Annotated in this window: 56 protein-coding genes and 1 riboswitch (2 of these 57 cut by a window edge); of the genes, 24 read left to right on the top strand and 32 right to left on the bottom strand. The window is 63.4% G+C overall.

Features of this window, described 5'->3' with window-relative positions; all coding sequences use genetic code 11:
- Both MKD49_RS19855 and MKD49_RS19850 read left to right on the top strand, forming a co-directional pair.
- On the top strand, nt 1–340 hold the 3' end of the coding sequence (locus MKD49_RS19855; RefSeq protein ID WP_252697160.1) for a carbohydrate kinase. The gene continues 566 nt to the left of window position 1, outside the view; the window shows 340 of its 906 coding nt (coding positions 567–906); its start codon lies beyond the left edge, outside the window; it ends in the stop codon at nt 338–340.
- Between the two features lie 71 nt (nt 341–411).
- Nucleotides 412–1,509: a J domain-containing protein gene (locus tag MKD49_RS19850; RefSeq protein WP_252697159.1), complete on the top strand. Its 1,098-nt coding sequence runs from the start codon at nt 412–414 to the stop codon at nt 1,507–1,509.
- A 100-nt stretch (nt 1,510–1,609) separates the two neighbouring features.
- On the opposite strand, the gene MKD49_RS19845 is transcribed toward MKD49_RS19850, so the two are convergent.
- Entirely contained in the window at nt 1,610–1,768 is a 159-nt protein-coding gene (locus MKD49_RS19845; protein ID WP_204726158.1) for a hypothetical protein, read from the bottom strand.
- Nucleotides 1,769–1,890: 122 nt separating this feature from the next.
- A complete protein-coding gene (locus MKD49_RS19840; RefSeq protein ID WP_039789278.1) occupies nt 1,891–4,170 on the bottom strand; it encodes a UvrD-helicase domain-containing protein in 2,280 nt (759 codons plus the stop codon).
- A 120-nt stretch (nt 4,171–4,290) separates the two neighbouring features.
- On the opposite strand from MKD49_RS19840, the gene aroQ (MKD49_RS19835) reads away from it, so the two are divergent.
- From aroQ (MKD49_RS19835) to MKD49_RS19825, 3 genes are all read left to right on the top strand, one after another.
- On the top strand, nt 4,291–4,860 hold the full coding sequence (aroQ, locus tag MKD49_RS19835; RefSeq protein ID WP_039789277.1) for a gamma subclass chorismate mutase AroQ: 570 nt from the start codon (nt 4,291–4,293) through the stop codon (nt 4,858–4,860).
- A 194-nt stretch (nt 4,861–5,054) separates the two neighbouring features.
- A complete protein-coding gene (locus tag MKD49_RS19830; RefSeq protein WP_121042677.1) occupies nt 5,055–6,296 on the top strand; it encodes an MFS transporter in 1,242 nt (413 codons plus the stop codon).
- Between the two features lie 236 nt (nt 6,297–6,532).
- Nucleotides 6,533–7,027, top strand: coding sequence for a Dps family protein (locus tag MKD49_RS19825; RefSeq protein ID WP_008334773.1), 495 nt, complete (start codon nt 6,533–6,535; stop codon nt 7,025–7,027).
- An 82-nt stretch (nt 7,028–7,109) separates the two neighbouring features.
- Here the strand turns inward: MKD49_RS19825 and thiE are convergent, their stop codons facing one another.
- From thiE to thiC, 5 genes are all read right to left on the bottom strand, one after another.
- Nucleotides 7,110–7,742, bottom strand: coding sequence for a thiamine phosphate synthase (gene thiE / locus MKD49_RS19820; RefSeq protein ID WP_252697158.1), 633 nt, complete (start codon nt 7,740–7,742; stop codon nt 7,110–7,112).
- Nucleotide 7,743: 1 nt separating this feature from the next.
- Nucleotides 7,744–8,610, bottom strand: coding sequence for a hydroxymethylpyrimidine/phosphomethylpyrimidine kinase (locus MKD49_RS19815; protein ID WP_121042673.1), 867 nt, complete (start codon nt 8,608–8,610; stop codon nt 7,744–7,746).
- Nucleotides 8,611–8,612: 2 nt separating this feature from the next.
- Nucleotides 8,613–9,422, bottom strand: a complete 810-nt coding sequence (locus tag MKD49_RS19810) for a thiazole synthase (RefSeq protein ID WP_121042671.1) — start codon at nt 9,420–9,422, stop codon at nt 8,613–8,615.
- Nucleotides 9,423–9,502: 80 nt separating this feature from the next.
- Nucleotides 9,503–9,703 carry a sulfur carrier protein ThiS gene (gene thiS / locus MKD49_RS19805; RefSeq protein ID WP_121042669.1) on the bottom strand — a complete coding sequence of 67 codons (201 nt, stop codon included), beginning with the start codon at nt 9,701–9,703 and terminating at the stop codon, nt 9,503–9,505.
- 5 nt (nt 9,704–9,708) lie between these two features.
- Nucleotides 9,709–11,622 carry a phosphomethylpyrimidine synthase ThiC gene (thiC, locus tag MKD49_RS19800; RefSeq protein ID WP_121042667.1) on the bottom strand — a complete coding sequence of 638 codons (1,914 nt, stop codon included), beginning with the start codon at nt 11,620–11,622 and terminating at the stop codon, nt 9,709–9,711.
- 95 nt (nt 11,623–11,717) lie between these two features.
- Nucleotides 11,718–11,828, bottom strand: a riboswitch (TPP riboswitch).
- Nucleotides 11,829–12,294: 466 nt separating this feature from the next.
- On the opposite strand from thiC, the gene MKD49_RS19795 reads away from it, so the two are divergent.
- From MKD49_RS19795 to MKD49_RS19770, 6 genes are all read left to right on the top strand, one after another.
- A complete protein-coding gene (locus tag MKD49_RS19795) occupies nt 12,295–14,049 on the top strand; it encodes an OmpA family protein (RefSeq protein WP_252697157.1) in 1,755 nt (584 codons plus the stop codon).
- Nucleotides 14,050–14,092: 43 nt separating this feature from the next.
- The gene (locus tag MKD49_RS19790; RefSeq protein ID WP_252697156.1) at nt 14,093–15,679 is read left to right on the top strand and encodes a hypothetical protein; all 1,587 of its coding nucleotides are present in this window, start codon (nt 14,093–14,095) and stop codon (nt 15,677–15,679) included.
- Complete coding sequence (locus MKD49_RS19785; protein WP_252697155.1) at nt 15,676–16,518, top strand: hypothetical protein; 843 nt, start codon at nt 15,676–15,678, stop codon at nt 16,516–16,518. The genes MKD49_RS19790 and MKD49_RS19785 overlap by 4 nt, the downstream gene beginning before the upstream one ends.
- A 115-nt stretch (nt 16,519–16,633) precedes the next feature.
- The gene (locus MKD49_RS19780) at nt 16,634–17,308 is read left to right on the top strand and encodes a flagellar biosynthesis protein (protein ID WP_134040280.1); all 675 of its coding nucleotides are present in this window, start codon (nt 16,634–16,636) and stop codon (nt 17,306–17,308) included.
- 175 nt (nt 17,309–17,483) lie between these two features.
- On the top strand, nt 17,484–20,294 hold the full coding sequence (locus MKD49_RS19775; protein WP_252697154.1) for a valine--tRNA ligase: 2,811 nt from the start codon (nt 17,484–17,486) through the stop codon (nt 20,292–20,294).
- Nucleotides 20,295–20,445: 151 nt separating this feature from the next.
- Nucleotides 20,446–20,910 carry a DUF2147 domain-containing protein gene (locus MKD49_RS19770; RefSeq protein WP_121042655.1) on the top strand — a complete coding sequence of 155 codons (465 nt, stop codon included), beginning with the start codon at nt 20,446–20,448 and terminating at the stop codon, nt 20,908–20,910.
- Nucleotides 20,911–20,921: 11 nt separating this feature from the next.
- Here MKD49_RS19770 and MKD49_RS19765 read toward each other — a convergent pair whose 3' ends face one another.
- The 4 genes from MKD49_RS19765 to ruvA form a co-directional block, all read right to left on the bottom strand.
- Nucleotides 20,922–21,377: a YaiI/YqxD family protein gene (locus tag MKD49_RS19765; RefSeq protein ID WP_034333361.1), complete on the bottom strand. Its 456-nt coding sequence runs from the start codon at nt 21,375–21,377 to the stop codon at nt 20,922–20,924.
- Nucleotides 21,378–21,396: 19 nt separating this feature from the next.
- Entirely contained in the window at nt 21,397–22,239 is an 843-nt protein-coding gene (locus tag MKD49_RS19760) for a 2-keto-4-pentenoate hydratase (protein WP_199725087.1), read from the bottom strand.
- Nucleotides 22,240–22,419: 180 nt separating this feature from the next.
- On the bottom strand, nt 22,420–23,475 hold the full coding sequence (gene ruvB, locus MKD49_RS19755) for a Holliday junction branch migration DNA helicase RuvB (RefSeq protein ID WP_034341561.1): 1,056 nt from the start codon (nt 23,473–23,475) through the stop codon (nt 22,420–22,422).
- 24 nt (nt 23,476–23,499) lie between these two features.
- A complete protein-coding gene (ruvA, locus tag MKD49_RS19750; protein ID WP_034341563.1) occupies nt 23,500–24,078 on the bottom strand; it encodes a Holliday junction branch migration protein RuvA in 579 nt (192 codons plus the stop codon).
- 116 nt (nt 24,079–24,194) lie between these two features.
- Here ruvA and MKD49_RS19745 point away from each other — a divergent pair, with 116 nt between their 5' ends.
- Nucleotides 24,195–25,136, top strand: a complete 942-nt coding sequence (locus MKD49_RS19745) for a DUF808 domain-containing protein (RefSeq protein WP_121042651.1) — start codon at nt 24,195–24,197, stop codon at nt 25,134–25,136.
- Here the strand turns inward: MKD49_RS19745 and ruvC are convergent.
- Genes ruvC through MKD49_RS19720 form a run of 5 tightly spaced genes read right to left on the bottom strand, consistent with a single transcriptional unit; the run spans nt 25,133 to nt 29,111 of the window.
- On the bottom strand, nt 25,133–25,675 hold the full coding sequence (gene ruvC, locus MKD49_RS19740; protein WP_034341567.1) for a crossover junction endodeoxyribonuclease RuvC: 543 nt from the start codon (nt 25,673–25,675) through the stop codon (nt 25,133–25,135). The two genes, MKD49_RS19745 and ruvC, sit on opposite strands and share 4 nt — an antisense overlap.
- 36 nt (nt 25,676–25,711) lie before the next feature.
- Nucleotides 25,712–27,178 (bottom strand): FAD-binding domain-containing protein, encoded by a 1,467-nt coding sequence (locus MKD49_RS19735; protein WP_252697153.1) that lies wholly within the window; start codon nt 27,176–27,178, stop codon nt 25,712–25,714.
- 1 nt (nt 27,179) lies between these two features.
- Nucleotides 27,180–27,602, bottom strand: coding sequence for a thiol-disulfide oxidoreductase DCC family protein (locus tag MKD49_RS19730; RefSeq protein WP_252697152.1), 423 nt, complete (start codon nt 27,600–27,602; stop codon nt 27,180–27,182).
- Nucleotides 27,589–28,923 (bottom strand): FAD-binding domain-containing protein, encoded by a 1,335-nt coding sequence (locus tag MKD49_RS19725; protein ID WP_252697151.1) that lies wholly within the window; start codon nt 28,921–28,923, stop codon nt 27,589–27,591. The genes MKD49_RS19730 and MKD49_RS19725 overlap by 14 nt, the downstream gene beginning before the upstream one ends.
- Nucleotides 28,924–28,934: 11 nt before the next feature.
- A complete protein-coding gene (locus tag MKD49_RS19720) occupies nt 28,935–29,111 on the bottom strand; it encodes a DUF2256 domain-containing protein (protein ID WP_084320263.1) in 177 nt (58 codons plus the stop codon).
- A gap of 96 nt (nt 29,112–29,207) precedes the next feature.
- Between MKD49_RS19720 and MKD49_RS19715 the strand changes: the two genes are divergently transcribed.
- The 3 genes from MKD49_RS19715 to MKD49_RS19705 all read left to right on the top strand — a co-directional run bounded on the left by MKD49_RS19715 (nt 29,208) and on the right by MKD49_RS19705 (nt 31,212).
- Nucleotides 29,208–30,227, top strand: a complete 1,020-nt coding sequence (locus MKD49_RS19715) for a MerR family transcriptional regulator (RefSeq protein WP_252697150.1) — start codon at nt 29,208–29,210, stop codon at nt 30,225–30,227.
- Between the two features lie 155 nt (nt 30,228–30,382).
- Nucleotides 30,383–30,817: an STM2901 family protein gene (locus MKD49_RS19710; protein WP_252697149.1), complete on the top strand. Its 435-nt coding sequence runs from the start codon at nt 30,383–30,385 to the stop codon at nt 30,815–30,817.
- Complete coding sequence (locus MKD49_RS19705) at nt 30,814–31,212, top strand: DUF1493 family protein (RefSeq protein WP_252697148.1); 399 nt, start codon at nt 30,814–30,816, stop codon at nt 31,210–31,212. Before MKD49_RS19710 ends, MKD49_RS19705 begins: the two co-directional genes overlap by 4 nt.
- Before the next feature lie 101 nt (nt 31,213–31,313).
- Here MKD49_RS19705 and purH read toward each other — a convergent pair whose 3' ends face one another.
- From purH to tyrS, 7 genes are all read right to left on the bottom strand, one after another.
- Nucleotides 31,314–32,885, bottom strand: a complete 1,572-nt coding sequence (purH, locus tag MKD49_RS19700) for a bifunctional phosphoribosylaminoimidazolecarboxamide formyltransferase/IMP cyclohydrolase (protein WP_252697147.1) — start codon at nt 32,883–32,885, stop codon at nt 31,314–31,316.
- Between the two features lie 108 nt (nt 32,886–32,993).
- Complete coding sequence (locus MKD49_RS19695) at nt 32,994–33,227, bottom strand: Fis family transcriptional regulator (RefSeq protein ID WP_006463627.1); 234 nt, start codon at nt 33,225–33,227, stop codon at nt 32,994–32,996.
- Nucleotides 33,228–33,412: 185 nt separating this feature from the next.
- Nucleotides 33,413–34,432: a tRNA dihydrouridine synthase DusB gene (gene dusB / locus MKD49_RS19690; RefSeq protein WP_121042639.1), complete on the bottom strand. Its 1,020-nt coding sequence runs from the start codon at nt 34,430–34,432 to the stop codon at nt 33,413–33,415.
- Nucleotides 34,433–34,649: 217 nt separating this feature from the next.
- On the bottom strand, nt 34,650–35,294 hold the full coding sequence (locus MKD49_RS19685) for a histidine phosphatase family protein (protein WP_209580178.1): 645 nt from the start codon (nt 35,292–35,294) through the stop codon (nt 34,650–34,652).
- A gap of 14 nt (nt 35,295–35,308) precedes the next feature.
- Nucleotides 35,309–35,956, bottom strand: a complete 648-nt coding sequence (locus tag MKD49_RS19680; RefSeq protein WP_121042635.1) for a YbhB/YbcL family Raf kinase inhibitor-like protein — start codon at nt 35,954–35,956, stop codon at nt 35,309–35,311.
- 87 nt (nt 35,957–36,043) lie between these two features.
- Nucleotides 36,044–36,526, bottom strand: a complete 483-nt coding sequence (gene dtd / locus MKD49_RS19675; protein ID WP_252697146.1) for a D-aminoacyl-tRNA deacylase — start codon at nt 36,524–36,526, stop codon at nt 36,044–36,046.
- Between the two features lie 12 nt (nt 36,527–36,538).
- A complete protein-coding gene (tyrS, locus tag MKD49_RS19670; RefSeq protein WP_252697145.1) occupies nt 36,539–37,801 on the bottom strand; it encodes a tyrosine--tRNA ligase in 1,263 nt (420 codons plus the stop codon).
- 244 nt (nt 37,802–38,045) lie between these two features.
- On the opposite strand from tyrS, the gene MKD49_RS19665 reads away from it, so the two are divergent.
- Together MKD49_RS19665 and MKD49_RS19660 are read left to right on the top strand one after the other, a co-directional pair.
- Complete coding sequence (locus tag MKD49_RS19665) at nt 38,046–39,443, top strand: M23 family metallopeptidase (RefSeq protein WP_034341584.1); 1,398 nt, start codon at nt 38,046–38,048, stop codon at nt 39,441–39,443.
- Nucleotides 39,444–39,523: 80 nt separating this feature from the next.
- The gene (locus tag MKD49_RS19660) at nt 39,524–40,642 is read left to right on the top strand and encodes an anhydro-N-acetylmuramic acid kinase (protein ID WP_252697144.1); all 1,119 of its coding nucleotides are present in this window, start codon (nt 39,524–39,526) and stop codon (nt 40,640–40,642) included.
- A gap of 179 nt (nt 40,643–40,821) precedes the next feature.
- Here the strand turns inward: MKD49_RS19660 and MKD49_RS19655 are convergent, their stop codons facing one another.
- The 9 genes from MKD49_RS19655 to mpl form a co-directional block, all read right to left on the bottom strand.
- Nucleotides 40,822–41,292 (bottom strand): glycine zipper 2TM domain-containing protein, encoded by a 471-nt coding sequence (locus MKD49_RS19655; protein ID WP_034341587.1) that lies wholly within the window; start codon nt 41,290–41,292, stop codon nt 40,822–40,824.
- A 135-nt stretch (nt 41,293–41,427) separates the two neighbouring features.
- Nucleotides 41,428–42,393, bottom strand: coding sequence for a magnesium/cobalt transporter CorA (gene corA / locus MKD49_RS19650; RefSeq protein WP_039789235.1), 966 nt, complete (start codon nt 42,391–42,393; stop codon nt 41,428–41,430).
- A gap of 197 nt (nt 42,394–42,590) precedes the next feature.
- A complete protein-coding gene (gene mtgA / locus MKD49_RS19645; protein ID WP_134135659.1) occupies nt 42,591–43,298 on the bottom strand; it encodes a monofunctional biosynthetic peptidoglycan transglycosylase in 708 nt (235 codons plus the stop codon).
- A 157-nt stretch (nt 43,299–43,455) separates the two neighbouring features.
- Nucleotides 43,456–44,271 (bottom strand): shikimate dehydrogenase, encoded by an 816-nt coding sequence (aroE, locus tag MKD49_RS19640; protein WP_252697143.1) that lies wholly within the window; start codon nt 44,269–44,271, stop codon nt 43,456–43,458.
- A gap of 80 nt (nt 44,272–44,351) precedes the next feature.
- A complete protein-coding gene (locus tag MKD49_RS19635) occupies nt 44,352–45,233 on the bottom strand; it encodes a TonB C-terminal domain-containing protein (RefSeq protein WP_252697142.1) in 882 nt (293 codons plus the stop codon).
- A 55-nt stretch (nt 45,234–45,288) separates the two neighbouring features.
- A complete protein-coding gene (locus tag MKD49_RS19630; RefSeq protein ID WP_252697141.1) occupies nt 45,289–47,421 on the bottom strand; it encodes an RNB domain-containing ribonuclease in 2,133 nt (710 codons plus the stop codon).
- A 6-nt stretch (nt 47,422–47,427) separates the two neighbouring features.
- Nucleotides 47,428–48,042: a chorismate lyase gene (locus MKD49_RS19625; RefSeq protein WP_039789229.1), complete on the bottom strand. Its 615-nt coding sequence runs from the start codon at nt 48,040–48,042 to the stop codon at nt 47,428–47,430.
- Nucleotides 48,042–48,632: a YqiA/YcfP family alpha/beta fold hydrolase gene (locus MKD49_RS19620; protein WP_252697140.1), complete on the bottom strand. Its 591-nt coding sequence runs from the start codon at nt 48,630–48,632 to the stop codon at nt 48,042–48,044. Before MKD49_RS19620 ends, MKD49_RS19625 begins: the two co-directional genes overlap by 1 nt.
- Entirely contained in the window at nt 48,629–50,011 is a 1,383-nt protein-coding gene (mpl, locus tag MKD49_RS19615) for a UDP-N-acetylmuramate:L-alanyl-gamma-D-glutamyl-meso-diaminopimelate ligase (protein ID WP_252697139.1), read from the bottom strand. The genes MKD49_RS19620 and mpl overlap by 4 nt, the downstream gene beginning before the upstream one ends.
- A gap of 66 nt (nt 50,012–50,077) precedes the next feature.
- Between mpl and MKD49_RS19610 the strand changes: the two genes are divergently transcribed.
- The 7 genes from MKD49_RS19610 to MKD49_RS19580 form a co-directional block, all read left to right on the top strand.
- The gene (locus MKD49_RS19610; protein ID WP_252697138.1) at nt 50,078–50,719 is read left to right on the top strand and encodes a hypothetical protein; all 642 of its coding nucleotides are present in this window, start codon (nt 50,078–50,080) and stop codon (nt 50,717–50,719) included.
- 3 nt (nt 50,720–50,722) lie between these two features.
- A complete protein-coding gene (locus tag MKD49_RS19605) occupies nt 50,723–51,244 on the top strand; it encodes a TlpA disulfide reductase family protein (protein ID WP_209533700.1) in 522 nt (173 codons plus the stop codon).
- Nucleotides 51,245–51,375: 131 nt separating this feature from the next.
- Nucleotides 51,376–51,813, top strand: a complete 438-nt coding sequence (aroQ, locus tag MKD49_RS19600; RefSeq protein ID WP_088756245.1) for a type II 3-dehydroquinate dehydratase — start codon at nt 51,376–51,378, stop codon at nt 51,811–51,813.
- 123 nt (nt 51,814–51,936) lie between these two features.
- Nucleotides 51,937–52,410 carry an acetyl-CoA carboxylase biotin carboxyl carrier protein gene (gene accB, locus MKD49_RS19595; RefSeq protein ID WP_121042608.1) on the top strand — a complete coding sequence of 158 codons (474 nt, stop codon included), beginning with the start codon at nt 51,937–51,939 and terminating at the stop codon, nt 52,408–52,410.
- A 117-nt stretch (nt 52,411–52,527) separates the two neighbouring features.
- The gene (gene accC / locus MKD49_RS19590; protein WP_252697137.1) at nt 52,528–53,907 is read left to right on the top strand and encodes an acetyl-CoA carboxylase biotin carboxylase subunit; all 1,380 of its coding nucleotides are present in this window, start codon (nt 52,528–52,530) and stop codon (nt 53,905–53,907) included.
- 84 nt (nt 53,908–53,991) lie between these two features.
- Nucleotides 53,992–54,906 (top strand): 50S ribosomal protein L11 methyltransferase, encoded by a 915-nt coding sequence (gene prmA, locus MKD49_RS19585; protein WP_252697136.1) that lies wholly within the window; start codon nt 53,992–53,994, stop codon nt 54,904–54,906.
- A 3-nt stretch (nt 54,907–54,909) separates the two neighbouring features.
- A protein-coding gene (locus tag MKD49_RS19580; RefSeq protein WP_252697135.1) for a DUF3426 domain-containing protein crosses the window boundary here: on the top strand, nt 54,910–55,180 show its 5' end (the start). It continues 1,019 nt past the right edge of the window; the window shows 271 of its 1,290 coding nt (coding positions 1–271); its start codon is at nt 54,910–54,912; its stop codon lies beyond the right edge, outside the window.

Genomic DNA, 55,180 nt, shown 5'->3' with positions numbered 1-55,180 from the left:
TTTGGAGCGCCTGTTCCCCGGCGACGGCAACGCGCTGGCCACGCTGCAAGCGCTGGCCCCGCAAGCGGAAATTCTCTACACGCTGGGTGCAAAGGGCATGCAGTGGATCAAGGGTGAGCAAGTCATTGACCAGCCTGCCTATCGCGTCGAGGTGGTCGATACGGTCGGCTGCGGCGACGCCTCCATGGGCGGCTGGATCGCCAGCCAGCTACGCCAGCCCAATGCCCCGGCGCAGGTCCACCTGCAATGCGCCGCGGCCGGTGCGGCCATTGCCGCCTCCAAGGCCGGGGCCTATGCCGCGACCTGGGACGAAGTGCAAGCCATGATCGCCGGGGCCTGAGGCTGGGGACTGCGCTTGTGGGCGCGTGAGCGAATGGCTAGAATCCGGCACCACTGCTCTTCTTTGTCTCCATGAACAAGCCCACCCCGCAAACTGTTGCCATCGTCGATGGCCAATCCGCCATGCGCCTTTCTCCGGCACAGGAACAGTTCAATGCGCTCATCGACGCCATCGGCACGCGCCGTGCGCAGCTCAAGGAGTGGGAAGCGGCCAGTGATGTATTCCACAAGAAATTCACGGCCCAATATGTCCCGTTGGAACAGGAACTGCTCACCCTCAAACGCCAGATGGTCTATCGCCTGCATGCCGCCTGGCCCGACAAGGCACTCGGCAAGGGCGAGCGCATCGCACTCTCGGCGCTGATCGCGGACATGGCGCAGGCCCTGTTGCAACGGGCCGATGATGCGGAGTTGGCGCTGATCTACCAGCAGCATGCGGAAGAAGAGGAGACGGAAGAACCCGCCTCCGTTGCGGAAGTACACGAAGACAAGACCATACAAGCAGAGCCCGCGATCGCCGAGGACGATTTCACCACCGGCACGCCGGAAGAAATCATGCAGCGTATGGAAGCGATGCTGGAACGCCAGGAGCGCGAACGCATGCAAGCCGCGCATGCGCGCGAGGCCCAGCGCGCCAGCCGCAAGAAGCCGCCGAAACAGCGGGCTGCAGAAGCCCGGCAACAGGAACAGCGCATCGAATTGAGCCAGTCGATCCGCGCCGTTTATCGCCGGCTGGCCAGCGCCCTGCACCCGGATCGCGAGCTCGACGAGAGCGAACGCGCTCGCAAGACGGCGCTGATGCAGCAGGTCAACCAGGCCTATGAAAAGAACGATCTGTCACGACTGCTTGAACTGCAACTGGAACTGGAACAGATCGACCAGCGTTCCATCCACGGCGTCAGCGAGGAGCGGCTGACGCACTACAACCACATCCTCACGGAACAACTGGGCGACCTGGATCAGGAGATCGCCCACATGGAGCGGCATTTCAGGCAGACCTTCGGACTGGGGCCTGCCGCCCGGGTGTCGCCAAAAGGGATAGGTCGCGATTTGAACAAAGTCATTGCAGGCATGCGGCAGGAGATGCGCGATGTTGGAATGGTGTTGGGATCGTTTGACGATGTGGAGCAGGTCAGGGCCTGGTTGAAGCAAGGCGGGCGCAGACAATAAGGCGTTCCTTGGAGGCCTGTCATTTGCGGATCTCAGACATGCTCTTGAAGCATGAGCCACGACTCACATCAACGTATCTCCTCAATAAACCGAGGGCGGTCTATTGCCACCATGCGCCGAACGTCCAGACACTCGCAATGAGCGCAAAGATGAATGCCACCACGACGATATAAATTCTTTTTCCTGCAGGCGATGCTTCATGCCAGCGTTGTGCTCTGGTTTTACCGAACAGCTCAGAGAGAATTTCCCGCCCCTTCATGCTGCATCTCCTTTCATTGCGTGCATCTCGGCATCACGCCCACATGAAAAACGCCCCGTTGCGCTGTTGATGGCAACGGGGCGTTTCACTGCTCAAACCCAATTCAACGGCAACGCAAAAACTTAGATTTTTTCCAGCTTCGCCACCGACAGATCCAGCAATTTCATCCCGAACTTGCCAAAGTTGATCTGCGCCCGCGCCGCACCGCCACCGCCTTCGATGTTGACGATGACGCCCTCGCCGAACTTGGCATGGGACACGTTCTGTCCGATGCGCCAGCCGGAATCGGTCTGGCGCGAGAAGTTCTGCGCGATGCGGTTGTTGCCCGCTTCCGGCACTTCATCCCAGGCCGACTTGGGATTGGCGAACCAGTGATGCTGGGCGATCTTGGGCGAGAGCCACTTGATCGACTGCTCCGGCATTTCATCGAAGAAGCGTGAACGCATGTTGTAGCGCGTCTGGCCGTGCAGCATGCGGGTCTGCGAGAAGGTCATGAAGAGCCGCTTTCTCGCCCGCGTAATGGCCACGTACATCAGGCGGCGCTCTTCTTCCACGCCGCCCTCTTCCTTGGCACTGTTCTCGTGCGGGAACAATCCCTCTTCCATGCCGGTGATGAAGACCGCGTCGAACTCCAGCCCCTTGGCCGAGTGCACCGTCATCAGCTGCAGGGCATCCTGGCCGGCCTGCGCCTGGTTGTCGCCGGCTTCCAGCGAGGCATGCGAGAGGAAGGCTGACAGCGGCGACATGATGGTCACCAGCGGCGCATCGGCATCGAGCACTTCCACGCCATCGGCGGTGGTGATGGCCGTGCCGGCCGAGGCCTGCGCCTGCGGGCCGAGGAAGGCCGGGGCATCGAGACCATAGCCCTCTTCCGAGACGAACAGCGTGGCCGCACTGACCAGCTGTTCCAGGTTCTCGATGCGGTCTGCGCCTTCCTTTTCGTTGCGGTAGTGGGTCATCAGGCCGGACAGGTCCAGCACCACCTTGACCATTTCGGGCAGGGGCAGATGCTGGGTTTCGAATCGCGCGCCTTCGATCAGCTTGATGAAGGCATTCAAGGAAGAGCCCGCCTTGCCCGCCACGTAAGGCACGGCGGCGTAGAGCGAGCAGCCGTACTGGCGCGCCGCATCCTGCAAGGACTCCATGGCCTTGGCACCGATGCCGCGCGTGGGGAAGTTGACCACGCGCAGGAAGGCCGAATCATTGTGCAGGTTGTCCATCAACTGCAGGTAGGCAATCGCGTGCTTGATTTCGGCGCGCTCGAAGAAGCGCTGGCCGCCATAGACGCGATAGGGAATGGCCGAGCTGAAGAGCGCATGTTCCAGCACCCGCGACTGCGCGTTGGAACGATAGAGGATGGCGATCTCGCTGCGCGCCCAGCCTTCGGCGATCAGGTCCTTGACCTGTTCGATGATCCACTGCGCTTCCTGCAGATCGCTGGTGGCTTCATAGACCCGCACCTGCTCGCCGTGGCCGGCATCGGTGCGCAGGTTCTTGCCCAGGCGCTTGCTGTTGTTGGCGATCAGTTCGTTGGCGGTGTCCAGGATGTGGCCGTGCGAGCGGTAGTTCTGCTCCAGCTTGATCAGGTTCTCCACATGGAATTCCTGCTCGAAGGCCGACATGTTGCCCACGTTGGCGCCACGGAAGGCATAGATGCTCTGGTCATCATCGCCCACCGCGAAGACCGCGCCGTGCTGGCCGGCCATGATCTTCAACCATTTGTATTGCAGGTCGTTGGTGTCCTGGAACTCGTCGACCAGGATGTGGCGGAAGCGGCCCTGATAGTGCTCGCGCAGCGGCTGATTGCGCGAGAGCAATTCATAGGTGCGCAACAGCAGCTCGGCGAAATCGACCACTCCTTCGCGCTGGCATTGCTGGTCGTAGAGCTCGTAGAGTTCGACGAACTTGCGGTTGTAGTCGTCGTAGGCATCCACATCCTTGGCGCGCAGGCCCTGGTCCTTGGCGCTGTTGATGAAGTACATCAGGTTGCGCGGCGGATACTTCTCGTCGTCCACGTTCATCTGCTTGAGCAAACGCTTGATGGCCGAGAGCTGGTCCTGCGTATCCAGGATCTGGAAGGTCTGCGGCAGGCCGGCATCCTTGTGATGCGCGCGCAGCAGGCGATTGCACAGTCCGTGGAAAGTCCCGATCCACATGCCGCGCGTATTGATGGGCAGCATGCCCGACAGGCGCGCGGTCATTTCCTTGGCGGCCTTGTTGGTGAAGGTCACCGCCAGGATGCCGGAGGGCGAGACCTGCCCGGTCTGGATCAGCCAGGCGATGCGGGTGGTCAGCACCCGGGTCTTGCCGGAACCGGCACCGGCCAGGATCAGCGCCGATTGCGCGGGCAGCGTCACGGCGGCGAGCTGCTCTTCATTGAGGTTGTGGAGAAGATTTTGCATCCCGCGATTATAAAGGGCGCGTGCCCTGACCGGGCGGGCAGGCGCGGCGCTATACTGCCGCACAGTTGATTTATCCACAGCCGAACCCGGCACTCACCTCAGCAATCGACTCTTCCGACCATGCGCCGCCTGTCTTCCCGCTCCTTCGCCGCCCTGCCCCTGATCGCCGCCCTGCTGCTCGCCGCCTGCGCCACCACGCCGCCCCCGGCCGCGCGCAGCGATGTCGAACAATTGCTGACCTTGCAGAAGACCCGCCTCGACGTGGCCGCCCCGGTGGCACGCAGCAAGTGGAATTCGCATGCGCCCATCGATGATCCGGCGCGCGAGGCGGTCATCCTCGACGACGTCGCCGCCCGTGCGCAGAAACTGGGACTGGATGCCGCATGGACGCGGCGCTTCTTCCAGGACCAGTTCGAGGCCGGCAAGATCGTGCAGCGCGACCTGCATCGCCAGTGGCGTGTGGAGCAGCGTCCGCCCTTCGCCAATCCGCCGGACCTGGCGCTGCAGGTGCGCCCGGTGCTGGACCGCCTCACCCCCGACCTGCTGGCGGCGCTGGCCCGCCTGAACGGCCACTGGTGCGAACCGGCCGTGCAGCGCGATCTGGCTGAGCTGGCACCGGAAATCCTGGGGGCCGACTACGCCCCCGCCGTACGCGAACGGGCCACTGACGCACTGCACTGCCAGCGCTGAAATACAGCCTGCAGGCAACAGGACGTCGCACAAAAACGACTAAGTTGCTGAATTGACAGGCAAAAATCTTTTGCTGTCCTGCAGCATTTTTAGGGCGGGAGTAAAATTCGGTCTGGCTGTTCACGCGCACACCGGCGCGCGCGGCCTGTTCATTCCGGTTTGCCCTTCCGGATTCACATTCCGACTTTCCCGCCATGTCCGACGATTCCTGTAGTCCCAGTTCCACCGGCACGCCCGTGCCCGCCGCTGCGCCGCGTCCATTGACGCCGGCCAAGGTCACGCGGCAGATCATTGCCACCGCCTTCTTCACCTTCCTGGTTTATCTGGCCATCGGCATCCCGATGGCGGTGCTGCCGGGTTACATCCACCTCGACCTGGGCTACAGCTCGGTGATCGCCGGCCTGGGCATCAGCGTGCAGTATTTCGCGACCTTCGTGAGCCGCGCCAATGCCGGCCGCATGATCGATACCATGGGGGCCAAGCACACCGTCATGCGCGGCATGCTGCTGTGTTCGGCCAGCGGCGGCTTGTTGCTGCTCTCGGCGCTGGCGCAGCCGCTGCCCTTCCTGTCGCTGGTGCTGCTGTTTGCCAGCCGCGCCTTCCTCGGCCTGGGCGAAAGCCTGGTCGGTACCGGCGCCATCATGTGGGGCGTGGGCCGCGTGGGGTCGGAGAACACCGCCAAGATGATCTCCTGGAACGGCATCGCCACCTATGCGGCCCTGGCCATCGGCGCGCCGCTGGGCGTGGTGCTGGACCGCTCGCTGGGCTTTGCCATGATCGGCCTGACCGGCATGCTGCTCACCGTACTCGGCTTCGTGCTGGCGCGCGGTGGCCCGGTCACCCCGGTGGTGCAGGGCGAACAGCTGTCCTTCAAGCTGGTGCTGCGCAAGGTGTTTGCGTATGGCATGGGCCTGGCCTTCGGCACCATCGGCTTCGGCTCGATCGCCACCTTCATCACCCTGTATTACGCCGATCAGCACTGGAGCGGCGCAGCCTTTGCGTTGACCGCCTTCTCCTCCGCCTTCGTCGGTGCGCGCCTGCTGTTTGCCAATGTCATCACGCGCTTCGGTGGCTATCGCGTGGCGGTGGTGTGCTTCCTGACCGAATCAGTCGGCCTGCTGCTGCTGTGGAGTGCAACCACGCCTGCGCTGGCATTGCTAGGTGCGGCGCTGGCTGGTTTCGGATTTGCGCTGGTGTTCCCTTCGCTGGGGGTGGAAGCCGTCAGCCTGGTGTCACCGGCCAATCGTGGCGCGGCACTGGCGGCGTATTCGGTATTCCTCGATTTGGCGCTGGGCATTACCGGTCCGCTGGCCGGGGCCATCGCGGGACAGCTGGGATATCCGCAGGTGTTCCTCTTCGCCGCCATTGCGGCCATTGGTGGCGTGGCCCTGTCACTGTCCTTGTATCGCACTGCGCAGCAGGGCGCCAAATCGTGATCTGATTGCCGTTGCAGTCGATGAGACGTCGGGCCGATAGGTTTTGATCTATCGGCCCGATTGATTTATAGGCGTGCATTTATCTCCAAAATCGATTGAAATGGGGAACGTCGGCCCCACTCTTTTATCAATAGTTGCGTAGTCGCAGTTTGTCCGTTTGCGATTTGCAATAGAATCGCGGTGTTGCGCAGTGTATGTACCCGCTTACGAAAAACCGAACAGCTAAGGAGCGAATAATGGCAAAGAAGAATGTGGCAGCCCCCTCGATCAACATCGGCATCAACGACAAGGACCGCAAGAAGATTGCCGACGGCCTGTCCAAGCTGCTGGCAGACACCTACACGCTGTACCTGAAGACCCACAACTTCCACTGGAACGTGACCGGTCCGATGTTCAACACCCTGCACCTGATGTTCGAAGGCCAGTACAACGAACTGGCACTGGCAGTGGACCTGATCGCTGAACGCATCCGCGCACTGGGCTATCCGGCACCGGGTTCGTACAAGGAATTCGCCAAGCTGTCTTCGATTCCCGAAGCCGAAGGCGTGCCCAATGCGCAAGAGATGATCGCCCAGCTGGTGGCCGGCCAGGAAGCCGTGACCCGCACCGCACGTTCGATCTTCCCGACCGTCGATGCCGCCGCTGACGAACCGACCGCCGACCTGCTGACCCAACGCATGCAGCTGCACGAAAAGAATGCGTGGATGCTGCGCAGCTTGCTGGAAGGCTGATGATCTGCCGGCGTTAGCCAAAGAAAAATGCCGTTCAATTGAACGGCATTTTTTTCGTCGACGCTCCGGACGGGCCCGGCATTCAGCGATACAAATCCGCCAACTGCCGCGTCTTGCGCTCCTCCACCGGCACCAGATACACACTGCTGATGACAGCCACCATGTCCGCTCCCTGCGCCACCAGCGGCGGCGCGTTCTCCAGCGTGATGCCACCGATCACGACCACCGGCAAGGGGATCTCGCGCTTGGATTGCGCAATGATTTCCGGCGCGGTCCGGAAATCATATTTTTTCACGCGCGACGGATAGAAACCGCCGAAGGCCACATAACTGGCACCATCGCGGTACGCCGCATGCGCCAGCTCCAACGTGCCGTAGCACGAGGCCCCGACGATGCGCTCCGGCCCCACGGCCTTGCGCACCTCGGCAATGGACGCATCGGTACCACCGACATGGATGCCATCGGCATCGATCTCCAGGCACAGGTCCACGTGGTCGTTGATGATGAGCGGCACATCATATCGCCGGCACAGCGCCAGCAATGTCGATGCCTGCGCGCGGCGCTGCTCCGCACCGGCGGTCTTGTGGCGGTACTGCACCAGCGCGGCCCCGTTCTGCAAGGCCAGCTCGGTGGCGGCCAGCAGTTGGGCGGTGTCATCCCAATCCGGCGTGACGATGTAGAGGCCACGCAGATGCGTTGCGTACTCGGGTTTCATGTCAGGCTCCTGCCGCAACGGCGGCGTCAATAACAGGTTCAAAGGCAGGCACGCGATTGGGAATGCGCTGCCCCTCGGCAATCGCATAGGACGTCGACAAGGCCTGCTGCGTGTACTGCTGCGCCAGGTCGATGGCCTCGCGCATCGGCAGGCCGCGCGCCAGGCAGGCCGACAGCGCGGCCGCCAGCGTGCAGCCGCTGCCGTGGAATTCATCAGGCAGCCGGGTCCAGCGCCAGCGCGCGCTCTCGATGGCCTCTTCGGCAAACTCGGAACGGAACATTTGTCCGTACCAGCGATTGATCACATCCTGCTCCTGCGGACCATGGCCGCCCTTGAGCAGCACATGCGCACATCCGCGCTCCATCAGCAGCGCCGCCTGCCGCGGCGGTTCCACATCGCCGCACAAGCGGCGCGCCTCGTTGAGGTTGGGGGTGATGACGGTGGCCAATTCATACAAGGGTTCGATCACGCGCGCAGCATCGTCGCGCGAGAGCTGGTCGCCCTTTCCATTGGCCAGCACCGGATCGAGCACCACCGGTAAATGCGGGTCACGCGCACGCAAGTGTCGGATCAGGCCGGCGATCACTTCGGCATTTTCTCGACTGCCTGCGATGCCCAGCTTGACCGCTGCGATGTCGAAGCGGTCAATCAGCACCTGCGCCTGATGACGCACCAGTTCCGGATCGAGCGCATGCACCGCAAAGACGCTGACGTTGTCCTGCACCGTCAATGCCGTCGGCACCGACAAGGGATGCGCACCCAGTGCCGTGATGGCCGGGATATCGGCCTGCATGCCGGCCCCGCCGCTGGGGTCCGAGCCGGAGAAGACCAGCACGCAGGGTGGCGTGGCGCGATAAGCGGCCTGCATGCTCACGCCACGCGGCCGGCCATCGGCGAGGACGGCGAGGCGGCAAACTTGCGCGCAATGCGTCCTGCGAGGAAGGCTTCGCGGCCCGCCTCCACCGCCAGTTTCATGGCGCGCGCCATGCGAATCGGATCGCGTGCACCGGCAATGGCCGTATTCATCAGCACGCCATCACAGCCCAGTTCCATCGCAATGGCCGCATCGGAAGCCGTGCCCACGCCGGCATCGACCAGCACCGGCACGCGCGCCTGTTCGATGATGAGCGAAAGATTCCAGGGATTCAGAATGCCCATGCCCGAGCCGATCAACGAGGCCAGCGGCATGACGGCGGCCACCCCCAGGTCTTCCAGCATGCGCGCCTGGATCGGATCGTCGCTGCAATACACCATCACGTCGAAGCCATCCTTGACCAGGGTCTCGGCGGCCTTCAGCGTTTCGGGCATGTTGGGGAAGAGGGTTTTCTCGTCGCCCAGCACTTCCAGCTTGACCAGCTTGTGTCCCCCCAGCAGTTCGCGCGCCAGTTGCAGCGTGTAGACCGCATCGGCGGCGTTGTAGCAGCCGGCGGTATTGGGCAGGATGGTGAATTCGGAAGGCGGCACCGCGTCCAGCAGGCTGGGCGCATTCGGATCCTGGCCGATGTTGACGCGGCGGATCGCCACCGTGATGATCTCGGCACCGCTGGCGACCGTCGCCGCGCGGGTTTCGTCGAGGTCCTTGTACTTGCCGCTGCCCACCAGCAGGCGCGAGCGATAGGTCTTGCCGGCGATGGTCAGGCCCTTGTCCTCGCTCAGGAGGGGGGCGTCGTTCATGTTCATGTCGATTCCTTGTCTGTGAGAGCTGCATGCCACGGGAGGCGGCCGCTGGCGACACGCACGTGCCGCAGCGGAACAATCGTTCATCCGCCTCCGATGGCGCGCACTACGTCTACCTTGTCGGCCTCGGCCAGCGCGCGCGCAGGCCATTGCGCGCTGGGCACCACCTGGCGGTTCACCGCCACGGCCACTGCCTTGCCGGCCAGAGAGAGGCCGGCAATGAGCTGGTCCAGCGTGGCACCGTCAGGCAGGGGATGAGGCTTGCCGTTCAGTTCGATCTGCATGGCGCTTACTGCTTCGCATAAATCTCGGCGCCCATCTTGACGAACTCGACCGATTTCACCTGCATGCCTTGCTTCAGGGCGTCGATCTCGGAGATGCCTTCCTTGGCAGCGTAATCACGCACTTCCTGAGTGATCTTCATGGAACAGAAATGCGGGCCGCACATGGAGCAGAAATGCGCCACCTTGGCCGAATCCTTGGGCAGGGTTTCGTCGTGGAATTCGCGCGCCTTGTCCGGGTCCAGGCCGATGTTGAACTGGTCTTCCCAGCGGAATTCGAAGCGCGCCTTGGACAGCGCGTTGTCGCGGATCTGCGCGCCCGGATGGCCCTTAGCGAGGTCGGCTGCATGCGCGGCAATCTTGTAGGTGATGATGCCGTCCTTCACATCCGTCTTGTTGGGCAGGCCCAGGTGTTCCTTGGGGGTGACGTAGCACAGCATGGCCGTGCCATACCAGCCGATCTGCGCGGCACCGATGCCGGAGGTGATGTGGTCGTAGCCAGGCGCGATGTCGGTGGTCAAGGGGCCGAGGGTGTAGAACGGGGCTTCGTGGCACTGCTCCAGCTGCAGGTCCATGTTCTCCTTGATGAGATGCATGGGCACGTGGCCGGGTCCTTCGATCATCACCTGCACGTCGTGTTTCCAGGCGATCTGGGTCAGTTCGCCCAGGGTGCGCAATTCGCCCAGCTGGGCTTCGTCGTTGGCGTCGTAGATCGAGCCGGGACGCAGGCCGTCGCCCAGGCTGAAGCTGACATCGTAGGCCTTCATGATCTCGCAGATCTCTTCGAAGTGTTCGTAGAGGAAGGATTCGCGGTGATGCGCCAGGCACCACTTGGCCATGATGGAACCGCCGCGCGAGACGATGCCGGTCATGCGCTTGGCCGTCAGCGGGACGTATTGCAGGCGCACGCCGGCGTGGATCGTGAAGTAGTCCACGCCCTGCTCGGCTTGCTCGATCAAGGTGTCGCGGAAGATTTCCCAGGTCAGGTCTTCGGCCTTGCCGTTGACCTTTTCCAGCGCCTGGTAGATCGGCACGGTACCGATGGGGACCGGCGAATTGCGGATGATCCATTCACGGGTCTCGTGGATGTTCTTGCCGGTGGAGAGATCCATGACGTTGTCGCCGCCCCAGCGGATGGCCCAGGTCATCTTTTCCACTTCCTCGCCGATGGAGGAAGTGACGGCCGAGTTGCCGATGTTGGCGTTGATCTTGACCAGGAAATTGCGGCCGATGATCATCGGTTCGACTTCCGGGTGGTTGATGTTGGCGGGGATGATGGCACGGCCACGGGCGACTTCGTCACGCACGAATTCCGGAGTGATCTCGGCGGGAATGGACGCTCCGAAGGACTGGCCGGGATGCTGGCGACCCATCAGGTCGGCCAGCTTGTTGCCCATGGGGCCGGAGGCTTTCAGTTGCTCCAGGTATTCCTTGCGGCGCAGGTTTTCGCGGATGGCGATGAATTCCATTTCCGGCGTGATGATGCCGCGGCGTGCGTAGTGCATCTGGGTCACGTTGGCACCGGCCTTGGCACGGCGCGGCTTGCGATGCAGGTTGAAGCGCAGCTCGGCCAGGGCCGGGTCGTTCAGGCGTTGCTGGCCGTATTCGGAAGTCGGCCCGGGCAGTTCCTCGGTGTCGTTGCGCTCCAGGATCCAGGGCAGGCGCGGGGTGGACAGGCCGGCGCGGATGTCGATCTTCACGTCCGGGTCGGTGTAGGGGCCGGACGTGTCATAGACATAGATCGGCGGATTCTTTTCGGAACCGAACATGGCGGGCGTGTCGGCCTGGCTGATCTCGCGCATGGGCACGCGGATGTCCGGGCGCGAGCCGGTCACGTAGATCTTGCGGGAATTCGGGAGAGGCTGGACGGCTGCCTCGTCGACGGTCGCCGTCGCGGACAGGAATTTCGGGTTGGCATTCATTTCGGCTCCTTTGCTTGATGACTCATGGCTCGGAGCCAGCAAAGGAGGTTGCGGAAGAGGACGAACGGCGTGGAGTACTGCGGACCGTGGGTGCGTCATGCTGCCGGTTGCTTCCCTTCGCTGGCATTATCCAGATCAGGTTCAAGGGTATTTCTCACCCGGCTGCCAGAGCATGTGCTCCGGTGCCAGGACCCCTAGCGATGCGACGCGGACCGCTTGCGCAGTCCTTGTCGTGGACCGGATTCTACACCGATGGCCAGCGGAGACAAGCGCTGCTTCATGAAACCTGAACTCCTGCAGCATGAGATTCAGGAACGACAAATCAAGATAATCAAGTAATTATTTGCCATTCATTTAACTAATAATTAAAAATAATCAAATCCTGCCAAGCGAGAAACTTTCTGCGTGATATATTTTCGGCGGGAAAGAAAATGGGTTGCGCCAGAGCAAGCAGTACAGGCAACAAGCGCTTGCGGTCAACCCCATCCAGCCCGCCGCCAACGAGGCGGGCACGAGGGCACGATAAGGCAGCCTGGCACAGGGGCTGGATACGCCGGCTGCCACCGCAACACCAGACGACGCGTCGCACCCGACCGGGTGCATGCTGGGGGGCATGCGCGACTGGCAAGAAGAAATACGGCGATCCCGCTGCGCCGTCAGCAAACAAGAAACATGACTCTGACACTTCGTCGCAAGACGCTGGTGGTGCGCACGCTCGTGGCGGCCATCGGTGCAAGTTTCGTCTCGGGCTGCGCGGTCGATCCGGCCACCGGCAAACCCTCCTTCAAGGAAACCTTCGCCAGCGATGATCCCTGCTCGCAAAACGCGCGCAACATTGGCATCGGCGTGGGCGTGCTGGCCGGCGCACTGCTGGGCCGCCAGGTCGGCGGCGACAACAAGGGGCTGCTGGTCGGTGCCGCACTGGGCGGCGTCATCGGCGGCCTGATCGGCAACGACATGGACAAGCGGCGCTGCGAGTTGTCCAAGATCGCGAAGCAGTATCAGCTCGACCTGCAGATCACGGCGCTGGACAACAAGGGCGAAGCGATCACCACCACCGACAGCGCCAAGGCCAAACAGGAGACGGCGGGATCGGTGGTCGAGATCCGTGATCCTGCCGGGGCCGGCGGCCACTTCGAAAGCAATTCCGATCAGCTCACATCGCGTGCCCGCGATTACTTCACCGCGATCGCCGCCACTTACGACATACGCAAAAGCGCGGCCGAAATACAGGATCCCAACCTGCGCAAGCAATACCTGGAGAAGATGAGCCAGCGCAAGCTGCTGCTGGTCGGGCATACCGACGACACCGGCTCCTCGCGCCTGAATGCCGACCTCTCCGAGCGCCGTGCCCGCGCAGTGTCGCGCTTCATGCAGGAGCACGGCGTACCGGCAGCTTCGCTGTATTTCCAGGGTGCGGGCGAGTTCTATCCGATTGCCAGCAACGACACCGAAGACGGACGATCCAGGAATCGCCGCGTGGAAATCGTCGAGTTGGTCGACAAGGCCAGCTTCGACAACTATCTCGCCGCGCGTCGTCCGCGCGTGGAGTTCTATCGCCAGGAAAAGAGCGACGCACCGACCGTCGCGCAGTCCGGTGCAAGTACCGGAGTCACCGCTGCAGCCGCAACTCAAGGAGTGCCGCGCACGCGTGCGGCCACCAGCGCCAAGAACAACACAGCCAGGACTACCAGGAGTGCGGACGTCGTTGCCAGGGACAATCGCAACGACGGCAAAGGCGATGCGGCAGCCACTGCCCCTGCGCCGAAGACCTCTGCGTCTGCGCCTGCCGCGAACGCACCCGCCAGCGCATCAACCCGTAAAGCGGGGTTGCCCGACAGCGGCGACTGGATCGACTTTGGCGGCGCGCCGCTGATCGCCTCCAGCGACACGGCCGCCATCGGCAAGGTCGAGGGCAAGCGTCCCTTCTTCTCGCTGATCAGCCCGGCCTACGCCGATGAGCCGCCGGTACTGGCCGACTGCACGCGCGACCGGCCGCGCGCAGCCAATGGTGTCAAGTCATTGGCTGACGGCAAGGCCTATCGCACCAGCGAACACATCCCCGGCCTGTATGGCAAGACCTGGACCGAGCAGGTCAACGGGCATCAGGTGGTGATCAACCGCATCGCCGTGCTGGCGGGCGACGGCACGCTGGCCAACCTGCCCGAGTTCAAGGTCTACAAGAACTACGATGCGGCGCGCCGCACGTCGGCCAAGGCCGATGTCCAGCTGCAGCCGGAGGTCAACACCTACCTGGGCAGCAAGGGCCTGCTTTATCGCATCTTCCTCAAGGGCCAGGGCGGCATGCAGTGCGCCGACATCGTCTTCGATGCCGGCGGGGGCAGCGCGGCCAGGGCTGGACGCCTGGTCTACCTGCGCGCCAACACGCCCTATGCGGCCGACTTCAAGCCCAGGATGTACCAGTAAGCCAGCACCGACAACCACAACACATCAACCAGGGAGCCCCTCAATGAAAGAATTCTTCGACACCTATCCACTGGCGGCCTGGAGCGTGGTGAGCGTTCTCATGGCAGCCGTCGTCATCATGACCCTGTGGGAGCAGGTCAAATGGTGGTGGTTCAACACCTGGGTCCGCTTCCCGCTGGTGGGCCGCATCGCCCGCCTCTCGCGCGACCTCAACGAAGACTCCAGCCTGCCCGGCTGGCACAAGGGCGAAAGCACGCTGTGCCTGGAATACAAGAAGTTCATCCACATCCAGGACGAGCATGACTTCAACGAGAAGGTCACCTATCTGACCAAGTCCGGTGACAACGGCCGCAAGGCCACGCCCAACTGGATCTGGCTGCTGACGATCTCGATGGTGTTCGTCGAAGCGATGGGTTTCTCCTACGTGCTGGCGGGCTACACGCTGCCGGGTGCCAGCGAGAACCTGCAGCAGACCGGGGCTTACGGTATCGCTTTCCTGATCTCAGTGATCCTGGTCGCCTTCACCCACCTGGCCGGACATGAGCTGTACAAGTCCGAGCGCGTCAACCTGGCGCGCCGCCAGTGGAACGAGGCAGGCCGCAAGCAGGAACTCTTTACCGGCACCATTCCGCTGGCCCGTCCGCAATCCAGCGATGACCACAAGCCCACCTTCACCCAGCTGTGCAACCGCGTGGGCTCGCACCCCAGCTACAAGATCACGGTGCTGACCGTGATCTTCGTGCTGCTGGTGGCCAGCCTGGCGACCTACGTCCGCGGCCAGGTGCTGGAGCGCGAGCTGGAAGCACGCGTGACCCTCAGCAGCAATCAGGCCGGCAATGCGGCACGCTCCGCAGCGGGCAGCCTGGACATGTCCGCTACCAATGTGCGACTGCCGGCCGACGATGATGCCGCCAACCGCGCCGCCGACCGCAAGGCCGTCAGCGACGAGGCCGACATTGATCGTCACGGCGGCTGGGCGACCTTCATCGTGCTGGCGTTCGTGTTCGTGTTCCTGCAGATCCTGGGGGTCATCTTCGGCTATCGCTGGGGCTTTGCCGGCGAGAACAGTGCCGAAGCCTATCGCGACATCGGCAGCGGCCGCTATTCCAGCTACAGCGCCGTACGTGAACACTATCGCCGCATCGCCGACACCGCCCAGGCCAGCCTGGCCACGCTGCAGCAGAAAATGATGATGCACAACAGCACGCATGGCACGTCCGGCCAGCACCTGAGCAAGACCTTCCGCGACTTCATGCAGCAGACCCGTCTGGCCGATGCCGCCGAACGCCAGAGCGAACGCGACTTTGCGCAGACGGTCGCGGCCCAGCAGGCGACGCCCTTGCACGTTCCCGCCCACCCTGCGGCAGCGGCCGCGCCGGTGGCTGCACCGGCCGTGGTGGCAGTGGCTGCGGTGGTACAGGCCCCTGCCGCCCCCGCTGGCACCGACAGCCTGCCGGACGTGATGACGCGCCTGGATGCGCTCGGTGAAGACAAGGAAGCCAAGAAGAAACTGATGGCGCAATTGCCCGAGGCACTCAACATGGCCGTGCGGGAAGAACTCAAGCGCCGCAAGGACGAGCGCGAACGCAAGGCGCGCGAGGCTGACGCCGAACTGGAGGATCTGCTGTGAGGAACTGGTCTGCCCTCGTCCTGGCCACCAGCCTGCTGGGCGGCAACGCCTGGGCTGGTGCCATCGATGCCATCCCGACCTGCTACGACAACAAGCTGGTGGGGACGGCCCCGGCTGTCGTGGAGTCCGAACTGTTCGTGGTCATCGACCAGACCACCCTGCTTGATGGCGGTCTGAAACAGTCAGTGGCCGACAACCTGAAGCCTTTCCTGGCAGGGGGCAATGCATTCCAGATCATCACCTTCTCCGCCTATACCCAGGGCCATTACACGGAAGTGCTGGCCTCCGGCAAGCTGGATGCACCGATGGAGGCCAGCCGCCGCAATGATGTCTCCAAGACTGCGCTGGCCAAGTTCGACCAGTGCATGGCGCGCCAGCCGCAGCTGGCGGCGCAGGTCGCCGGCGGGGCCTTGCGCGCTGCCTTCGATGGCACCAGCGGCGAGATCGCCAAGTCCGACGTGCTGGCCAGTCTCAAGTCGATTGCCGAACTGAGCCGCAAGTCCAAGGCGCGCAACCGCATCGTGCTGCTGGTCTCGGACATGCTGGAGAACTCCTCGGTGTCCAGTTTCTACGCCGACCGCGGCCACAGCGTGCGCAAGATCGACCCGGCCAAGGAAATGCAGCTGGCCGAACAGAATCAGCTGCTGGGCGACTTCGGCGGGGCGCGCGTGTATGTGATCGGTGCCGGGCTGCTGTCCGAGGATGGCAAGAAGAGCAAGAGCTATCGCGATCCCAAGACCATGCAGGCGCTGGCCGGTTTCTGGAAAACCTATCTGGAAAAGTCCGGTGCACAGCTGGTGGAGTTCGGCCAGCCGGCGCTGCTGAGCCCGATTCGTTGAGCTAGCCAACGATACAAGCTCGTCAGTTGCCTTAACCTGAATGTATAGTAAGGCTCGCGACATTTTCTGATGTCGCGAGAAAATCAACCTCAAAAATCCAAGAATCAGGGGAATCATGAATCAACTCCAGATGTTCAAAGCCGGCGTCCTGCTTGCCGTTTCCATCGTACTGACCGGTTGCGCTACCAGTCGCAGCGAGATCAAGCTGAGCGAACCATCAAGCGCCGCTGCCACCAAGGCCGCAGTGGCCTCCAAGAACAAGACGGTATTGCTGCGGGAAGTCTTCGATGAACGCGTCTTCGAAGATGCCCCCTCGTCGCCGAGCACTCCTTCGCTGGGCTTTGAGGGCTCTGCAAAAAGCACCGCCGAGATCAAGGCGCGGGCGATCGGTCGCAAGCGCAACGGCTTCGGCAAGGCGCTGGGCGATGTGCTGCTGGAAAACGGCATGACGGTGAGCCAGGTGATGCGCAAGAACATCACCACCAGCTTGCAAGAGGCCGGCTTCAAGGTGGCGGTCAACGCTGCTGACGCAGGCGAGGCCCCCATCGTGATCGATGCCCATGTGAAGAAGTTCTGGGCCTGGTTCACCCCTGGTTTCTGGGCCGTCAGCGTGGGAACGCAGATCTCGACTGATCTGGTGGTGCAGAACAAGAACATGCCCATCGTGATCAACATCGAAACATCGGAAAACCATATGGCGGTCACCGAAGGCGTCTGGATCGAGGACATCGACAAGGCGCTCGTGAAGTACCGTTCCGAAGCCACCGGCCGATTCATGGACATGAACTGAACCACAGCAGCTGCTGGAGCTGGTCGAGCAACTAAACAACGGGAGTCTCAGGACTCCCGTTTTGTTTCCGCAAAGAAAAAGGTTGCCCGTCAGCGCCCCGGCCAACGCTGCGCTTGGCCGGTTTGGCGCGCCGTTCCCTTATAATGGATGGTTTCGCAAAAACACACGTCAAATCATGGAATTAGCCAAGTCGTTCGAGCCCGCCGAGATTGAGAAATTCTGGCGCGAGGAGTGGGAAAAGCGCGGTTACTTCGCCGCCACCACCGACGCGGAGAAGCCCTCGTTTTCCATCCAGCTGCCGCCGCCCAATGTGACCGGCACCCTGCACATGGGTCACGCGTTCAACCAGACCATCATGGATGGCCTGACGCGCTACCACCGCATGCGCGGCTACAACACCGCCTGGATCCCCGGTACCGACCACGCCGGCATCGCCACTCAGATCGTGGTGGAACGCCAGCTGGATGCGCAGAAGATCTCGCGCCACGACCTGGGCCGTGAAAAATTCGTCGAGAAGGTGTGGGAGTGGAAAGAAAAATCCGGCTCCACCATCACTGGCCAGATGCGCCGCATGGGCGCCTCCACCGACTGGGCCCGTGAATACTTCACGATGGACCCGAAGATGTCCAAGGCCGTCACCGAAGTCTTCGTGCGCCTCTACGAGCAGGGCCTGATCTACCGTGGCAAGCGCCTGGTGAACTGGGACCCGGTGCTGGGCACCGCCGTCTCCGACCTGGAAGTGGTGTCGGAAGAAGAAGACGGTTCCATGTGGCACATCAAATACCCGCTGGCCGATGGCAGCGGCCATATCGTGGTAGCCACCACCCGTCCGGAAACCATGCTGGGCGACGTCGCCGTGGCCGTGGACCCGACCGACGAGCGCTACGCCGCGCTGGTGGGCAAGATGATCAAGCTGCCGCTGGTGGGCCGCGAGATCCCCATCATCAAGGATGAATACGTCGACAAGGAATTCGGCACCGGCTGCGTGAAGATCACCCCGGCGCACGACTTCAACGACTACCAGGTGGGCGCACGCCACAACCTGGAAATGATCAGCGTGTTCACCCTCAAGGCCACCATCAACGAGAATTCGCCCGAGAAGTACCAGGGCCTGGACCGCTTCGAAGCGCGCAAGCAGATCGTGGCCGACCTGGACGCGCTGGGCCTCTTGGAACTGGTCAAGCCGCACAAGCTGATGGTGCCGCGTGGCGACCGTACCGGCGTAGTGATCGAGCCGATGCTGACCGACCAGTGGTTCGTCGCCATGAGCAAGCCTGCACCGGAAGGGACCTGCTTCCCCGGCAAGTCGATTGCCGAAACCGCGCTGGAAAAAGTCTCCTCGGGCCAGATCAAATTCGTCCCCGAGAACTGGACCAACACCTACAACCAGTGGCTCAACAACATCCAGGACTGGTGCATCTCGCGCCAACTGTGGTGGGGCCATCAGATCCCGGCCTGGTACGACGAGGATGGCGGCATCTACGTCGCCCGCACCGAAGAAGAAGCGAAGAAGCAAGCCGGTGGCAAGTCCGTCAAGCGCGATGAAGACGTGCTCGATACCTGGTTCTCCTCGGCGCTGGTGCCCTTCTCCACCCTGGGCTGGCCGGAGGAAACGCCGGACTACAAGCTGTTCCTGCCCTCTTCGGTGCTGGTGACGGGCTTTGACATCATCTTCTTCTGGGTGGCGCGCATGGTCATGATGACCACGCACTTCACCGGCAAGGTGCCTTTCGATACCGTCTACGTTCACGGCCTGGTGCGCGATGCGTCTGGCCAGAAGATGTCCAAGTCCAAGGGCAACACGCTGGACCCGATCGACCTGATCGATGGCATCGGCGTGGATGAACTGGTGGCCAAGCGCACCGTCGGCCTGATGAATCCCAAGCAGGCGGCCAGCATCGAGAAGGCTACCCGCAAGGAATTTGCGGACGGCATTCCGGCCTTCGGCACCGATGCGCTGCGCTTTACCTTCGCCTCGCTGGCGACCCTGGGCCGCAACATCAACTTCGACCTGAACCGCTGCGAAGGCTATCGCAACTTCTGCAACAAGCTGTGGAACGCCACCCGCTTCGTGCTGATGAATACCGAAGGCCAGGACTGCGGTTTCGACGGCCACGAGAAGGGTGTCTGCGACAAGGAAAAGCTGCAGTTCTCCAAGGCTGACCGCTGGATCGTGTCGCTCTTGCAGCGTACCGAAGCCGAAGTCGAAAAGGGCTTTGCCGACTACCGCTTCGACAACATCGCTACCGCCATCTACAAGTTCGTCTGGGACGAGTACTGCGACTGGTACCTGGAAATGGCCAAGGCCCAGATCCAGAGCGGCAATGAAGCGCAACAGCGCGCCACCCGCCGCACCCTGCTGCGCGTGCTGGAAAGCGTGCTGCGCCTGGCCCATCCGGTGCTGCCCTTCATCACCGAGCAGCTGTGGCAGAGCGTGGCTCCGCTGACCGATCGGAAGCCCGATCCGGCGGGCGACTCCATCATGCGCCAGGCCTATCCGCGTCCCGACCTGGAAAAGATCGATACCGATGCCGAAGCCTGGGTTGCCCGGTTCAAGGCCTACACCGATGCCTGCCGCAACCTGCGCGGCGAGATGCAACTGGCGCCGTCGCTGCGCGTGCCGCTGATCGTGGAAGCCGCCGATGCGTCGGCCGTGGAATCCTTCCTGCCCTACCTGCAAGGCCTGGTGCGCCTGTCGGAAGCCACGGTGGTGCCGCAACTGCCGGAGTCGCCGGCACCGGTGGCCATCGTCGGCGAAGTCAAGCTGATGCTGAAGGTGGAAATCGACGTGGCCGCCGAACGTGAACGCCTGGGCAAGGAAGTCACCCGCCTGACCGGCGAGATCGCCAAGGCCAATGGCAAGCTGTCCAATGAAAGCTTCGTGGCCCGTGCGCCCGAAGCCGTGGTGGCGCAGGAGAAGGAGCGTGTCGCCAACTTCAGCGCTACGCTGGAAAAGGTGAGGGAACAGCTGGCCAAACTCAAGTAAGCCAGCCTGTTTCTTCATGAAGCCGTCGTCCCTTGCGGGGCGGCGGCTTTTTTTGTGCTTGCCTTGCGGCGCGGGCTTGTCTAGACTGGATCGAAAAAATTAGAACAATCGTGCTTTTTTATGGCATTCGACTTGATAACAGGAGACCAGCATGAACCGTATTTCCTCCCCTTCCCGCCTGGCCACGCTGTCGCTGCTGGCTGCTACTTTGCTGGCCAGTGCTGCCGCCTGGGCCGATGGCTCGCCGGTGGGCTTGTGGAAGAGCATCGATGACGCCACCGGCAAGCCCAAGGCGCTCATCCGCATCAGCGAAAACAATGGCGAACTGAGCGGCAAGATCGAGAAGCTGTTCCGTGCGCCGGAAGAAGACCAGAACCCGGTCTGCCAGAAGTGTGAAGGCGAGCTCAAGGACAAGCCGGTCATCGGCATGACCATCCTGTCGGGCCTGAAGAAGGACGGCGAAGAATACAACGGTGGCCAGATCATCGATCCGGCCAATGGCAAGGTCTACAAGAGCAAGCTGACGGTGGTCGATGAGGGGCAAAAGCTCAATGTGCGCGGTTATGTCGGCATGCCCATGCTGGGCCGCACCCAGACCTGGCTGCGGGAGCAGTAAAGCCAGGCCGGTCAGGCCGGACGTGAAGCTTTGAGCACGTAACGGTCCAGCTCACGGGCGAAGGCGCGGCCGTCGCTGGCGCTGAAGGCGGCCGGGCCGCCGGTCTCGACGCCGCTGCTGCGCAGCTCTTCCATGAAATTGCGGGTGCTGAGGTGATGGCCGATGTTCTGCGCCGTATAGAGCTCGCCGCGCGGATTGAGCGCCAGCGCGCCCTTGGCCACCACGTCGGCAGCCAGCGGAATATCGGCGGTGATGACCAGGTCGCCGGGTTCACACTGGCGGGCGATTTCCTTGTCGGCCACGTCGAAGCCGGCCGGCACCACCATGGATTTGATGTAACGCGAAGGCGGTGTGCGCAAGGGGCGGTTGGCCACCAGCGTCACGATGATGGTGGTGCGGTCGGCCACCCGGAACAGCATGTCCTTGATGACACCCGGACAGGCATCGGCATCCACCCAGATCGCCATCAGCGCGCGTTCGCCCGCGTCAGACGAAGGACACGGTCAGGCCCGGCAGGGTCACGCCCGAGAAGGCTGTTGTCCAGGTCTGGCCGGGCTCGATGGGACAGGCGTCGGTCCACGTTCCGGTGCTGATGATCTCGCCGGCCTGCAGCTGGCGGAAGCGGGTCTGCTTCTGCAGCAGCTGGTGCAGGTGCCACAGGGCGTGCAGGGGGCTGTCCATCTCGTCATTGCAGAAGCCGGCAGCACGCAGCACGCTGGACGACTCCGTGTTGCAGGACAGAGAGACGCTGGCGCTGGCCAGGATCTGCGGCAGGTGGTGTTTGGTCGCCGAAGACAGCACGTGCGGCTCGCCCACGATCAGGGTGCCATGCAACCCGAAGGCGGCAATTGAATCGGCTACGGTGAATTCCCAGTTGGGGAAGGGACAGACCACGATTTCGAAGCCATGCGCCATCCACTCCAGGCAATCGGCCAGCTCCAGCAGCGATGCGCCGGGGGCCGGGGTCTTGCCGAGCTTGAAGACGATCTCCGGCTCGATGCGCGGCTGCACCGCACCGGTGAGCGATTGCGCGCCGTGATTGTCTTCGGCGAAGCGCACCGTGGCATCGTACATCGGTGCCCAGGTCGGAATCCGCGCTTCATCGATGATGCCGTAGCGCTCCCAGTTCTTGCGCACCACAAACCCGATCTTGCGGCCGATAGGCTGCTCGCCTTGGGCAACGCGGATGTTGCGGATGTTATGAGCGATTTCGTAGGCGTCTTCGACCGACAGCGGCTCGGACTCGGAAATGCGCGGGATGATGCGGGACTGAGCGCGGGCATCCAGCAACTGATGCGCGTAGCGGAGGGCTTGGCTCGACATTAGCATGGAGGGCTCACATCGAAAGATAGTGAATAGCTATCCATTGTCGATGACGATTAATTTTTGCACAAGCAAAAACTCGCTTTTATACGAGATCTGACAAAAATTTCATCAGATTGACCTGCTGCGCGTCATGCTGTTTTTCAGTGGCTGCAACAGTCCTGTCCAGCTTGAGAATGGCAGAGCTCATGCGCCCCAGAGTTCACCGTTCGGACCGGTTTGAGGCGCGGTCACGCCGAAATGCTGATAGGCCAGCCCCGTGGCGATGCGCCCGCGCGGGGTGCGCTGCAGGTAGCCTTGCTGGATCAGGTAGGGCTCCAGCACGTCTTCGATGGTGTCGCGTTCTTCACCGATGGCCGCCGCCAGGTTGTCCAGCCCGACCGGCCCACCGCCGAACTTGAAGAGCACGGCCTCCAGCAGCTTGCGGTCCATCAGGTCGAAGCCGACCGGGTCCACGTCCAGCATCACCAGAGCGGCATCGGCCATCTCGCGGGTGATGCGCCCCTCCCCCTTGACCTCGGCATAGTCGCGCACGCGGCGGAGCAGGCGGTTGGCGATACGCGGGGTACCACGGCTGCGGCGGGCGATTTCCAGCGCGCCTTCCTCGACGATGGGGGCATTGAGCAAGCCGGCGCTGCGCGTAACGATGCGGGCCAGCTCGGGCGGGGTATAGAACTCCAGCCGGGCGACGATGCCGAAGCGGTCGCGCAGCGGATTGGTCAGCATGCCGGCACGGGTGGTCGCCCCCACCAGCGTGAAAGGCTGCAGGTCCAGACGCACCGAACGGGCGGCCGGGCCTTCGCCGATCATGATGTCGATCTGATAATCCTCCAGTGCCGGGTAGAGGATTTCCTCCACCACCGGCGACATGCGGTGGATCTCGTCGATGAAGAGCACGTCATTGGCTTCGAGATTGGTCAGCAGCGCGGCCAGGTCGCCCGCGCGCTCCAGCACGGGGCCCGAGGTCTGGCGCAGGTTCACGCCCATCTCGCGGGCGATGATGTGGGCCATGGTGGTCTTGCCCAGGCCGGGCGGGCCGAACAGCAAGGTATGGTCGAGCGGCTCGCCACGCTTGCGGGCGGCCGAAATGAAGATTTCGAGCTGGGCGCGCACCTTTTCCTGGCCGACGTATTCGTCCAGCTGCTTGGGCCGCAGGGCGCGCTCGATGGCTTCCTCGTTGGCCGAGGCCGGGGTGGCGGAGATGATGCGCTGTTCGGAGAAATCGTCGGTCTGGATGCTCATGCTCTAATCCTTGTCTGGCCGGGCTCAGCCCTTGGAGAGCGCCTTCAGGGCCAGCTTGATGCCGTCCGAGACGCTGCTGTCCTTGGGCACCTGCTTCATGGCCAGGGTCGCTTCCTTGTCCGAATAGCCCAGCGCAAGCAGGGCATTGAGGATGTCGGCCGAGGCGTCGCTGTGGACCACGCCGGCCACCGCGCCAAGATCGGCTCCGAGCTTGCCCTTCAGTTCCAGCAGCAGGCGTTCGGCGGTCTTCTTGCCGATGCCGGGCACGCGGGTCAGGCGCCCGGCTTCCTGCAGGGTCACGGCCTGGGCCAGGTCGGCCACCGACATGCCGGAGAGGATGGACAAGGCCGTGCGTGCGCCCACGCCGGAAATCTTGATGAGCTCCTTGAACGTATTGCGTTCTTCGGCGGTCCCAAACCCGAACAGGATGTGCGCATCCTCGCGGATGGCCAGATGGGTCAGCAGCGTGACCTTCTCGCCCAGGCCCGGCAGGTTGTAGTAGGTGCTCATGGGCACGGCCACTTCGTAACCGACGCCCTGGCAGTCGACCAGCAGGTTCGGGGGGATTTTTTCTAGAAGAATTCCGGAGAGGCGACCGATCATGGCGTCAGGGATGTGCGTGGGAGGCAGCTTCTGTGATAATCCCGCGATGATACAGCACTGTTCGGATAAACAGTATCCAAGCCCCCCCCCCTCAGAGATGAAGACAAAGGAAAAACATGGCCGGTAGCGCCTTTTTTGCATTGATTGACGACATCGCCACCGTGCTCGATGACGTTTCCCTGATGACCAAGGTGGCCGCCAAGAAGACGGCCGGCGTGCTCGGCGACGACCTGGCCCTCAATGCCCAGCAGGTCGCGGGCGTGCGCGCCGAGCGGGAATTGCCCGTGGTCTGGGCGGTCGCCAAGGGTTCGTTGAAGAACAAGGCCATCCTGGTACCGGCGGCGCTGGCCATCAGTGCCTTCATCCCCTGGGCGGTGACGCCGCTGCTGATGCTGGGGGGCGCTTTCCTCTGCTTTGAGGGCTTCGAGAAACTGGCCCACAAGTATCTTCCGCACGATGACGAGCATCATGAAGTCGCGGCCAAGGCGGCGGAGGACGTCGATCCGCTGGTCTACGAGCAGGAAAAGATCAAGGATGCCGTGCGCACCGACTTCATCCTCTCGGCCGAGATCATCGCCATCACCCTGGGTACCGTTGCCGGTGCGCCGCTGCAGCAGCAGATCACGGTACTGGTCGGCATCGCACTGATCATGACGGCGGGCGTGTATGGGCTGGTGGCCGGCATCGTCAAGCTTGATGACGGTGGCCTCTATCTGGTGCAGCATGCGGGCGCAAGCGCCTGGGGACGCTTCAAGGCCGGTATCGGCCGGGCGGTGCTGGCGGCCGCACCGAAGATGATGCGCAGCCTGTCAGTGATCGGGACGATTGCCATGTTCATGGTCGGCGGCGGCATCCTGACCCACGGCCTGCCCTTCGCGCATCACGCCATCGAGGCGGCGTCGCAAGCGGTGGAGGGTGTCGCCGTAGTTGGACCGGTCCTCGGGGCGATCACCCCGGCGGTCTTGAATGCCCTCTTCGGCGTAGTCGCCGGGGCAGTGGTGCTGGTGGTGGTGAAGCTGGCGCAGCGCGTACTGTCGCTCTTCAAGAAAAAGCACTAACCGACCAGACGCCCGCCGCGCATGCGGATGCCCTTGCGCGCCAGCGCCGGGGCCAGCGCGCCGAGGTCCGACAAGACTCCCCCCCCATGCGCATGGCAGATCGCCACGCCCAGCGCATCGGCGGCATCGGTACCCGGCAGGCCGGGCAGCTTCAGCAGCCGCGCCACCATCTCCTGCACCTGCGCCTTCTGGGCGCGTCCATGGCCGGCGACGGCCTGCTTGACCTGCAAGGCCGTGTATTCGGCTACCGCCAGGTCGGCGGCCACCAGCGCGCAAATGGCCGCGCCGCGCGCCTGTCCCAGCAGCAGGGTGGATTGTGGATTGACGTTGACGAACACTTTTTCGATGGCCGCGCAGTCCGGTGCATAGGACTTCACCACTTCGCCGACGCTGGCCAGGATCACCTTCAGGCGTGAAGGCAGGTCGCCATCCGGCGTCTTGATGGTGCCGGAAGCGATATAGGAGAGCGTGTTGCCCTGCTTGTGGATGACCCCGAAACCGGTGGTGCGCAAGCCAGGGTCGATACCGAGGATTTTCATGCCCGCCAGTCTAACCGATCAGGCGGGCAACCCGTGTCAGAACAAGACGCCCTGCCCCGGATCCGCGGTTTTCTGGCGCGGGCGGCGCTGGGTGGTCGAGGGCAGGCCACTCTTGCGCGAGCCGTGCTTGTCCTGGATGGCATCGGCTTCCGCCCGCGCGGTACTGCTGCTGCGCTGGCCGTAGAGGGCGTCCTTGGCGTGCTTGAGGGCCGTCTTCTCATCAACGATGGGATCGGGATAGGACGCCGTGCCAAATTCCGGCACCCAGCGTCGCACGTACTCGCCCAGCGGATCATGATCGCGCGCCTGCTTGGCCGGCGAATAGATGCGCAGGGTATTGATGCCGGTGGTGCCGGATTGCATCTGCATCTGGCTCCAGTGGATGCCCGGTTCGAAATCCAGGAACTGCCGCGCCAAAAACAGCCCCGGCGCACGCCAGTGCAGCCACAGGTGATAGGCGGCAAAGCTGACCAGCATGGCGCGCATGCGGAAATTGAGCCAGCCGGTAGCGCACAGCTGGCGCATGCAGGCATCGATCATGGGATAGCCGGTACGGCCTTCGCACCAGGCATCGAAACGCGCTTGCGCCTCCACGCCCCACGGACCGCCATCGCCCGGACGCAAGCCATCCAGCGAACGCGCCACGTTGCGCCATTCGATATCAGGCTGGTCTTCCAGCTTCTGCATGAAGTGGCAATGCCATCGCAGGCGGCTGGAGAAACCGCGCAGGCCGTAGGCCAGTTCGCGGTCGGCCGTGTGTTCGATGGCCAGCTCGGTAGCCTGATGCACGCTGCGCATGGAAATGGTGCCGAAGGCCAGATGCGCGCTGAGCCGGCTGCAGGCGTCGGGTGCGGTCAACGGACTGGACATGCCGCGCCGGTAATCGCGCCCGCCGCCGCCGAGGAAGGCGCGCAGCGTATCCCATGTCGCTGCCTCGCCAGCGGGCGGTTGCAGGCGTACCTCGGGCAAACCCAGTTGGGTCAATGTGGGCAGCCTCTCGGGCTGCATGCCTTGCGGCGCACGAAAGCCGACAGGATTGGCAATCTGCGCTGCCTCCATGCGCTGCACCCAGCGCGCGGCCCAGCCATCGCGGCTGCGCAGGCGGCGCACCACGCCGGTTTGCGGAAACTCCTGCCACTGCACGCCCTGGATGCGGCTCCAGCGGTTCACCGAAATATCGCGGGCATAGCTCCAGGCAGGGCCGGTTTCTTCGTGGCTGAAGAGATGGGTCACGCCCCACTCGCGACGCAGGGATTCCAATACCTGCACTGCCTCACCAATGCGCAGAAGCAAAGGCAGGCCGCGTTGCTTCAATTCGATCTGCAAGGGGGCGAGGGAACGCAACAGGAAATCCACATGACGCGGATCGCATTCAAAACTCTGCAGCCATGCAGGCTCGATGATGAAGACCGCAAACGCGCGCTCACACCGCGCCGCCTCGGCCAGCGCCGCGTGATCGCGCAGGCGCAGGTCGCGCTTGAACCAGACCAGGCCGACGCTCATGTCAGCCTCGGTCCTGGCGGCGTTCGAGCCGCACCACCAGGCGTTGCACGGCCGGACGCACGCGCAGGAAGCCGCGATAGCTGCGCTCCATCAGCCACAGCATGCCGGGCAGCCGCGCCAGCCGGGCCAGCCAGCGCCACCCCGGCAAGGTGGCCCACAACTTCACGAAGGCTTCGGCACCACTGAAGACCACGCCATCGGCGCGACGAACATGAAAGCGAGCCAGCAACTGCTCGCGCGTCATGCCCGCAGGAAGCTCTGTGGCGGGCACATCCGCGCGGCTGATATCGCAAAAGCGCAGCGGGGCATCCTGCGCACCGCGCTGGTACACGCCGATCTCGCGCCGGCACAGCGGACAGGCACCGTCATACAGCACGGTGATCTCTTCCTGTGGCGCACGAGGGTCAGGGTCAGGCTGCGCCATCGCGCCGCTCCTTGCGCTCGGTGCGCGCCAGCAGCTCGGCGGCGCTCTGCAGGCCTTGCGTGCTGCGACGCCACCACTGGGTGAACAGGTCGCTGGGCTTGTCGACCACCGGGAACAGTTCCGGCGCTGCCACGCATTGTGCCCACAGCGGCAGCCAGGGGGCCAGATGCGGATCGGCCACACAACGCACGCTGCGGGCAGTCTTGAGGGCGCGGCCGACGGTGGCGGCGTCACCGTGCCAGCACAGCGATGTCAGCTCGCGCATGCGCGCACCGACAAACTCCCAGCGGCGCTGGTCCCACGGCCAGAGCAGATGGAAGTCAGACAGATACAGTCCCACCACTATGGTGTCAGCCGGCAGATCGGCGGGCAACTCGCCCAGGCTCCACGGATGGACCAGCCAGACATCGCGGCCGGCCACGGCTTGCGCCTCCGGGGTCAAACTGCCCAAATGTTCAGGTGGCACCGGCAGCAGGGCCGGCTCCTTGCAGCGTTCCCGCGCGCGCTGGGTGGGTTCGGCGGCCACCGGGTCGGGATTGAGGGCGATTTCGCCCAACACTTCATATGAGGTGTCTACCACCGTGCCTGGGCTGTGCCACTCGGCCGGGGCGTACTTGGCCACGTTCTCGGCATTGAACAGATAAGGCTTGTGGCTGCCGGTCCCGGCCACCCACTGCCAGCTCAGATGATTGCTGGCCAGGTCGCCATCCAGCAGATGGCCGACCATCCAGTCCGCCCCCGCACGCCAATGCACCTTGCGCAGATGCACCACATAGCTGGCCAGCCACATGCGCGCGTGGTTGTGCAGGGTGCCGGTGGCATACAGGGTGCGCACGGCCTGGTCGATCACCGGCAGGCCGGTGGCAGCTTCGCGGATATCGGCCGGCAGTTCGCGCGCATAGGCCGACTCCGGCAGCGGGCCGGCGTGCAGTGAATCGAAGATGCGCGCCCCGCGCCTGGCCCACACGTAGCGATAGAAGGCACGCCAGCCCAGCTCATAGACGAACTTGTGCTGCACATCCAGCGTCTGGCGGCTGCACACGCCCGCCAGCACCTCGCGCAGGCTGACGAAGCCGTGCGTGAGATAGGGCGACAAGCCCGTCACGGCACCGTCAAGACTGTTGCGGGTGCGGGCATAGGCACCGGGACGCACGGCGGCGATGCGCTCGCGCGCGGCGGCCAGGGTCGGCAGCAAGGGCAGCAGCGCCAGCGGTCGTGGTGCAGGGACCGCAGCGACAGCAGCAGGGGCTGCGGGTGCGGCGGGTGCGTCTTCCGGGGAAGGGGACTCCAGCACCAGGTCGAATTGATGTTTGCGATACATGGCTCGACTCCTCAAAGGCCAGGGTGGGCGCGCTTGCGGCGGCAGGCTTCGGAACAGTATTTGACCTCGTCCCAGTTCTTGGCCCAGGCGCGCCGCCAGGTCATGGGCAGGCCGCACACGGCGCAGGGCTTGCTGGGCAAGTGCGCCTTGTTGCCGCGATGTCCGGTGACTTGGCTTTTCTGTTTCATGACTCAGGATTGTACTGAATAAATGCGTCACACTTGACTCATGACGCCAAATTAGCGTCTATAATCTGTGTCAAACATGATTCACTGGAGCCCGTCATGAGCCTTGCGCAATCGACCTCTTCCCCTGCCCTTGCGGCCGACAAACCTGCTGGCGAAGCCTTGCGCCGCACTGGCGCCGTGGCGCGCATGCTGCGCATGCCGGTGGCCACGCTGCGGGTGTGGGAGCGCCGCTATGCGCTGACCCAGGGCCAGTTGTCACCGAGCGGCCAGCGCCTGTATTCGGAAGCCGATGTGCGGCGGCTGGCGCTGATCCGGCAGTTGACCGAACTGGGCCACGCCATCGGCAGCCTGGCCGGACTGGATATGGATCAGCTGCAGCAAGTGGCGGCCACCCATGCGGAACTGCACGCAGCCCGCCCGACGCCACCGGAAGCGGTGCAGGGTCAATGGCGGCTGGCCGTGATCGGCTCCACCCTGGCGCAGCGCCTGGACAAACCCGGCCTGCTGCAGCGCCTGGGGCGTCCGCTGCAGTTGCTGGGTCCGTTCGAGAGCATCGAACAGGCGGCCATGGCCTTGAAGCGGGAAGAAGTGGATGCCCTGCTGCTGCACGAGCCGCAGTTGCACGCCGGCTGGCTGGGCGCACTGGAGAGTTCGGCACCGGCGCTGAGCGGGCTGCCGATGGCCGTGCTGTATGGATTTGCCAGCGAAGCCGTGTGCGAGACGCTGGCGGCGGTAGGCATCAGCCTGCTGCGTGCGCCGCAGCCTGATGTGGTTATCCTGCAATGGCTGCGCGGCCTGGCGGCGCTGTCTTCACCGGCGCGCGACGAAGAGGCAGCCGACAAGGCCCTGCCGCCGCGCCGCTGGGATGACAATGAGTTGATCGCCTTTGCCAACCAGTCCACCACGGTGGCCTGCGAGTGCCCGCGCCACGTGGCGGAATTGCTGATGCAGCTGTCGCAGTTCGAGCGCTACAGCGCGCAATGCGCCAACCGTAACGTGGCTGACGCACAATTGCATCAATATCTGCAGCAACTGACCTCGGAATCGCGGCAGCGGTTTGAGGCGGCCTTGACGCGCATTGCCGTGCATGAAGGAATGATCAGCGAGAACAGCTGAAGCCGGCTTGACGCCCTGATGATTGCGTCTATGGCACCAACACAATGCAGCACCAAAGTGCAGGTCTTCTTTCCGAACCTCGGCAATTCGGAGTTGTCTGAACGGCTTCTCACAACTCCCCGTTGTTTCTTGATTCATCCGAGATAGGAAAAATAATGACTAACAAATATCGCTATGGAATTCATGAAAACCTCTCCCCAAATGAATTACTTTTCTACATTTTTGTCGACGAGACCTGCAAAGAACTTGGTGTAGACGATATTGGCGCGGCAGCTGCCATTGTCGCTGGTGAAAACATTATTCCCACACGCGCCAAGCTCAGGGGAGCGACGAAGGGTACGTCAGTTGCGTCCATATTGTCTCGAAGATACCTGAACTACGATCTGAAGAAACGCATCTTGCCAACGGTGACACGAGAAAGCATCAAGCGCCTCCAAATCCTTATGACCAGAAACATCGGTGCTTTTGTGGGACGAGCTGTCCCGGTTGTTGGATGGGTCTTCATGGCTTACAACGTTGCAGCTATCAGCGTTCGAGCTGTGGCGAACTACAACCGTCGCGTCGACCCTGTCGATAGAGTTCTGTCATGAACCATCTGACATGGGACTCCTTTGAAGCTTGGGTCCGACAGCGACATGGCACCAGCGATCAAATGCACTTGGTGAGAACCACCACGCTGACCGGAGACATGCACCTCACCGGCGATGAAGCCGCTGACTTCATTGATCGCTACTTCGCGGCGTTTTCCATCGATCCCGGGGACTATAGTTTCGACCGATATTTCCTCGGTGAGGGATTCAATCTCATCGAGGTGATCCACATGGCTTTATCCAAGAAGAAGCGGGCCAAGTATGAGCGGACCCCGCTGACCTTGGGGATGCTCTACCAGGCGGCATTGGATGGGGAATGGAATTGTGCTCGACTCGAAGCACTTGGAACAGATCCAGAATACGACACACCGCCGGATGCCGGTCAATCGGGATAAGCGCCACCGGCAGGTCCATGCGCAGCCTTGCTGCTACAAGAGTGTGCACCACGAAAAACGCCCGGCATGAAGCCGGGCGTTTTTGTTGGATCTGGCAGCGATCAGTGACGGAAGTGACGTGTCCCCGTCAGCAGCATCACGACATCGCGCTCATTGGCCGCATCGATGACTTCCTGGTCGCGCATGGAGCCACCCGGGTGGATGACGCAGGTGGCACCGGCATCGACCACCACATCCAGGCCATCGCGGAACGGGAAGAAGGCATCCGACGCCACGGCCGAACCAGCCAGGGTCAGGCCGGCATTCTGCGCCTTGATGGAGGCGATGCGAGCGGAATCGATACGGCTCATCTGGCCGGCACCGACGCCCAAGGTCATGCCATTGCCGCAGAACACGATGGCATTGGACTTGACGAACTTGGCCACGCGCCAGGCGAACATCAGGTCCTGCAATTGCTGCTGGGTAGGCTGCTTCTTGCTGACCACCTTCACATCGGCCAGCAGCACGTTCTTGGCATCCGGCGACTGCACCAGCAGGCCACCGCCGACACGCTTGAAGTCGTAGCCATTCAGACCGGTGCCCAGCGGGATTTCCAGCAGGCGCACGTTCTGCTTGGCAGCGAAGATCTGCTTGGCTTCAGCGCTGAAGGACGGAGCGATCAGCACTTCCAGGAATTGCTTGGCCACGGCTTCGGCCGCTGCGGCGTCCACTTCGCGGTTGAAGGCGATGATGCCGCCGAAGGCCGAGGTCGGGTCGGTCTGCAGGGCCTTGCTGTAGGCATCCAGCGGGTCGGCACCGATGGCCACGCCGCAGGGATTGGCGTGCTTGATGATGACGCAGGCTGCTTCCGTGGCCGGGTCGAAGCTCTTGACGCATTCCCAGGCAGCATCGGCATCGGCGATGTTGTTGAAGGACAGTTCCTTGCCCTGCAGCTGGGTGTAGTTGGCCAGCGCGCCATCGACCTTCTTGATGTCGCGGTAGAAGGCAGCGCTCTGGTGCGGGTTCTCGCCGTAGCGCATGTCCTGGACCTTCTCGAAGTGAAGGTTCAGGGTCGCCGGGTAGGCGCTGCGGGTGCTGTGCTGCTTGTCTTCACCCAGGGCAGTGAAGTAATTGGTGATGGCGCCATCGTATTGCGCGGTATGGGCGAAGACCTTCTTGGCCAGCGCGAAGCGCTTTTCGTAGGGCAGGTCGCCACCGGACTTGAGCTCGGCCAGCACGCCTTCATAATCGGTCGGATCGCAGATGACGATCACGTCCTTGTGGTTCTTGGCCGAGGAACGCAGCATGGCCGGGCCGCCGATGTCGATGTTTTCGATCGCGTCTTCCAGCGAGCATTCATCCTTGGCCACGGTCTGCTGGAACGGGTACAGGTTCACCACCACCATGTCGATGGTGGGGATGCCGTGCTGTTCCAGCGCAGCGACGTGCTCGGGGAAATCGCGACGGGCCAGGATGCCGCCATGGACCTTGGGATGCAGCGTCTTCACGCGGCCATCCAGCATTTCCGGGAAACCGGTGTAGTCGGCCACTTCGGTGACCGGCACGCCATTGTCGGCCAGCAGCTTGGCGGTGCCGCCGGTGGACAGGATGTTGACGCCCATGGCGGACAGTGCGCGCGCGAAGTCGAGCACGCCTGCCTTGTCGGATACGGAAATGAGTGCTTGTTTGATCATGGTAGGCAAGACTGGTAAGGAAAAGGAAACCTGAAAAACCGTGGAAGGAAGCTGCACCCGCGCACCCTCCCGGCGCCCGCCCTGGCGCGCCGGCAAGGCCGCTGGCGGCTACAGCAGGCCGTGCTGCTGCAGCTTCTTGCGCAGCGTGTTGCGGTTGATGCCGAGGATCTCGGCGGCCTGGGACTGGTTGCCCTCGGCGCGCGCCATCACGGTCTCGAAGACCGGTTTTTCGACCGTGGCCAGCACCATGTCGTAGACATTGGTCGGTAGCTGTTCACCCAGATCCCGGAAATATTTTTCCAGGCTCTTCTTGACGACATCCTCAATACTTTCTTTGCTCATTGCTCTGCTGCTTCTGTTCTTGTCGGTGTCACCCCGCAAACCTGAATGCGCCGTTTTCCCGCGGGCGCGATGGTGCGTGGCGATGCCGTGTTGTTGATCAATTGCGCCCGCTGTTGCTGCTTGCGCCAGCGCATCCGATACCCTTGTTGTCCTGTCGTGCTGTCCTGCCGTCCTGCGGTGTTGCTTCAGGCGGCCAGGGCTACCTCGTCGGCCAGTCCGTATTGCAGGCGATCGCCATGCACGGCCTGCTCGGCAAAGAACTGCCGCACCGCCTGCAACTGCTGGCCGCAGTCTTCGATGCGGTTCATGCTGCGGCGGAAGGTCTCGCCGCCCGGCAGGTCGCGCACATACCAGCCGATATGCTTGCGTGCCGTGCGCACGCCCAGGTAGTCGCCATAAAAAGCGTAGTGGGCTTGCAGGTGCTCATCCATGAGGTGCTCCACCTCGGTCACCAGCGGTGCCGGCAGGTGCTCGCCGGTGCGCAGGAAGTGATCGATCTCGCGGAAGATCCAGGGCCGTCCCTGGGCGGCACGACCGACCATGACGGCGTCGGCCCCGGTCAGGCGCAAGACTTCGCGCGCCTTCTCGGGCGTAGTGATGTCTCCATTGGCCACCACCGGGATCTTCACGGCGGCCTTCACGGCGGCGATGGTCTCGTACTCGGCTTCACCGCTGTAACCGTCGGCGCGGGTGCGGCCGTGCAGGGTCAGCATGGCGATACCGGCGGCCTCGGCCCGGGCGGCAATCTTGAGGGCGTTCTTGTTGGCGCGGTTCCAGCCGGTGCGGAATTTCAGGGTCACCGGCACATCCACCGCCGAGACCACCGCGTCCAGGATGCGCGCCACCAGTTCCTCGTCCTGCAGCAGGGCCGAACCGCACCAGCTGTTGCAGACCTTCTTGACCGGGCAGCCCATGTTGATGTCGATGATCTGCGCCCCGCGCTCGACGTTGTACTTCGCGCAATCGGCCAGCATGACGGGATCGGCCCCGGCGATCTGCACCGCCTTGGGTTCCATCTCGCCATCGTGGTTGATGCGGCGCGAGGTCTTCTCGCTCTGCCACAGGCGCGGATCGGACGCGGCCATTTCCGAGACGGCATAGCCCGCCCCCAGCTGCTTGCACAGCTGGCGGAACGGTCGGTCGGTCACACCCGCCATGGGGGCGACGAACACGTTGTTGCGCAGGGAATAGGGCCCAATGTTCACGACGTGGATAGGGGGAGATACGGGGAAGGGCGCTATTTTAGCGCGATTGCCTGCCTCGCCCAACAAGAATCGGGCGCGGTTACATCTTTGGGGCTGATTATTTATTGGGCAGCGGAGATTGTTGGAGAAATGCCAATATCAAATATCACTGCACAGGAAAAACGGCAGGCCAAATGCGTTCCTGCCACCCTGCTGATTACCTCAAGGCAATGAATGATCAGCGATCCACCTCATCCAGCGTCTCCCGCTGGAGATGCCCGATCTCGCCCCAGGAGCGGATGTGGGCACGTTCGCCATCCCAGTGCAGGCGATTGACGCTGGCGTTGAAGATGTCAAAGGTGCGTGGCTGGGCGAAGGAAGTCTGGCTGGCCCAGTGATGTACGCACTCCAGCACGCCGCCATGGGTGACGATGGCCACCTTGCGATAGCGGCCCGAAGCCAGCACGCGCTGCACGGCCGCCACCGAACGTTCATAGAATTCGCGCATGGTCTCGGCGATGCGCTCGCCGGCGGGATAGCGGAAGTCCGGCTCGCGCGCCTTCCACTGGCGATACGCCTCCGGATAGCGCGCTTCGATCTCGGTATGGCGCAAGCCCTCGAAGCCGCCGTAGCAGCGCTCGCGCAAACCCGCATCGATCTGCACCGTCAATCCCGCTGGCCCGGCCACGGCCTGCGCCGTATCGCGCGCACGCTGCAGGTCGCTGGCGAAGACGGCATCGATGCCCTCCCCCGCCAGCGCCTCGCCCAGCGCCAGGACCTGGCGCTGGCCGGCTTCATTCAAGCCGATGTCGATATGCCCTTGCAGGCGTTTGTCCACGTTCCAGTCGGTTTCGCCGTGGCGGATCAGCAGGATGTCGGTCATGCAGTGCAGTCAGGTCAGCTACGCGGTACCGCGTTGGGGTTGAGGGTGTAGAGGCCGGTGAGGGACGCCTGATCCAGCACATGGTCGCGCAGCGCAGTGACCACCACCGAACCTTCCAGGTTGCCGACCACGGGCAGCTGTTCCACGTCCAGCGCGTACAGCGTGAAGATGTAGCGGTGCACCAGCGCATCGTTCCACGGCGGGCAGGGGCCGTCATAGCCGAAGTAGTCGCCGCGCATGTCGCCGTCGCCGGCGAACCAGCCGGTGTAATCGTTGATACCCTGGCGCGCGCCCGGCATCACATCGCCCAGCACCGCCGGTCCCGGCTTGCCGCGCGCGGTCACGCCGTTGCTGAACTGGCCGGCCTTGATTTCGCTCACGCCCGCCGGAATGTCCACCAGCGTCCAGTGATAGAAATCCACACGCGGCAGTTCCAGCGGCACGGTCTTGCCTTCCTGGTTCACATCATCGCCGCGCGAAGGCACGTCGGGATCATGCACCACCAGTGCCAGCGACTTGGTGCCGGCCGGCAGATCGCTCCAGGCGAAGTGCGGATTGCGATTGGCAGAGAGCGCCACGTGCGTCTTGGGATCCATCACCGCAAAGGCGAATTCGCCCGGGATGTTGGCACCGTCCTTGAAAGAATCGCTCCAGAATTTCATATCACCTCCAAAAAGTAAGGCCACATGCAACACGCATTACGAATTCATTTGGGGACGCGCCGCCGGGCTTCAATGCCGGGCTGGCTTTTATTCAGTAACGTTCATATCGGCAGCCGGCGCCTTGGGCTTGACCTGCAGCCAGAAGGTCACCGGACCGTCGTTGGTGAGCGACACCTTCATATCGGCTCCGAAGCGCCCCGTTCCTACCCGTTCCTCGCCATGGCGCGCACGCGCCTGGGCCACGAAGTGATCGAACAGTTGCCGACCCAGTTCCGGTGCCGCAGCCGGCGTGAAGGACGGGCGCGTGCCTGAATTGGTATCGGCCGCCAGCGTGAATTGCGGGATCAGCAGCAAGCCGCCTTGCACGTCGGCAACGCTGCGGTTCATCTTGCCGGCCTCGTCGCTGAAGACGCGATAGGCCAGCAGCTTCTTCAGGAGGGCGTCGGCTTCGGCCGTGGTGTCATGGCGCTCGGCGCAGACCAGCACCATGAGCCCGGTGCCGATGCTGCCCAGCGTCTGGCCATCCACCACCACCGAGGCCTGGCTGGCCCGCTGCAAGAGGGCGATCATGCGCGTTCCAGCTTACGCCAGGGTGACGCGGGCGAACTTGCGCTTGCCCACTTGCACCACGCACTGGCCGGCCTCGACCTTCAGGCCCTTGTCGCTGATGACGGTGCCGTCGATGCGCACACCGCCCTGCTCCACCATGCGCAGCGCTTCCGAAGTGGAGGCGCACAGGTTGGCTTGCTTCAACAGCTGGCCGATGCCCAGCGGCGCGCCCGACAGCGAGACTTCCGGGATATCGTCCGGGATGCCGCCCTTGGAGCGGTTCACGAAGTCGGCCAGCGCATCTTCCGCGGCCTGCTGCGAGTGGAAGCGGGCGACGATTTCCTGAGCCAGCGCCACCTTGATGTCGCGCGGGTTCTTGCCGGCCTCGACCTCGGCCTTGTAGCCAGCGATCTCGGCCATCGAACGGAACGACAGCAGCTCGTAGTAGCGCCACATCATCACGTCGGAAATGCTCATCACCTTGGCGAACATGGTGTTGGCCGGTTCGGTGATGCCGATGTAGTTGCCCTTGGACTTGGACATCTTTTCCACGCCGTCCAGGCCTTCCAGCAGCGGCATGGTCAGGATGCACTGCGGCTCCTGGCCGAAATCCTTCTGCAGTTCGCGGCCCACCAGCAGGTTGAATTTCTGGTCGGTGCCGCCCAGCTCCAGGTCCGACTTCAGGGCCACCGAGTCATAACCCTGCATCAACGGGTAGAGGAATTCATGCACCGAAATCGGCGTGCCTTCCTTGAAGCGCTTGGTGAAGTCATCGCGCTCCATCATGCGCGCCACCGTGTAGCGCGAGGCCAGCTGGATCATGCCGCGGCTGCCCAGGGCATCGCACCATTCGGAGTTGTAGCGGATCTCGGTCCTGGACGGATCCAGCACCAGGCTGGCCTGGGCGAAATAGGTCTTGGCGTTGATCTCGATCTGCTCGCGCGACAGCGGCGGGCGCGTCGCATTGCGGCCGGACGGGTCGCCGATCATGGAGGTGAAATCGCCGATCAGGAAGATCACCTGATGGCCCAGGTTCTGCAGCTGGCGCATCTTGTTCAGGACCACGGTGTGGCCCAGGTGCAGGTCGGGCGCGGTCGGGTCCAGGCCCAGCTTGATGCGCAGCGGCTGGCCGCTTTGCTCGGCGCGCGCCAGCTTTTGCGCGAATTCGCTTTCGATGAGCAGCTCATCGATGCCGCGCTTGGTGATGGCCAGCGCTTCCTGCACCTTGTCGGTGAGGGGCAGGCGGGAAGGAGCTGCTTGGGCAGCGGCGGCGGAGGTGGACTGGTCGGCGTTCATCGATATAACTAAAAAATTGGCTTTTGTAGGACAGGACCGCTAAATCGTGTTGCTATAATTCCGACTTTCGTTTTTTCTGCCCAGCGCCAGGACGCGGCCTCAGAAGCTCAGCAGCAGGAAAACGTTCTCGACCCGTAGGCGATGTTACGCGGGCGCAACACGGCGGGGGGACAGGAAACGCCGCATTGCAGCCATCACCCGCCATCCGCCACGGAAACGTCAGATTTTAACGTATTCGGTTTGCATGTTCCCACAAGATAAACTCAAGCACGTCTCGTCCCTGTGCTTCTCCGCGTTGCAGTCCTGCCACCACAAAGTCGCCGCTTCCTCGCCCAAGACCCGCATCATCGGCGCCAGCGCCCTGTTCCTGGCCGCCTTCACCATCGGTGCCGCCGGCTTCGCCCCGGCCGAGCCTGACCTGCGCGATGCCCCGGTGAACCCGATTTCCAAGGAGCTGGCCCTGCCCGACCTGCAACAGCAGATCAGTGCACTGGAAGAGCGTTCGCAGTACTACGTCAACGAAGAGAAGGTCCGCAGCGGCGACACCCTGGCCACCCTGCTCAACCGCCTCGGTGTGGATGACGATGAGGCCACCGCCTTCATCAAGTCCGATACCCTGGCCCGCACCGTGATGCAATTGCGCGCCGGCAAGCGCGTCGTGGCCCAGACCGATGACAACGGCGAGCTCATCAAGCTCTCCGCCACCCTCGACGACGGCAGCGACACGCCCAAGAATCTGGTGATCGCGCGCCATGACGGCAAGCTCACCGCCGAAGCCCAGCCCGCCGTGCTGGAGCGCCGCGTGGAAATGCGTGCCGGCACCATCTTCTCCTCGCTCTTCGCCGCCACGGACAACGCGCAGATCCCCGATGCGGTCGCCATGCAGCTGGTGGACATGTTCGCCACCAACATCAACTTCGCCTCCGACCTGCGCCGTGGCGACCGTTTCAACGTGGTCTACGAGACCTTCTATCAGAATGGCGACCTGGTGCGCACCGGCCGCGTGCTGGCCGGTGAATTCGACAATGCCGGCAACCGCTACCAGGCTGTCTGGTTCAGCGACCCGGCCAGCAAGACCGGCGGTGGCGGCTATTACGCCTTCGATGGCAAGTCGCTCAAGAAGGCGTTCCTGAAGTCGCCCCTGGCCTTCACCCGTATCTCTTCCGGTTTCTCGATGCGCCTGCACCCGATCCTGGGTCAGTGGAAGCAGCATACCGGCGTGGACTTCGCCGCCCCGACCGGCACGCCCATCCATGCAGCCGCCGACGGCGTGGTCGATTTCGTGGGCCAGCAGAATGGCTACGGCAACATCGTCGTCATCAAGCACTGGAGCGGCTACTCCACCGCCTACGGCCACATGAGCCGCTTCGCGCCCAACATCAAGAAGGGCATGAAGGTCAGCCAGAATGACGTGATCGGTTTCGTCGGCATGACCGGCTGGGCCACCGGCCCGCACCTGCACTACGAGTTCCGCGTCAACAACCAGCCGCGCAATCCGCTGTCGGTGGAGGTGCCCAACAACCAGGCCCTGACCGGCCCGCAGTTGCAGCGCTTCCGCACCGTGGCCGCCGACATGCAGCATCGCATGGCCATGCTGCGCGTGCCGGGTGCGCCCGATGTGAAGCTGGCGGCAGCCAAGTAAGAGACGGCTGTCCGAACTCCCCGACCAGGGCGGCGCTGTAGAATCAGCGGCCGCCCTTTTCTTTTTACGAGCTGCCTGCCATGAACGATTCTCCCTTTTTGACCATCGGCCTGATGTCCGGCACCAGTCTTGACGGCGTCGACGGCGTCCTGGCCGCCTTCGATGGCCAGACGATCACCGCCACGCTGGCGGCGGCTTACGTGCCCTTCCCCGCCCATCTGCGCGCGGACCTGATGGCCCTGCAGGCCGCCGGGCCCAACGAGATCGAACGCGAAGCCCTGGCCGCCAATGCGCTGGCCGTGCATTACGCCGACTGTGTGGCGCAACTGCTGCTGCAGGCTGGCAAGACGGCGGCCGACGTGCGCCTGGTGGGCGTGCATGGACAGACCATCCGCCACCGTCCCGAACTCGGTTTTACCCGCCAGACCAACAACCCTGCACTGCTGGCCGAACTGTGCAACATCGATGTGGTGGCCGACTTCCGCAGCCGCGACGTCGCCGCCGGCGGCCAGGGCGCACCGCTGGTGCCGGCCTTCCATCGCGCCATCTTCGGCGATGCGGCGCAGTCGCGGGTGGTGGTCAATATCGGCGGCATCGCCAACATCAGCATCCTGCCGGCGGGAGAAGACGGCGCCTACGGCTTCGATACCGGCCCCGGCAATGCGCTCATGGATGGCTGGATTCATCTGCACCAGCAGCGCACCTATGATGCCAACGGCGACTGGGGTGCATCGGGACAAGTGCATGCGGGACTGCTGGCGCAATTGCGCGATGAGCCCTTCTTCCGCTTGCCGCCGCCCAAGAGTTCGGGACGCGACCTGTTCCATCTCGACTGGCTGCAGGCGGCCCTGCTGCGCACGGGCGCTGCAATCGCCCCGGAAGATGTGCAGGCCACGTTGACGCTGCTCACGGCCAGTACCATTGCCGACGCCATCGTCGCGCACGCACCCACGGCGCAGCAGGTCTATGTGTGCGGAGGCGGCGCCGAGAATGCCTTCCTGATGCGGCTGTTGCAGCAGCAACTGGACGGCCGCGCAACCGTGCAGTCGACGGCCGCTCTGGGCGTGTCTCCGCAGCATGTGGAGGCGCTGGCCTTTGCCTGGCTGGCGCGGCGCTTTGATCTGCGGTTGCCGGGCAACCTGCCGGCGGTGACCGGAGCACGCGGCTTGCGGGTGCTCGGCGCGTTGTACCCGGCCTGAGGTAAGATCGCTGAAACGAAAAAGCCGTCCGGTGCATGGCACGGACGGCTTTCTCTTTAGCGCTTCATGATGTTTGGCGCCTGTTTCAATACCGAACGGGTCGGTATCAAAATGAATTCAACAATCAGTAATATCAGTAATGGCGCTTGATGACGCTTGATTACTCTTGCTGACGGCGATCAATAACGGCTGATGCGGCCATTATCCAGTCGCACACGATCCCCCACGCGGAAATCGGTATTGTCTTCCTGCGCGAAGGTCTGCAAGGAGCCATCGCTCATGCGCACGCGGATGTTGTAAACCTGGCGGCCGGCAGAGTTATTGCGCTCGACCTGGTTACCGGCATAGGCACCACCGGCGGCACCCGCGACAGTCGCCAGCACGCGGCCGGTGCCGCCACCGACGGCGTTACCCAGCAGGCCACCGGCCACGCCACCCACCACCGCACCGGCCACGCCGCTGCTTTCCTTGTGGGTCACTTCAATGGCTTCCACCACGCCGGTACCGGAATAGGACGCCACGCGTTCATAGTTCTGCGAGGTCGGTGCCGCGCCATAAGGGGCTTGCTGCGGACTCGCGCAGCCAATCAGCAAACCGGCAAAGCTGGCGCTGATCACGGCCAGCGAGATGTAGTGATGACGGACGGACATGGTGTTCTCCTCTGCACGAATGCACGAATGCGATGGACGATGTTCGCAGTGTGCCGCGCAGCCTGCATGCGCGGCATCGGAGAAGCCCGGCAATGCTTGTCGGAGAAATGAGGACGTCGCCGTCAGCAGACAGTCTCAGTTGAGCCAGCCGCGCCGACGGAAATACCAGAACGGCGCGATGGCCGACCCGACCATCATCAGGATGGCCAGCGGATAACCCACCACCCAATCCAGTTCCGGCATGACCTTGAAGTTCATGCCGTAGATGCTGGCGATCAGCGTCGGCGGCAGGAAGGCCACCGACGCCACCGAGAAGATCTTGATGATCTTGTTCTGGTTGATGTTGATGAAGCCGACGGTGGCATCCATCAGGAAGTTGATCTTGTCGAAGAGGAAGGCGGTGTGGCCATCCAGGGATTCGATGTCGCGCAGGATCTGGCGCGCATCCTCGAACTGCTCCGAACTGAGCAGACGTCCGCGCATCAGGAAGCTGACCGCGCGGCGCGTATCCATCATGTTGCGGCGGATGCGGCCGTTCAAGTCTTCTTCGTGGGCGATGGTGTTGAGCACTTCGGCGGCGGCCTGGTCGGACAGGCTTTTCTTGAGCACGCTGGTGCTCACCGCTTCGAGCTTCTGGTAGATGCCTTCGAGGGCATCGGCCGAATATTCGGCATCGGTCTCGTAGAGGTCGAGCAGCACGTCGCGGTAGTCGCCGATGGAACCGGGCCGCGAGCGCGCACGCATGCGCACCAGGCGGAACACCGGCAGGTCTTCCGCATGCACCGAGAACAGGATGTTGCGTGCCAGGATGAAGGCCACCGTCATGGTGGAGGAAGAATCGTCGTCGCCTTCGAAGAGGAAGTCGGTGCGCAGGTGCAGGTCGCCGTTCTCGGCTTCGAAGTAACGGGCCGAGGCTTCGATGTCGCTGAATTCATCCTCGTCGGGCAGGGTCACGCCGTAGATGCTCTTGACCCAGGCGCGCTCTTCGTCATTCGGTTCGGTCAGGTCCACCCAGACCGGCGCGGCCTGTTCGAGGTCGGTGCGGCTGTCGATGTTGACCTGGCTCAGCCGTCCGTTTTGCAACACGAATACATTGATCATGGGTTCTCGCTCGGTGGAACGCGGGGGGAAGAGTCCCGGGTGAAATGCGGCAGCCCGTGGCGACAGGCGCGAAACGTGCGCAAGTGTACGTTCAAGCCCCGTGCCAGGCAAGCGCCAATCCAGCGCTGGCGGAACCGCTGTGGTGAGCGTGGCGCGCTGTCATACGGCGGTCATCTGGCTGCGGCAGCAGCGCAGGATTACTTGTGCGCCGGCGGCAGCGTGGCCGCGTTCATGCGGCGCAGGATCAGGCTGGTGCGCGCGGCCAGGTAACCCGAGCCACGATTGCGGTCGTAATAGCGCGGACGCGGCAGCATCACCGCCAGCCGTGCTGCCTGTTCGGCGCCGAGATTGGCGGCCGTGGTGCGGTAGTAATGCTGGGCTGCGGCCTCGGCACCGAAGACGCCGTTACCCCACTCCACCACGTTGAGGTAGAGCTCGAAGATGCGCTGCTTGTCGAGCAGGAATTCCAGCATGTAGGTGATGATGAATTCCTGGCCCTTGCGCAGATAGCTGCGCTCGCCCGAGAGGAACAGGTTCTTGGCCAGCTGCTGGGTGATGGTGGAACCGCCGGCCACGACCTTGCCCTTCTTCTCGTTCTTTTCGTAGGCCTTCTGCAAGGCCTCCCAGTCGACGCCGTCATGCTCGGAGAAGTTGGAATCTTCCGAGGCGATGATGGCGCGTTTGAGATTGTTGGAGATGCGAGCGTAAGGCACCCAGCGGAATTGCAGCTGGGCATTCGGGTCCTTCTCGCGCAGGATCGACAACTGCTGGCGCATGAAACTGGTGGACTCCGGATTGTGATCCTTCCACCACCAGATCTGGACGAAGAAGTACAGCTGCAGCAGCAGTACCAGGGTGATGGGCAGGACGATGATCCAGAAGAGCAGCTTGCGTAGCGATTTCATGAGCCGGTTGTTGTTCTGTTGCCGTGTTCTGTCGATCCGGGAAATTCCGTCATGGTGCGATCCTGCAGAGATGCACTCATGCACTCATACAGTCCTGCACTCCTGCGGTCCTCTACATCTGTGGAGGACTGCCAGCCTTTTGCTTGGTGCTTAGTGCTTATTGCGACAACTGCTGGCGCAGGCTGGCAAACACCTCGGCGGTGGCGGGCCGCACGCCGCGCCACAGCTGGAAGGCTTCGGCGGCCTGCTCGACCAGCATGCCCAGGCCATCGCGCACGCTGGCCCCGTGTTGCTGGGCGCTCTGCATGAAGACCGTGGGCTGGCGGCCATACATCATGTCGTAGGCCAGGGTCTCGCTGCCATACACCGATACCGGCAGCGGCGGCAGATCGTCCGACAGGCTGGCCGAGGTGGCGTTGATGATGACATCGAACACGCCCTCCAGTCCGGCATAGGCCGCACTGCGTACCGGGCCGAATTCCCGGAACTGGCGCGCCAGTTCATCGGCCTTGGCTTGCGTGCGGTTGACGATCACCAGTTCGGCCGGCTGCTGTTGCAGCAGAGGCAGCAGCGCTCCACGCGAGGCACCGCCGGCGCCCAGCAGCAGCACGCGGCGGCCTGCCAGCGCCTGGCCGGCATTGACCATGATGTCGGTCACCAGGCCCGCACCATCGGTGTTGTCGCCGAGGATGCGGCCGCCTTCGAACTTGAGCGTATTGACCGCTCCGGCCAGACGCGCGCGTTCGGTCAGCTGATCGGCCAGCGCGTGCGCTTCCAGCTTGAAGGGAACGGTGACGTTGGCACCGCGTCCGCCGCGCCGCTGGAACACCTGCACCGCTGCCTTGAAACCGTGCAGCGGGACCAGCAGGCGATCGTAGTGCAGCGACTGGCCGGTCTGGGCGGCGAACTGCGCATGGATCTCGGGCGACTTGCTGTGGGCAATCGGATTGCCGATGACGACGTATTCATCCATGGTGGTTTGCCTGCTCCCTCGTTATATGTTCTGACTGCTCTTTGCTGTTCTTGTGTCGGACCGCTGCGCCGCTGGCGATATCAGCCGGCCTCCAGTTCTGCCTGCACGCCCTGGTCACGGGTGAAACGGAAGGTCACGATGACTTCCCACACATCATCCTTGCCGCTGGTGCGCATGTTCTCAGGAAAACGGCCGAACGGCACCGAGCGCCGCACGATGGCCACCGCCGCCTGGTCCAGCGCGGCATTGCCGGAACTGGTGCGCACCACCACGCCGCCATCGCGCTCGTAGATGCTGCCATCCTGGAATACCGGAATCACTACCAGCAGTTCACCGTAGAGCTTCTTGCCGTCGCGGGTCGGGAAGTTCAGGGTGCCGACCTTTTCTATCTTGTCCTGCAGCGCCTTGAAGTACTGGGCATAACCGACTTCGCGGGTGCTCGGCGTGATCTGGGTCTTCTTGGGGCGCTTGTTGTATTGCGCGATGTCCTTGGCCAGTTCGGCTTCCATGCGCGCCATGGCCTTGGCGGTTTCGGTCAGGTCGCGCGCGTTGGGCTGCGGCGTCTCGGTCGGTTTCTGCTGCTCGGCGCTGGCCACGTGCTGGCGCGCCTCCTGCAACTGCGCCAGCATCTTGCGCTGCTGCTGTTCCAGTTCGGCCACCTTGCGCTGCGCGGCCTTGACGCTGTCACCGCTCTCCACGTGCTGCATGTCCGGCAGCGGCGATCTGGCGCGGCCGTCGTCGGCATTGCCGCCGCCATCCAGGTTGGCCTGCGCCAGCGCTTGGGCATTGACCGGCTTCTTGTCATGCTTGGCGTTGACCAGGATGACTTCCAGTTCCGGATCGGACGGCTTGAAGCGGAAGGCGTCGGGCGCGGCGAAGTGCACGGCCAGCAGCAGGCCATGCACCAGCAGCGAGATTCCGAGCGCGACGCTCAGCAGACGATGTTGGGCAAACAGATTCACAGCAGACGGGGAGCAACGACGATATTCACAGCGCCAATTCTACGCCAGCACCGCGTCATTGCGCGGCTTGGGCCGACGGGTTTTCGTCGGCATCGGCGGCGTGGGGATGTGGCTCTTCCTGTGCATTTTCCTGTACGGAATCCTGTGCATCGTTCTGTACATTGTTCTGTACCGAATTCTGCTCGGCAGCGGCTTCCTCGCCCTGTTCTTCGCTGCCCATGGAGGCCATGCCTTCGAGCAACTCGTCATCGTCTTCACCGAGGTCGCTGGCCAGCGCCTGGGCCGCAGCGGCCGGCACTTCCAGCAGGCGCGCTTCCACGGTCAGGTCGACCTCGTCCCAGCGCAGCAGGTCCAGCTTGACCTGCAGGCCGCGCGCCAGTTGCGGCAGGCCCGGCATGCGCAGCACCAGCGGGATCTCGACCAGGCGCAGGATTTCATCCTTGAGCACCACCGCTTCCACGGTACGGGCGTTTTCCTGCGCCAGCCAGCGCAGGCACCAGTAGCGTTCCATGGTCGACTGGAAATCGGCATAGCCGGAGTACGCCGCATCGAAGCCCGAGACGATGGCGAAGAGATCGGCATCGCGCGGCTTGAAGGGCGCCACCAGCGGCGCGGTCACGCCGTGCTCGATGCAGGCCAGGATCTGCCACTGGTTGACCAAGTCGGTATAGCGGCGCAGCGGCGAGGTGCTCCAGGCATATTGATCCACGCCCAGGCCCTGGTGGGGCGCGGCGTGGGTGACCATGCGCACCTGCATCTTGGCGGCCCAGCCGCCGGCCCCGCCGCCTTGCGCGCGGTAGATGCCCGGCACGCCGTGATCGGCCATGAGCTTGCCCCAGGTGCTGTTGGCGAAGATCATCAGCTCGGCCACGATCTTGTCCAGCGGCGCGCCACGGCGGCGGCGCACGATGCTCACCACATCGTTCTCGACGTAGAAGTTGAAGTCGACGCGATTGTTCTGTTCCGGGCGCAGGCCGAAACTCTCGCGCTTGGCCATGCGGCCCTGTTCCAGCAATTGCACCCACTGCCACAGGAGCGCGATCTCTTCCTTGTGCGGATACTCGCCGCGATTCTCGGCCAGCGCTTCCTCGGTGACCAGCTCGTCGAGGTCGTTGTGGCGCAGGTTGGCGGCGATCGGCACCCGCTCGGCGCGGGTCTCGGTGCCCAGCACTTCCCAGTTGGCCGCATCCAGCGTGGCGTACAGCGACAGCGCAGGACGCGCAGCCCCGGCATCCAGCGTATAGGTGGCCACCAGGTCGTCTGGCAGCATGGTGATCTTTTCGCCCGGCATGTAGACGGTGGACATGCGCGCACGCGCAATCGCATCGATCGCATCGCCGCGCTTGATGGCCAGGCCCGGTGCGGCGATGTGGATGCCCACGCGCAGCTTGCCGTCCGGCAGGCGGGTGACCGACAGGGCATCATCGATCTCGGTGGTGGTCACGTCATCGATGGAGAAAGCCTGGACATCGGCCAGCGGCAGGTCGGTAGCCGCCGGCGGGATATCGATGGCCGGGAAACCGGTGCCGCGCGGGAAGAATTCGTAGAGGAAACGCGCGTAATGCAGATCCTTGGGCGAGGCCACGCCACCGGCAGCCAGCATCAGGCGCTGCGGAGTGGTCTGCATTTCCTTGGCGGCGGCGTCCAGAGCCTTGAATTCGATGCCGTTCTTGTCCGGCTTGAAGAGCAGTTGCAGCGCGATGGGGCGGAAGGCTTCCGGCAGTTTGTGGGCCTTGAGTTCTTCCACATACACGGCCTGTGCGGCCAGTTGCTGCTTCTTCTTTTCCAGCCCGGCCAGGGCCGCCTGCAGCGAGGCCTGCGGTGCCGCCTTGTAGCGGCCACGGCCCTTCTTGTAGAAATAGATCGGTGCGCGATGCAGGCACAGCAGCAGGCCGGCCGCTTCCGGGGGCAGCGGGGCGTGGCCGAAATATTCGGCGGCCAGGTCGGTGAAACCGAATTCTTCTTCGCCGGCCACTTCCCAGAGGAAATCCAGGTCGACTTCATCAGCGATGGCCTGGGCCTGTTGCATCAGCTCCTGCGGCGCGGGGGCAGCGAATTGCAGCAGCGCATCGCGCGACTTCACCTTGGCGCGCTTGCCGGAGGCCATCTCGACCTGGTAGGACTCGCCCTGCTGGGTCATGATGGAGCCGGCCTTGAAATCGCCGGATTCTTCGAACAATAAATTCATCTGCTTCTATCGCTTTTCAATCGGTACGTGGGCCGGCAGCGGACGCATCAGCGCCTCCAGTGCCGGCAGGAAAACATCGGTGACCATCAGCACGCCGCCGCGCCGGGTAAACAGGGAGCGGCGCGCCAGCAAACTGGTCGGCAATTCGGACTCGGGCAAGGCCTGCGCGATGCGGCGCATCAGCGGGTGGCCGGCGGACAGCCGAGCATACTGGATGGGGCTGCGTCCGACCAGCGGATCAAAGAACAAGTTGGCCCCCAGGGGCGTGCTGCCGAGCTTGCTGAAAAAGGGCCAGTCGGACTTGACTGAGCTGGTCGACAGCACCGTATGGCCGAATACCACCGGCTGCCCGTCGCCCAGCAGGATGACATCGCGCTCCACCACCCGGCTACGGGGCGATATGCACAAGGCTTCATGCTCATCGGCCAGGATGCGGCCCGGGCGCTGGCGCAGCAGGCGCACACTGAAGCTTTCGGTCCGTTTCTTCAATTTCAGGGTCATGGACCCGGGGTCGGCCAGCCAGGCGCGGGTGCGCCGCACCAGGTCGCCATCGGCCGCCAGCAGCGCCGCCAATGCCTGCGGATGCGCCATCCAGCGCGCCTTGCGGACGGCATGGGGCATCAGCGCACCGCCTTGCCGGGCAGGTCCACGCCGCAGAAGGCCAGCACCTCGTCCAGATGGTCGGCAAACTCGGCCATGCCATGGTCGCTGCCCTCGATGACGGTCTGGCGCGCGCCGGGGTAATGGGCCACCATCTCGCGCCAGTCCAGCACTTCGTCACCGGTGGCGGCGAGCAGGAAATAGCGCTCCGGGCGCGTGATCGCCGGCATCGACAGGGCCAGCAGCTCGGCGATGTACTCGCGCTTGAATTCAAAGGGTTCGTCGGAGTGGTATTGCGTGGTCACGCCGACATAGGATTCCAGGTCACGCGGCGGCTTGACCGCCGGGTTGACCAGCACCGCCCGGCAGCCGGTGTGTTCGGCCAGCCAGGTGGCGTAGTAGCCGCCGAGCGACGAGCCGACCACGGTCAGCTGCGCCGGGTCCACACCCGCCACCAGCGCACCGGCCAGAGCGATGGCCCCGGCCGGCGAGGCCGGCAGTTGCGGGCAGACGTACTGGTCCTGCAGGCCGAGCGCGGCCATGCGCTGTCCCATCACGCGCGCCTTGAAGGACTGCGGCGAGGAACGAAAGCCGTGCAGGTACAGGATCATGCCAGTGCGTCCAGCAGCTTCTGGTGTACGCCGCCGAAGCCGCCATTGCTCATCACCAGCACATGGTCGCCGGGCTGCGCGGCAGCCTTGACGGCTTGCACCAGTGCATCGAGGTCGTGGAAGGCAGCGGCTTTCTGGCCCAGCGGGGCCAGCGCTTCGGCCAGGTCCCAGCCCAATGCATCACGCCCGGACTGGGCGCCGAAACCGAAGACCAGGTCAGCATCAGTCAAGCTGCCCGGCAGAGCTTCTTTCATCGTGCCCAGCTTCATGGTGTTGGAGCGCGGCTCCAGCACGGCCAGGATGCGAGCGGTACCGACCTTCTTGCGCAGGCCGGCCACGGTGGTGGCAATGGCGGTCGGGTGATGGGCGAAATCGTCATAGACGGCCACGCCATTGGCGCTGCCGCGCAGCTCCATGCGCCGCTTCACGCTCTGGAACGCGCCCAATGCCTCGATGGCCTGGGCCGCCGGCACGCCTACGTGGCGGGCAGCGGCAATCGCGGCCAGGGCGTTCATGCGGTTATGTTCACCGGTCAGCGACCACTCCACCGTACCTTGCGACTGGCCTTCAAAGAAGACCTCGAAACGGCCATCCTCATGGGTCTGCAGCGACCAGCCGGGCTGGCCGGCGGCTACGCCAAAGTCTTCACGTTCGCTCCAGCAGCCGCGCGCCAGCACGCGTTGCAATGCGGTTTCACGGCCATTGACGATGACCCGGCCGATGCCGGGCACGGTGCGCACCAGATGGTGGAATTGCGTCTCGATGGCGGCCAGATCGGGGAAGATGTCGGCGTGATCGTATTCAAGATTGTTCAGCACGGCGGTACGGCTGCGGTAGTGCACGAACTTGCTGCGCTTGTCGAAGAAGGCGGTGTCGTACTCGTCGGCCTCGATGACGAAGAAGGGCGACGGTCCCCCCTGGCCGTCACTGCCCAGGCGTGCCGAGATGCCGAAGTTCATCGGCACCCCGCCGATCAGGAAGCCGGGCTGGTAGCCCGCGTGTTCCAGCACCCAGGCCAGCATGGCCGAGGTGGTGGTCTTGCCATGCGTGCCGGCCACCGACAAGACCCACTTGTCCTGCAGGATGTTCTCGCCCATCCATTGCGGGCCGGAGACATAGGGCAGGCCGCGGTTGAGGATCTCCTCCATCAGCGGGTTGCCGCGCGAGACCACGTTGCCGATGACGAACAGGTCCGGCTTGATCTCCACCTGCGACGGCTCGAAACCTTGGGTCAGGGTGATGCCCTGGGCTTCCAGCTGGGTGCTCATGGGGGGATAGACGTTGGCGTCGCAGCCGGTCACGGTATGGCCAGCCTCTTTGGCCAGCACGGCCAGGCCGCCCATGAAGGTGCCGCAGATGCCGAGGATGTGTATATGCATAGTGAATCTTGGGGTGTAATCCCGCGATTTTACCTGAGCCGGCGGCTGCACCTGCTAACGAGTATGATGTCGCCCATGTCTGAATTTGAATTCACCTCCCCCACCGAGCAGCTGCGTGCAGAAATCGCCGCCGCCGCCGCGCGCATGATCGCCGAAGATGGCGCCGACTACGGCAGCGCCAAGCGCAAGGCGGCCAAACAGATCCTGGGCAACCAGAAGGTGCGCGGCGAGATCATGCCGGATAACGAGCAGATCGAAGAAGAAGTCCGCATCTACAACCAACTCTTCTTTGCCGATACCCAGCCGGCGCGCCTGTTGCACCTGCGCCAGGTGGCCCTGCAGCTGATGCAGGACCTGCAGCAGTTCAATCCTTATATTACTGGCGCGGTGTGGAATGGCACGGCAGGTGAACATTCGGACATTCACCTGCAGCTGTTCTCCCCCAGCGCCAAGGATGTCGAGATTTTCCTTCTGAACAAGAATGTGAACTTCGAGGTCGGCGAGACCAGCCACTTCCGCACCGGCCAGGCGGTGGAAACCCTGAGCTTCCTGCTGCCCCAGCGCGGTGCCGACTCCGAACTGGCCCATCTGGCCCTGTATGACGAAGACGACCTGCGCGGCAGCCTGCGTGCCGCCCCTGGCAAACGCCCCGACCGCGGCGATGCGGCCGCGCTGGCGGCGCTCATCGATGCCCCCTCCGAGGACTGATTCATGACGAAGCTGAAAAATGTGATCTTGTTGGCCGTGGTTGCGGTCGTTTGCGTGGGCGTTGGCATCTATGCCAGCCATCGCGCCAACCCGCCCGCCTCGCCCGAGACCCAGGCGCTCAACAAGCTGCTGTCGCAATCGATGCCGGATGCCAGCGGCCAGACGCAGTCGCTGGCGCAATACAAGGGCAAACCCCTGGTCGTGAACTTCTGGGCCACCTGGTGCGGCCCTTGCGTGGAAGAAATGCCCGAGCTGACGGCCTTGCAGCAGGAGATCGCGCCGGTGCAAATCCTCGGAATTGGCGTCGATAGTCAGGAAAATATCGCCAAGTTTGCGCAAAAGTACCAAATCCGCTATCCTCTCTTCGTTGCCGGAACCGGCGCCACCGATTTGCTGCGGCAATTCGGCAATCAGGCGGGCGGTCTTCCGTTCACCGCTCTGGTGGGCAAGGACGGCAACGTCAAGAAGGTCTACCTGGGCCGCATCAAGTTCGATGAACTGCGCGCCGACCTGTCACAGCTCTGAATCGCAGAGTCACTTGCAGGGCCACCTCGGCGGCCCGCAAACGCAAATCCGTGAAAAGAAAGTTTTTCTTGCCAAATGATGGCATTTGACGGCAAAATGCGCGCATCGTCGTCAAACGGAGCTTAATCTCCATGGCAAAACAGCTTCTCCTGCTCAATGGCCCGAACCTCAATCTGCTCGGAACCCGGGAGCCGGAAGTCTACGGATCCACCACGCTGGCCGATATCGAACAGCGTGCACAAGAACAGGCCCGCGCCGCCGGCGCGACCCTGGCCACCTTCCAGAGCAACCACGAAGGTGCGCTGATCGACCGCATCCACCAGGCGCGCCTGGAGGGGGTCGATGGCATCATCATCAACCCGGGTGGATTGACCCATACCAGCGTGGCCCTGCGCGATGCGCTGGCCGGGGTGGCGATTCCCTTCGTGGAATTGCATATCTCCAATGTGCACCAGCGCGAGGAGTTCCGGCATTTTTCCTATCTGTCCGGCATCGCCCGGGCAGTCCTGTGCGGCTTCGGGGTCGATGGCTATCGTATGGCCGTTGATTTCTGGCTGCGTCAATCCTGAGGGCGGACACGCCGCTTCGAACGGATCGCTTCACGTACTGCAAGACCCAGACTGAACCCGCCGGGCGCCACAGAGCGCCGGCGTTTCGTTTAACACTACTCATCTACATTCCGAGGGATTCAAATGGATTTACGAAAACTCAAGACGCTGATCGACCTGGTTGCTGAATCGGCCATCGAAGAGCTGGAAGTCACCGAAGGCGAAAGCAAGGTCCGCATCGTCAAGTCGTCCCCGAATGCCCAGAACCAGGTCGTGATGGTGCCGCAACAGCAAGCCTACGCTCCCGCCGCTGCCCCCGTGGCCGCGGCCGCCCCGGCTGCAGCTGCTCCCGCTGCCGCACCGGCGGCGCCGGCCGTGCCGGAAGGCTATATCGTCAAGTCGCCCATGGTCGGTACCTTCTACCGTTCCTCGGCACCGGGCGCACCGGCCTTCGTCGAAGTGGGCAAGGAAGTCAAGGAAGGCGATACCCTGTGCATCATCGAAGCCATGAAGCTGCTCAACGAAATCGACGCCGACAAGGGTGGCGTGGTCAAGCAGATCCTGGTGGAAAACGGCCAGGCCGTCGAGTTCGGCCAACCGCTGTTCGTGCTGGGCTGATTCCCGCCGCAGCAGTCCCTGGCCTGGCAGCAACGGCCGCCGCGCGGCACATGCCGGCTGCCGCGGCCCGGCTCCGGAACCTATAACGCTTGAACCTGGCGACGCCTCATTCCTGTTATGTTTGAAAAAATCCTCATCGCCAACCGTGGCGAAATTGCCCTGCGTATCCAGCGCGCCTGCCGCGAACTGGGTATCAAGACCGTGGTCGTGCACTCCGAGGCCGACCGCGAGGCCAAGTACGTGAAGCTGGCCGATGAGTCGGTCTGCATTGGCCCGGCCCCGTCGGCCCTGTCCTACCTGAACATGCCGGCCATCATCAGCGCCGCTGAAGTGACGGACGCCCAGGCGATCCACCCCGGCTACGGCTTCCTCTCGGAAAACGCCGATTTCGCCGAGCGCGTGGAACAGTCCGGCTTCGTCTTCATCGGCCCGCGCGCGGAAAACATCCGCATGATGGGTGACAAGGTCTCGGCCAAGCAGGCCATGATCCGTGCCGGCGTGCCCTGCGTGCCGGGTTCGGAAGGCGCGTTGCCGGACAACCCCAAGGAAATCGTCCAGATCGCCCGCAAGATCGGCTATCCGGTCATCATCAAGGCCGCCGGCGGCGGTGGTGGCCGTGGCATGCGCGTGGTGCATACCGAAGCCGCGCTGATCAATGCCGTAACCATGACCAAGACCGAAGCCGGTGCCGCCTTCGGCAATCCGGAAGTCTATATGGAGAAGTATCTGGAAAATCCACGCCACGTGGAAATCCAGATCCTGGCCGACGAGCACAAGCAAGCCATCTGGCTGGGCGAGCGCGACTGCTCCATGCAGCGCCGCCACCAGAAGGTGATCGAGGAAGCGCCAGCACCGGGCATCCCGCGCAAGATCATCGAGAAGATCGGCGAACGCTGCGCCGAAGCCTGCCGCAAGATGAACTATCGTGGCGCCGGTACCTTCGAGTTCCTGTACGAAAATGAAGAGTTCTACTTCATCGAGATGAACACCCGCGTGCAGGTGGAACACCCGGTGACCGAAATGATTACCGGTGTGGACATCGTGCAGGAACAGATCCGCATCGCCGCCGGCGAAAAGCTGCGTTACCGCCAGCGCGACATCGAACTGAAGGGTCACGCCATCGAGTGCCGCATCAACGCCGAGGATCCGTTCAAGTTCATCCCCTCGCCGGGCCGTATCACGGCGTGGCACGTGCCGGGTGGTCCTGGCATCCGGGTTGATTCGCATGCCTACTCGGGTTACTTCGTGCCGCCCAACTATGACTCCATGGTCGGCAAGGTGATTGCCTACGGTGCGACCCGCGAACAGGCCATCCGCCGCATGCAGATTGCGCTCTCGGAGATGGTGGTGGAAGGCATTTCGACCAATATCCCGCTGCACCGCGAGTTGATGGTGGATGCGCGCTTCTTCGAAGGCGGAACCAATATCCATTATCTGGAACATAAGTTGTCGGAACGCCCGACGGCGCCGGAAGCGGACAAGTCCATCAAGAAGTAACTCGCAGTGCATCAGCAATAGCATCAAAAGCAGCAACAACAGTAACGACAGTAACGACAGTAACGACAGCAAAGGCAGGCAAGCATGGCTTGGGTAGAAATCGTCATCGAAGTGGCGCGCGAACAGGCGGAGGCATTGTCCGACGCCCTGATGGACTCTGGCGCCCTCTCGGTGTCGGTGGAAGATGCCGATGAAGGGACGGACGCCGAGCGTCCGCTCTTCGGCGAACCCGGCATGGAGCCGGAAGAAGCCGCCTGGGACCGCAGCCGTGTGGTGGCGCTGGCCGGCAAGGATGCCGACCACGCCACCATCGTGATGGATGCGGCCAAGGCCATCGGCCTGGACTATGCCCTGCCCTTTGCCACGCGCACTGTGGAAGAGCAGGACTGGGTGCGCCTGACGCAATCCCAGTTCGAGCCCATCCACATTGGCCAGCGTATCTGGGTCGTGCCCAGCTGGCACGAGGCGCCGTCCGATCCGGACGCCCTGGTGCTGGAACTGGACCCGGGCCTGGCCTTCGGCACCGGCAGCCATCCGACCACCCGGCTGTGCATGGAGTGGCTGGAAGCCAATGCCACCCAGGCCCAAACCCTGCTGGACTACGGCTGCGGCTCGGGCATCCTGGCCTTGGTGGCCGCCAAGATCGGCGTGCCGCAGGTGATCGGGGTGGACATCGATCCGCAGGCGCTGGAGTCAGCCCAGCACAATACCGAACGCAACCACTGCAGCGCGACTTACTACCTGCCGGAACCCTTCGCTGCAGCCCACCCGGAAGGTGAGCGCTTCGACGTGGTGGTGGCCAACATCCTGGCTGGCCCCCTGCAACTGATGGCCCCCATGCTGGCCGGCCGCGTGCGCGCCGGCGGTTCGCTGGTGCTCTCGGGCGTGCTGGATCGCCAGGCGCAAGAAGTCATCAACGCCTACGCGCCCTGGATCGCCCTGTCCGTCTGGGCCGAACATGAAGGCTGGGTGGCCCTGGCAGGCCGCCTGCCGGAGTAATCCATGGCGTTGGCGACCCAGTGTCCGCACTGCCTGACCATCTTCAGGGTCGCCAGCGACCAGCTCAAACTGCGCGGCGGACTGGTCCGCTGCGGCAATTGCCGCCAGGTCTTCAACGGTAACGAATACCTGGTCGAGGCCAGCGTGGCCGACGGCCACTACCAGCCGGCACCAGGCAGCAAAGCCCAGGCCGGGATGGCGACACCGGTGTTTGCGCCGGCAGCTTCGTCATCCTCCGTCCCGACGCCCCCCGCTAACAGCCCCTATGAACGAA

The organism is Herbaspirillum sp. WGmk3 (assembly GCF_023952535.1).
GTDB classification, from domain to species: Bacteria; Pseudomonadota; Gammaproteobacteria; order Burkholderiales; family Burkholderiaceae_D; genus Herbaspirillum; species Herbaspirillum huttiense.
Note: the sequence above shows the minus strand (reverse complement) of the source record. Positions and strands in the feature narration are given on the sequence as shown.

Excerpts from the sequence above, each read along its gene's own strand:
- MKD49_RS19850 (WP_252697159.1), top strand. The coding sequence starts at position 412 with ATGAACAAGCCCACCCCGCAAACTGTTGCCATCGTCGATGGCCAATCC.
- MKD49_RS19845 (WP_204726158.1), bottom strand. The coding sequence starts at position 1,768 with ATGAAGGGGCGGGAAATTCTCTCTGAGCTGTTCGGTAAAACCAGAGCA.
- MKD49_RS19840 (WP_039789278.1), bottom strand. The coding sequence starts at position 4,170 with ATGCAAAATCTTCTCCACAACCTCAATGAAGAGCAGCTCGCCGCCGTG.
- aroQ (WP_039789277.1), top strand. The coding sequence starts at position 4,291 with ATGCGCCGCCTGTCTTCCCGCTCCTTCGCCGCCCTGCCCCTGATCGCC.
- MKD49_RS19830 (WP_121042677.1), top strand. The coding sequence starts at position 5,055 with ATGTCCGACGATTCCTGTAGTCCCAGTTCCACCGGCACGCCCGTGCCC.
- MKD49_RS19825 (WP_008334773.1), top strand. The coding sequence starts at position 6,533 with ATGGCAAAGAAGAATGTGGCAGCCCCCTCGATCAACATCGGCATCAAC.
- thiE (WP_252697158.1), bottom strand. The coding sequence starts at position 7,742 with ATGAAACCCGAGTACGCAACGCATCTGCGTGGCCTCTACATCGTCACG.
- MKD49_RS19815 (WP_121042673.1), bottom strand. The coding sequence starts at position 8,610 with ATGCAGGCCGCTTATCGCGCCACGCCACCCTGCGTGCTGGTCTTCTCC.
- MKD49_RS19810 (WP_121042671.1), bottom strand. The coding sequence starts at position 9,422 with ATGAACATGAACGACGCCCCCCTCCTGAGCGAGGACAAGGGCCTGACC.
- thiS (WP_121042669.1), bottom strand. The coding sequence starts at position 9,703 with ATGCAGATCGAACTGAACGGCAAGCCTCATCCCCTGCCTGACGGTGCC.
- thiC (WP_121042667.1), bottom strand. The coding sequence starts at position 11,622 with ATGAATGCCAACCCGAAATTCCTGTCCGCGACGGCGACCGTCGACGAG.
- MKD49_RS19795 (WP_252697157.1), top strand. The coding sequence starts at position 12,295 with ATGACTCTGACACTTCGTCGCAAGACGCTGGTGGTGCGCACGCTCGTG.
- MKD49_RS19790 (WP_252697156.1), top strand. The coding sequence starts at position 14,093 with ATGAAAGAATTCTTCGACACCTATCCACTGGCGGCCTGGAGCGTGGTG.
- MKD49_RS19780 (WP_134040280.1), top strand. The coding sequence starts at position 16,634 with ATGAATCAACTCCAGATGTTCAAAGCCGGCGTCCTGCTTGCCGTTTCC.
- MKD49_RS19775 (WP_252697154.1), top strand. The coding sequence starts at position 17,484 with ATGGAATTAGCCAAGTCGTTCGAGCCCGCCGAGATTGAGAAATTCTGG.
- MKD49_RS19770 (WP_121042655.1), top strand. The coding sequence starts at position 20,446 with ATGAACCGTATTTCCTCCCCTTCCCGCCTGGCCACGCTGTCGCTGCTG.
- MKD49_RS19765 (WP_034333361.1), bottom strand. The coding sequence starts at position 21,377 with ATGGCGATCTGGGTGGATGCCGATGCCTGTCCGGGTGTCATCAAGGAC.
- MKD49_RS19760 (WP_199725087.1), bottom strand. The coding sequence starts at position 22,239 with ATGCTAATGTCGAGCCAAGCCCTCCGCTACGCGCATCAGTTGCTGGAT.
- ruvB (WP_034341561.1), bottom strand. The coding sequence starts at position 23,475 with ATGAGCATCCAGACCGACGATTTCTCCGAACAGCGCATCATCTCCGCC.
- ruvA (WP_034341563.1), bottom strand. The coding sequence starts at position 24,078 with ATGATCGGTCGCCTCTCCGGAATTCTTCTAGAAAAAATCCCCCCGAAC.
- MKD49_RS19745 (WP_121042651.1), top strand. The coding sequence starts at position 24,195 with ATGGCCGGTAGCGCCTTTTTTGCATTGATTGACGACATCGCCACCGTG.
- ruvC (WP_034341567.1), bottom strand. The coding sequence starts at position 25,675 with ATGAAAATCCTCGGTATCGACCCTGGCTTGCGCACCACCGGTTTCGGG.
- MKD49_RS19735 (WP_252697153.1), bottom strand. The coding sequence starts at position 27,178 with ATGAGCGTCGGCCTGGTCTGGTTCAAGCGCGACCTGCGCCTGCGCGAT.
- MKD49_RS19730 (WP_252697152.1), bottom strand. The coding sequence starts at position 27,602 with ATGGCGCAGCCTGACCCTGACCCTCGTGCGCCACAGGAAGAGATCACC.
- MKD49_RS19725 (WP_252697151.1), bottom strand. The coding sequence starts at position 28,923 with ATGTATCGCAAACATCAATTCGACCTGGTGCTGGAGTCCCCTTCCCCG.
- MKD49_RS19720 (WP_084320263.1), bottom strand. The coding sequence starts at position 29,111 with ATGAAACAGAAAAGCCAAGTCACCGGACATCGCGGCAACAAGGCGCAC.
- MKD49_RS19715 (WP_252697150.1), top strand. The coding sequence starts at position 29,208 with ATGAGCCTTGCGCAATCGACCTCTTCCCCTGCCCTTGCGGCCGACAAA.
- MKD49_RS19710 (WP_252697149.1), top strand. The coding sequence starts at position 30,383 with ATGACTAACAAATATCGCTATGGAATTCATGAAAACCTCTCCCCAAAT.
- MKD49_RS19705 (WP_252697148.1), top strand. The coding sequence starts at position 30,814 with ATGAACCATCTGACATGGGACTCCTTTGAAGCTTGGGTCCGACAGCGA.
- purH (WP_252697147.1), bottom strand. The coding sequence starts at position 32,885 with ATGATCAAACAAGCACTCATTTCCGTATCCGACAAGGCAGGCGTGCTC.
- MKD49_RS19695 (WP_006463627.1), bottom strand. The coding sequence starts at position 33,227 with ATGAGCAAAGAAAGTATTGAGGATGTCGTCAAGAAGAGCCTGGAAAAA.
- MKD49_RS19685 (WP_209580178.1), bottom strand. The coding sequence starts at position 35,294 with ATGACCGACATCCTGCTGATCCGCCACGGCGAAACCGACTGGAACGTG.
- MKD49_RS19680 (WP_121042635.1), bottom strand. The coding sequence starts at position 35,956 with ATGAAATTCTGGAGCGATTCTTTCAAGGACGGTGCCAACATCCCGGGC.
- dtd (WP_252697146.1), bottom strand. The coding sequence starts at position 36,526 with ATGATCGCCCTCTTGCAGCGGGCCAGCCAGGCCTCGGTGGTGGTGGAT.
- tyrS (WP_252697145.1), bottom strand. The coding sequence starts at position 37,801 with ATGAACGCCGACCAGTCCACCTCCGCCGCCGCTGCCCAAGCAGCTCCT.
- MKD49_RS19665 (WP_034341584.1), top strand. The coding sequence starts at position 38,046 with ATGTTCCCACAAGATAAACTCAAGCACGTCTCGTCCCTGTGCTTCTCC.
- MKD49_RS19660 (WP_252697144.1), top strand. The coding sequence starts at position 39,524 with ATGAACGATTCTCCCTTTTTGACCATCGGCCTGATGTCCGGCACCAGT.
- MKD49_RS19655 (WP_034341587.1), bottom strand. The coding sequence starts at position 41,292 with ATGTCCGTCCGTCATCACTACATCTCGCTGGCCGTGATCAGCGCCAGC.
- corA (WP_039789235.1), bottom strand. The coding sequence starts at position 42,393 with ATGATCAATGTATTCGTGTTGCAAAACGGACGGCTGAGCCAGGTCAAC.
- mtgA (WP_134135659.1), bottom strand. The coding sequence starts at position 43,298 with ATGAAATCGCTACGCAAGCTGCTCTTCTGGATCATCGTCCTGCCCATC.
- aroE (WP_252697143.1), bottom strand. The coding sequence starts at position 44,271 with ATGGATGAATACGTCGTCATCGGCAATCCGATTGCCCACAGCAAGTCG.
- MKD49_RS19630 (WP_252697141.1), bottom strand. The coding sequence starts at position 47,421 with ATGAATTTATTGTTCGAAGAATCCGGCGATTTCAAGGCCGGCTCCATC.
- MKD49_RS19625 (WP_039789229.1), bottom strand. The coding sequence starts at position 48,042 with ATGCCCCATGCCGTCCGCAAGGCGCGCTGGATGGCGCATCCGCAGGCA.
- MKD49_RS19620 (WP_252697140.1), bottom strand. The coding sequence starts at position 48,632 with ATGATCCTGTACCTGCACGGCTTTCGTTCCTCGCCGCAGTCCTTCAAG.
- mpl (WP_252697139.1), bottom strand. The coding sequence starts at position 50,011 with ATGCATATACACATCCTCGGCATCTGCGGCACCTTCATGGGCGGCCTG.
- MKD49_RS19610 (WP_252697138.1), top strand. The coding sequence starts at position 50,078 with ATGTCGCCCATGTCTGAATTTGAATTCACCTCCCCCACCGAGCAGCTG.
- MKD49_RS19605 (WP_209533700.1), top strand. The coding sequence starts at position 50,723 with ATGACGAAGCTGAAAAATGTGATCTTGTTGGCCGTGGTTGCGGTCGTT.
- aroQ (WP_088756245.1), top strand. The coding sequence starts at position 51,376 with ATGGCAAAACAGCTTCTCCTGCTCAATGGCCCGAACCTCAATCTGCTC.
- accB (WP_121042608.1), top strand. The coding sequence starts at position 51,937 with ATGGATTTACGAAAACTCAAGACGCTGATCGACCTGGTTGCTGAATCG.
- accC (WP_252697137.1), top strand. The coding sequence starts at position 52,528 with ATGTTTGAAAAAATCCTCATCGCCAACCGTGGCGAAATTGCCCTGCGT.
- prmA (WP_252697136.1), top strand. The coding sequence starts at position 53,992 with ATGGCTTGGGTAGAAATCGTCATCGAAGTGGCGCGCGAACAGGCGGAG.